The sequence below is a fragment of the Bacteroides intestinalis DSM 17393 genome, from assembly GCF_000172175.1.
GTDB lineage: Bacteria > Bacteroidota > Bacteroidia > Bacteroidales > Bacteroidaceae > Bacteroides > Bacteroides intestinalis.
The window spans coordinates 403,701-461,371 of sequence record NZ_ABJL02000006.1; the positions used below are offsets into that span (position 1 = coordinate 403,701).

The following is a 57,671-nucleotide window of genomic DNA, read 5'->3' on the forward strand; positions in this document are numbered from 1 at the left end:
ATACTCTTTATACTCATAACGCCCCTGCACACCTTCAATAGAATTATTAAAGCCTAAAGCCCGATCTTCGTAACTGCGAAACACAAGTCCACTACCATATTGATCGTAAATATCACCAGCACGAAAACCAAAATTCTCATCTTGCCAGCTCACATATTTAGCCCCTAAAAGCGTACGCTTGCCATTACCGTAAACAGCATAATCATATCCTTGCAAAGCAGGTAAGAATCCTTCCAACTGAATACCAGCAGAGAATTTACCATAGCTATAGTCCAGTTTCAAATAGTTATTTGAACCAAAATGATCATCAGGGTTTACAGAAGAACCGGCATCCAGACCTGTATCTTCCACATAATAGATACTGTTGCTCTCCAGGCTTCCGGTCAACTGGCCTTTATTAGATTCCTGGGCATTGAGCTGTGCCACAGAAAAACAGACCAACATCCACATTGCATATAATTTTCTCATTTCTTTTGTAGTTCTTTAAGCTTCTCCAATAATTCCAGTTCACTACCGGGAGTATAGCCTGAATGTGAATATACAATTTTGCCATTTCCATCCACAATATAAGTTTGTGGAGTAAGAGATACGTTCATAACCCGCTTCAGGTTCTGGTTCTTATCGAACAAACAGATAAAATCCCACCCAAACCCTTTGGCCATAGACCGGGCACGAGCCGTAAAACGGCTATCATCAATAGATACAGCAACAATATTAAAATCCACTTCTTCACGCCATTCTTCCAAGAGTTCATTCAGCGTGTTAAGTTCAGTGATACAAGGCTTGCAAGTCACTCCCCAAAAAGAAAGGATGAAAGGTTTTCCGTCAACCAATGTTTTAGTAGAAATTATTTCACCTCGAGTGTTTTCGACTTTTACATCAGGCAATACTTGAGCATAAGCCACAAGGGTAGAAAAAACGAAGAATACCCCCATTAAGAAACTGATTTTCTTCATCATATCGAGTATTTCTTAATTAATTACTGAAAAGGTACACCGGAATAATTCCGGTGTATCCTTTAAATAGTTTTTAATTGCCTACGATTATTTCTTAGGCATCTTAGTATGTAATTCAGCTGCTTTCTTCTGAATATTCTCTTTCAGAGAAATGGACTTTATAGTAGTCTCCGGCATCAGTGGCAATAATCCATCCTTTGTCCAAGGCAAACTAGTACGCATAAAGCGATTTCCTTTATGAGATGCAACCATTTCAGCTCTAACAGTTGTTTGCTCAAGTGCTTTCGCAATAGGAGCCATCTTCTTCTCCGGTTCTGTCCAACCTCTTGTCAGAGTGATTGGTGACGTAATCTTTGAAATGAAAACAGGTTGATTAACAAATGAATAGTAAGCCGGAGAAGGATAGCACATCACATCGTCAGCTTCAACACCTCCGATTGTAATCGTATTCTTATCAGAAGAAACCGTTACTGGGAAATGTCCCAAAGGAGCATTATCATAAACAGCAGAGTTATATCCCACGAACAATACTTCATAATTTTTCCATACAGAAACAGGAGCAACACAACTCTGGTCGGCTGTCAGCTCAAGTTTATCTTTACCGTTCTCACCCTTACTGATTTCCAGGAATAGCTTCGGACCATAATCGTAGAATAGCTCTTCAGTGTCATAAGCCGAATAATCGAGATCACAGAATAAATCCCAAGCACTCATATATTCATGTGCTGCATCAAATCTCAAACCAACCAAACGGTTCTGTCCTCTGTATTTTCCGGCATAGCGTGTAGCTTCCGATTTATACTCATCAAAGAGTTCTGCCACTTTGGTTTTCGCATAAGCTTCAGCAGTAGCTTCATCCTGGCCATTCTTCATGGCACTTTCCTTGAAATAACTGAAGAGTGCATCATAATCTTTCGAGTCCATTGCACTCACAGAAGAAGGTCCCTGTTCGGGTCCGCCAGCAAGAGTGACCTTAAATGAGACTTTTTGGTCATACGTTCCGGTATAATCTTGCCATTGGGCCTGACATGTCGCAGTCCAATCCCCTTTCAAATCATCGAAAAGTGGAGAATCCACACGTTCTTTATCCGGTTCAGGCAAAGAAGTAGACTTCCCTTCATACACCGCCATTTTTTCATCTTCATTAAAGGAAGCTACCATAAGCATTGACTCTGTATGCTCCCAAGAAGTGAAGCCGATGTCATAACCATCATTACTATTAATTGCATTCATGATTTCGACCTCTGTAACATAATTACCATATGATTGCATCAGTTGCTCTTTAGTGGTACCCGAGTTCAACATAGGAGTCCACTCTTTCATATAATTCATCAGATATCTGATATATGAACAATTCTTATCCGGAGCTTTGATGTTAAACCATACCATCCAGGGATTTTTATCCGGGTCTTCTTTAGCAGTAATCTCCAGTTTTGCTTCCGGCTTTGTAGATTCAAACGGGGTGAAATCTATAATCTGAATACTTTGTACACTATAATCTTCACTGTATGTGCCTACAACAATCAGTTTATATGTTTTCCCCTTTTCAAAAGGAAGATAAGCTGGATTGGTAGACATAACCTGAGAGCCTGTATACATTTCATTATTAGTGAGTTCAAAAGTAGGTATACCTCTTTCACCACATATCGTAACATAATAATCATAATCTTCCTTTGTCATTGCGTCTACAACATAGGTGACAACATTTTCATCCGGAGTAATCGTGAAAGTAGCCGAACGTTCCGTTATTTTTGTTTTTTCAACGGTAATCTTACTCTCAACCAATGTTGAACCACCGTAGACATATTGCTTTGCATACTTACCATTAAACGTAACTGCCGCGTCAGAGCACTCTTCCGTATAGCCATCTGTCATCGGAGCAGTAGCCGACCGGGTAGTTTTCATCGGTTCCCAATCATCTCCGCCATCACCATAATCATATTCACACAATACATTGCCATCTGCATCACATTCTGCAACCAATATCACATAAGGATAGCCAGGTAACACCTGAATAGGAAAATCTTCATCCGGTACCGGATTTTCCTCCAAATATTCACCATCAACCAAGTTTATAGTCTTAGCACCTTTATACAATTGTCCATATGACACATAGTCACCATCAGTCATTCCAAATTGATCTTTTTGTGCCTGATACATATCACGAGCTCCAAAAGATAACTTATAGTAAGTATTTTCCGGCATCTCAATATGTAATTTTATACTATAAGGTTTTGTGTCTATAACTGTTATAAGGCGTGTATAAGCAGGCGTAGTAATCGTCTGCGACTTTACAATATACTCCGCACCCTTTTTCAAGGCAAAAAATACAGTATAAGTTTTATTCCCCTCCAAGCCATATACCGTAACCTCATTATCACCATCTTCCGCAGAAATAACTATATTATTTTCCTGTGCTTCAGCATAAATCACTTCTCCTGCGGGAGCAGTAGCATCAGCACCTTCCACTACCTGATAGGCAAAAGACTCCACCCCTCGAGTAGCCAGTTTAAACGTAGCAGAAGTTGCATACACTTCGCTCGTTTCATCCGTACTTGTTTGTGTTATAACAACACTTTCAGTTTCGTCATCGTCGTCAGAACAACTCCACATTCCCCCAGCTAAGACAAGTGTACTTAGCAGGAATAGACATCGATACAATTTTCTCATAAATCAAACAAATTAAATTAATAAATACACGAATCAGCAATCCATCATATTTTCCAATTCGCCAAAACAAGACCTCTATACGTAATCAATTATTCTTTTCATAAATTGTCCCGGGAATCATAAATATACAGTCCATAGTTGAGACATAACAGATACCAGCAGCCTCATAATTTCTACATTTCAGAATTTACAACCAGCAATTGTATCTTTCAAATAGAAGAGTAAAAATGATATTCTCTCTCCTTTCGAACATTTTCAAAAGGGAGGAACAGGTGATAGCATGAAATTATCATTAAAAGTGGCATCATTATAGAGGATTGATACTCTGATAGTACCCTCCAACTTTGAACTATTGCAAAAGGAAGTTACGAAAAGAGTGTAATTTATTGGAAATGAGCGTAGGTTAATTGCTCTTGATAGTAATAGGTTACGATTTAGTTAGTTATCTACTGCATTATCCTTCTGCGCGTTGCGTAACCTTCAAAGAACTCTTCGTATGCAAAAGTAGCTATTTAATTCGAGATTTTGATATAAACTCCCGTTTTTTATCCCCTCATTCATAAGAATTTTCCGTAAAAGCGGTATTGTCCGTCGGCACACCATTGCCCAAAACGAGTTTGGAACAAACGTGTGCCGACTACCGCATAGCTGGAGAAAAGGGCATTGCCTCACGCCTAAACGATGTTTAGACAGATGAAGCAATGCCCCTTTCTTTTGCGCCTATGCCAAGAGGTGCTTTTACGGGTTTTCAAATGATTTTTCTTTTTTCGCTGTCTCTTTTGCCGGAAGCGGAAAGTGAATGCAGAGTGTGTCAGCCTGCCCCATGAATGAAACAGGCGCCCACACACAGCCGGACAAACCGGGAAGAATGATTGTTGCCACCCGGCTGAACAAGTTCCGTCGGATCGGAAACAATCATACTTCCTTTGTTGTGGTTTGCCCTTTTCACGCTTCCGGTGATGTCTTTTTCCTTTTGGTGATTCTTTTTTTTACGGATTTTCCCCTGAAGTTTTTTTCTACACAATCTGCCTCTGTTTTCGTTTACCTCCATTTTGCGCCTTTCAGTAAGCCGCATCAGTCAGTCATTTTCGTTCTGGGCGCAAAGGTAATTCCGGGATTGGACGGGAAAGCAAGGTCAAGCCTCCTGTTTTCGGTAAAAATCTCCAGCCCTGCGGGTAGTATTTTGACCGAAAAACCTTGCATTCCCTAATCCCTACCTTTTCAAGCACCCGAAACGAAAACGACCGATGCGACAGAAAGACGCATAAAAAAAATGTCGGATAAACGAGAGGCAGATAAGATAGTTTGAAACTCAACTCCCTCAGCTCTTGAATCCGCATTAAAAACAAAAAAATCAAAAACAGCGAAGATATGACGGCAACGGCAAATTTCAGACAAATGGCGCAACACATCGGGTTGGCGATATGCGGCTTGATGATGCGCACCGCCTTCGGGGTGTTCGGCATCCTTTGGGGCATCATCAGAGAGATTGTAAACGGAGTGTTCCGAGTGGCGATAGGTGTAATCGTGGCTATCCTTTCCACCATTGCCTTCTTTGGCTTCATCCTTTGGTTATTCACCCTTTAACCCTTACCGACATGGCAAAAAGAAACAGCAAGACGGCAGCGCAGCAGTGCAGATATTACGAGGTGGACAACATCTTCGTGTATATGGTGGAAACGTACATCAACGGCAATTTTGAAACTTTCCGAAGATTGTACCACGAACTGAACAAGGACGCACGGAGGGATTTCATGGACTTCCTTCTCAGCGAGGTAGAGCCGACCTATTGGAGAGAGATACTGAAACAGATAATCTAAAAATGACAGCGATATGAAAGGAACAGACCATTTCAAGAGAACGATATATATGTACTTGGAACAGCGTGCGGAGGAAGATGCGCTATTTGCAAAGAAGTACCGCAACCCTGCCAAGAACATGGACGAGTGCGTGACCCACATTCTGAACTATGTGCAGAAAAGCGGTTGCAACGGTTTCACGGACGGAGAGATATTCGGGCAAGCCATCCACTACTATGAGGAAAACGAGATAGAGGTGGGCAAACCGATGGACTGCCAAGTGGTTGTGAACCACGTTGTGAAACTCACGGCAGAGGAAAAGGCGGAGGCACGTCAGAACGCTGTCCGCAAATACCAAGAGGAGGAACTCCGCAAGTTGCAGAACCGCCACAGACCGTCAGCGAGAAAAGAAAACCAACCCCAACCCTCATTATTTGATTTAGGCTTATGAAACCGAAGACCAAGATACAGAAAGAGGTGGCAAGACTTTCCGCCAACCTTCGCCCCATATCAGCGACACAAATAGATTGGGCATACCGCCACTGCGTTGAGCATATCGGCTACCGCACCAAGAAAGGGAACATCACCTGTTCCGACTGCGGTCACGAGTGGCACAGCGACAGCGGACTATGCGACACCCTTGAAGGCTGCACCTGCCCCAAATGCCATGCCGAACTCAAAGTGCAGGACACACGCAGACGCATCTACAAGGAAACGCAGAATTTCAGCGTGATAACCACCTGCAAAGGGTATCAGGTAATCCGCGTGGCGCAGGTCAGATGCGAGAGCAGGAAAGGCGAACCGATGCGTTTCTACTGCCACGAGGTCGTGCAGCGTTGGATTTCACCCGACGGCAAGGTTACGGACATGGCGTTGCTCCGTGGCTTCCTTTTCTGCTATTGCGATGTGTGGGCATTAGGCAGCGATATGGAGGTAAGACCGCACAACAGCCTATACGATGATGTGGTGGCAAGAAGCTGTGCATATCCAAAGATGAGGATATTGCCCCAACTCAGACGTAACGGCTTCAAGGGCGATTTCCACGGCATCTCCCCCGTGCGTCTTTTCAAAGCCTTGCTTTCAGACCCAAGAATTGAAACCCTTATGAAAGGCGGTGAGATTGAGGTCATGAAACACTTTCTTTTCAATACCCGTACTGCCGATGAATGTTGGGCATCATATCTGATTGCCAAGCGTCACAAGTATCAGATAGACAACCTCTCAATGTGGTGCGACTATCTGCGTATGCTCAAAAAACTCGGTCAAGACCTCCGTAACCCGAAGAACATCTGTCCCGAAGATTTCATGGCGGCACACGACAACGCAACCCGAAAAATTGAAGCCATACACGAGAAGGAAAGAGCCGCAGAGCAACGCCGTTGGGAGATTGAAAGGCGTGAGCGTGAGCAACAGCGACAACTCCAACGAAAGAAAGATGCGGAGGATTTCATCGCCAACAAATCCAAATTCTTCGGCTTGGTAATCACGGACGAGGAAATAATCGTCAAGGTGCTTGAAAGCATAGACGAGTATTACAACGAGGGCAAGACGCAGGGCATCTGCGTGTTTGGCAGTGGATACTACAAGAAAGCCGACACCCTCATACTATCGGCAAGGATTGGCGATGAGATTATTGAAACCGTAGAGGTGGACTTGCGAACCCTCGAAGTGGTGCAGTGCCACGGCAAGCACAACCAGGACACCGAATATCACGAGCGCATCATAGACCTTGTGAACAAGAACGCCAACCTTATCCGTGAGCGGATGAAAGCGGCATAGCATAACCCCTAAAACAACATTGATATGGAAGTAAGAATTGAAAGTATGATTTGTGTGTGGGATGATGCAATCCCCACGATGTTCCTTGAATTTGTGAACCTCCTCACTCTCACAACGAGTGAGGGGGAATTGAGAAAGAGCGTAAAGGAGTTTGCCGAGAAGCACGAACTTGACAAGTTTTTCCTTTACGGCTTCGGCTCACACCATTTCTACCTGCACCAACGCTACACAAGCAACCCCGAAATGGTGATGAAGAACAGAGTTCTGTCAGTACATTTTTAACCATCTAAAAAGCAACATTATGACAACACGAATGACCATCAACGGAGTAAGCACCTGCGCGGAAGCAGGTACGGAGAAATACGAGCGTTTCCAATCGGGTATCGGAAGACGCAGGCGGACACTTGTGCAGTACGACTACCGCCACCCCATAGACAGAGAATTGTTCTCTTGTGTCAAACCCACGTTGGACGAGTGCCGAGCCGCACGGGACAAGTGGCTGAACGCAAAGAAGGGAAAGGAGGACAGACTATGAACACGACCTATCAAACGCTGATAGTCAAGTTCAGCGAACCTATCACGGCATTGGACGGTATCTTTGACGATACCGGAGCGTGGGGAACGGACACCCTCAAGGGGTGGATAGATGATTACGAAAGCACACGTTTCACCGCCACCGACAGCCATACGGCAGTCATCACGAGCGAGTACAATATGGAATGTGTGAAAGAGTGGCTACAACGGCAGACCCCCATTTCCGAAATGCGAGAATTTTGAACGGGATGGCGGTGTCCGCACCGCCAATACTTAAAACCCTAAAAACAAAAGATATGATAGCCAAGACGATATTACAGCAGATAGGCGGAAAACGCTTCACCGCCATGACAGGTAGCCGTGATTTCATAGATATGGGCAACGGCTTACGGATGAGCCTTGCAAGGAACAAAACAAGTGCCAACCGCCTTGACATCATCTATGACGAAGGGGCAGACCTCTACAATATGCGCTTCTACCGCAGGACGTTCAGCAAAAAGACCTTTGAGTGCAAGACAAAGGACATTGCCGTACACGAGGGTATCTATTTTGATATGCTGGAGGAAATGTTCACGATGGTGACGGGACTTTACACACGCTTTTGAGTGGCGGGGCGGCGAGAGCCGCCCTACTTTCTTTCAGTGAGCATGATGGCGGACAAAGAAAGTAGCAAAGAAACCTTTGTCCAATCTGCGATAACTAAAAAATCCGCAAGTAAAACTTGCGGAGGCTATATATTGGGTCGTTATTTTTTGGTGGAGGGGAATGATAATCTCGAACCGTTGAACTACACATTTCTGCTTCGTCTCCATTTCCCCCAACGATTTGATACGTTCAATCATTTTTGTTGTTCCTTTCTGAATTTTCCTAAATACTTTCTTCATAATTTCGCTATACTTTTTATGGTTAATAACTATGTTTTGTATTGCTCTCACAACACTTACAACTTGAAGTGTTATTTGGAAACCGATAGGCAAAAATGGCTCAACGATGTCAATTAACGAGAAAATCCTACGATAATCTATCAAGTGATAGAGCAAAAGACGTGCCAAGTTAAATATGGCACGTCTTTTGCCAGTTTTGTCAGTCCTTTTATGGGATATACAACAGCGCAAACTCCGCCTTTCTCCGTTTGAGCAGCATGGCGTGGCGTTTTCCTTTGTAGTTGCAGAAGGCTATATACTCACGGTAGATGTTCCTGTCACCAGCTTCCAGCTTCTTGATTAAGGTGCTTTTGGGGATTGTTTTGCTGCCTAACAGCTTCGCCGGTCCCACATTGTAAGCTAACGTGCCAAGCAAAATCGAATCAACCCCGAATTTACGGAACATGGCGACAAATTTGCGCAGGTCTTTCCGCAAAAGTTCATCCGCATCCCGTTTTGTCATGGTTCGTGCCGAATACTTCTCGTTTGGCAAAAGTTTGTGACCCCAACCGACGTATGGGTAGTGTTTTTCTGAGTGCCAGCCTTCAAAGTAGCGGCAGCATAAAAAAGCACGTTCCATAAGCGGCAGTCGGTAGATTGCCGCCTGCCCGTCCGTTCCCTCTTGGCGGCTGATCTGCGCGGACACAGAACAGACCGTCAGAAGTGAACAGAGCATTGTCATGAATACACGCATCATTTCAACAAGGGGCTGAAGTTGCCGATGGGAACGATGGTAAGATCGTCGTCCTTTACATTCCTGTTGTTGAAGTCAAATTCCAGTTCGTAGGAGTTGCTAAAGTTATCCTCCACCACCACGATGAAATTATGCGCCTCATCACCCGCCGCCGTGTAGTACAGGCGGAATTTTTCGTTCTCCAGCAGGTAGCGGTCGTTAGGCAGGAAGGTGATGCCGTTATCCATTTTGAGCGAGCCTTCCCCCTCGAACTGGAAATAGCGGATGGTATAGAGCGTACCCGAAAAGTCGCCCTCCTTTTTCAGTTCACAGCGGATTTCCACTGTCTGCCCCTTTACTACCTTGTTCGGCACGGGCATGACCTCCACCGTGAAGGGATAGGACTGCTGGATGTCCATGTCATCGTCACATGACACGAGGGTGAATGACATGGCGGCTATCAGGCATAACGCCACTGCCTTGAATATTGATGTTCTCTTGTTTCTGTTGTTCAGTATGTTCATTGTTCTTCGATTTTTAGATGGTTGTTTTTCTGTTTTTTCGTTGTCAGTTGCAGGTACTCGTTCAAGTCCTTGCAACCGTCATAGAGGGAGGAACGGTCGGTGACACGTTCCCCGTATCGCATGGTAAGTGCGGCAAGCGTCCGCCGTCCGGCTTCGTCACGGTCGAGGAAGCAGCCGATGCGCCCGTATCCGTCCAGCAATCCCGCCGCCTTCTCCACGTTGGCGACTGAGTTCAGCACAAGACAGTCAGCGTTACCGGTTACACCAAGCGTCACGGCAGAGAGAAAGTCCATGAAGCCCTCGAACACGAGGCACTCGTCAGCCGGGATGTCATTCGCCTTTACCAGTGATACAGACTTCGGAGGTATGCAACCCTTGAAATATCGGCTTCTGACTTCATAGCCACCTGCCATGTTCGGAAAGCCAACGGCAAAATACCGTTTCCCACGCACACCGTAGTTCAAGCGGCAGCAGTGACGGGATGCGATGGCGTAAGGGATGCCCCGTTCCTCTAAATACTCCGTCAGCAGTGAGCGGAGCAGCGGAGCGACCTCCACATCCTCAAAAACGGATTCGGTCGGCTTCGAGAGATAGACGGGCTTTTCCCATCCGGCAACCGTCATATTGGCGGCTTCCGCTATGAACTTCGCTTGCTTCATGAAGTCATCGCTTTGCAGAAACTCCCCGGCAAGCGTGAAGATGTCGCCGCCCTTGCCCAAACCGAAGTCGTACCAGAGCTGTTTCGCCACGTTCACACGGAAAGAGGATGTGCGCTCGCCCCTGTACGGGGCAAGATACCACAGCTCGTTACCGCTCCTTCTGACAGGCTCATGCCCCAGCCGTGCGAGAAAATCCGCAAGCGGCATCCTTCTGACAGCATCTATTTCCGTCCTTTCCATGCCCGTGTCAGTTGATGATGAACTTGATACCGACCCCGAACTGCGTGTGGAACTTCCGTGTGTCGCCACCCCAAAGGCAACGCTCCCGCAGGTTGGCAAGCAGGGCGATACGGTCTGCCACGTAACACTCCACATCGAGCGTCAGCGCACCGCCGTAGATGAAGGCGTCCCGGTCGTGCAGCGTGGAGCCGTCATGCAGCACCTTCTTCCCCCAATTTACCGCCTCATATCCGGCGAGAGCCGAAGCCCCGGCATAGACGAAAACAATCTTTCGGGCGTCCGACAGTATCTTGAAGTAATAGCCGCCCTCCGCCGTGAACTGCGCCACGGGTATCTTGGTGTCCTTGTAGGGATTGTTCTTCAACAGGTATTCGCCACCGAACACCCACTTGTTCCCCTTCTTCGTGTAGGTGGAGAGAGCCGCCCCGAAGCTGTACCCGCCGTCCTTGCCGCCGAGATTGAAGCCGTCCGCCATGTCCGCCCTCACCTCGATGCCCTGCATCTTCGGCAGACACCGCTGGGCGTGCGCCTGCCCTGTAAAAAGGGCAAGCGACGCGATGATTATTGCGATGTACTTTCTCATGGTCAGCGTACTTGAAGTTCGTTGATGGTACCCGCGCGTACCAAATCCTCGTTCTCAATCACGAAGGACTGGTGACGGCCGCCGTTCTTCTCGTTCAATTCCACCACGAGGCACTTGTCATCGGGGATGGTGAACTTCGCCATCGTGAAGACCGTGCGCTCGCTCTTTTTGCCCGGCACGAGGGTGGCGTAGTTCTGCGCGCGGAGCGGCAGAATAATCTGCTCCTGCACGGCAGTACGCTTCGCAACCTTCTTGTCCACGATTTTCCAAGTGATGTAGTCCACATCGAAAGGCACGTTGCTCTGGTTCTTTATCTCCGTGTGGAAATAAAGCAAGCCGTTGTGCGTGTAGATGCCTTTCAACAGGTATTGGATGCCGAAACGCTTGCAGCCGATATGCTTCACCTCGCGCTTGTTCTGTTTGTGGATGGACTTCATGATAAGGCGCACCAGCATCGGGCTTTCGCTGCCCAGCTCTTTCAGATAGATTTCCTGCGCGTTGTTCGGGCGGTTCACCGTGCTGCCGTCATGGATGAAGTCGCACATCTCCACGTTGAGCAACAGCGGTTCGGCGGCGTACTTCACGTTGAAGGTGTAGAAACTGCCGTCCTCCGTGATGACGGACATATTCGTTTCGTTGGGAAAATTCCTTACGGTAGCCTTCACACGGATGATGTTCTCCGCTCCGTCGGCTTTCCCGGCAATCAGGTCGGGCGAGCCTAAATCGACATAGCGCACCTCCGCCGGAAAAATGACGTGGACGGTCTTGTCGTAGGTCACTTCCAGACCGTGCGGCGGTATCATGCGGTCGAAGGTCAGCTTGCGTGACAGCCCGTGATATAGGTCGCCGTCCGCCTCCTTCTGCGGATAGACCTCCTTCGTCAAGGTCGGTTGTTCACTTCCGTTGGTCGTTTCAACGGTTACATTCTCCTGCGCGTTGGCAGTTATGATGCCCATAGCGAGGGCAAACATGATGATTACTTTTCTCATTACTTTTGGATTTTAGTGGTAATTTTTATTGTTTTCAATATTTTTCTTGGTAAAGCATGACCCTGTACCCGGCTTTCAGATGCACCTTGACGGTTCGCATCTTTTTGGCGATGTACTGGCTCGTGCCTTGTATCAGCCCCTTGCCCAAGTCGGAGGCGAGCTGCGCCCCGGCATTGGTGGAGATGTTGATGCTGCTTCCCAGCGAGCCGCCCATGTTGGCGGCGACCTCCCGGACGGCGTTCATCTCCATCGAGTTCGGGATGAAGATGCCGGGCTGTCCGTCCGTGTCATAGACCGCAAGCTCCACGGGGATAATCGTGCCGTCGTATTCCAGCGAGGTAATCTCGATGTCGAGCCGCTCACCCTGTATCTTGCCCGTGCCGACCACCACCGCACCCCGGGGTATTGTCCTGCCTGCCACCGCCATAGGCTCCAGCAGGCGCAGCCTTACCGTCTGCCCGTCCGTCACGCTCTGCGCCCCATGCACGCACGCCGGTATGGTGTTCCTGTCCAATACCTCCGCCGTGCCGACAGCCGTGTTGAAACCCCGGTTGCGTTCCTGCGATAAGGCGGCGACAAACTCCGCGTTACTCATAGGCTGTGAGAGTGAAGAAACTACTTGATGCTCCACCTGTCTGATAGGCATTGCCTTGTTCTTCTTCCCTTTCTGCACGGTAGTTGGCTCTGCCCTCTGTTCCGCCGATGGCTGTCCTCCGTTCTGACCGCCCATGTACTTTGCCGCCAGCTCGTAGGACTTCTCCATAAGAGCCACCTGCTCGTCCATAGAGGAAGCCTTGCCCCTCTCGCTTTCCAGTTCCGACTCCAGCGATGCGATGCGCTCCAACAATTCGTCCATCTCCGCATTGTCGTTTTTCGGCTGGTCGTAGAAGTTTCCGAGCGTGGCGTTCAGGTCACGGTAGGCGGCTGCGGAGGACTGGATGGTCTGCGGCGTGGCTGGCTTTGCCCTTTCTTCCTTGCCGCCCGGATTGGCGAGGTCGAAGTCCACTCCGTTCTCCGTTCCCGCTATCTCGCGGTCGAACATGTCGCCCAGCTGCCCGATGGCACGGTTGCGGCTCTCCTGACGCTCTTCCATCTCCCCATGCTCGTAGGCTTTCAGCTTGTCGCCGATAATCTGCCGGTTCGCCTTGTCAGCGTCGGGCATCTCGGTGTTGTATCCGTCCGTTCCCGGCGGTTGCTCCTTGCCGGAGGACGGGGCGAATATCAGCCACATCGCCCCGATGAACACCAACACCATAGCGGGCAGCACGATCATCTTCTGCCGTTTCAGCCGTTGCGCCTCTGTCAGCGGTTCGCGCTCCTTTTTCGGTTTCCCCGTTTCGGGAGCAGCTTTGTTCTCTTTCGTCGGTTCATTCTTTGTCTGTTCCATATAAATAAGGTGTTAAGTGATTGCCTGTTTCCGCCGGGGTCGGCAGTTCCACCCGTCCGGCGTGTCCCGTTTCCATATGTGAGCCGTCGTTCCTGCCGATGTCATAGACGGCTCTGCCGAAGGTGTAAAGGGCAAGCACCGCGAAGGCGGCGAACATCCCCAGCACGATGCGGCGGCGTGTTTCCGGCGGCAAGCCGTCCAGATACCCTTTGAGACTTGCCGCCAAGCGTTTCCGTTTGTCGTGGAGTTTCCAATACATGCCCCACATTGATTTTCTGATACTTTTCATGTCCTGTTACCGTTTGATAGTCTGTAAATCCTTGTTCTCAATGATGGTGAAACCCTCGATGGTAAAACCGTTCGGGTTGTCATCCGACCGCGATGCGTTCAGCAGGCGGCAGGTGGTCACGAGGCTGCGCTCGGTGACGTTGCTCTGCCGGATGATTTTCTGTGTGGCGTAGGTCACGGCACGGTAGGGATAGGCGTTGAAGTCGCACACCACGCTGTCCACCTTCAGCACTTGGTTGATGTTCCCGGCGATGATGCGGTTGTAGTACCCCTTCTCCGCGAAGTCCGAATAATAGTGGTACACGCTCTTGTCCGCCAGCAGCAAGGCACGTTTCACGTTGTGTTCAATCGCGCTTTTTTCAGGTGATAGCGTGAAGAACATCTCGTGGAAACGGCGCACATGTTCCCGTGCCTCCGCCGGGCGGTTCTGCGACAAATCCTGAGACAAGGCGAGCATCAGGCTCTTGCCGTTGTCCAGCACATAGATTTTCTCCCGTTGCTTCTCTGCGAAACGGTAGGAGTTCCACACGCTCCACACCGTCACCACGGCGCACAGCGAGAGGAAGACGATACCGAACAGGCGTATCTGCCTGAACGACGATTCGATGTTTCTAAGTGATTTGAATTCCATTTATATTTTCCAATTTATGATTGCACATTGATTATTTCAGCAATTTGCCGACACGTCCGACTGCGTTTCCTGCGGCTGCACCCGCCACGCTGCCCGCCATGCTTCCGGCTCGTCCCGCCATCTGGTTCACGTTGCGACCGTAACCGCCCATGCCTCCGGCTTGGATAATCCAGCCCGCAACGGTGGGAATGGTAAAGTAGCCGATGATGCCGATGCAGAGGAATACGATATACACCCCGTCGCTCGAATCCAGCGAGAAGTTCGGGTCTGCCTGCATCCGCTCGATGTCGTTTTGCAGCATCAGAACCTGTATCTTCGCCAGTATGGTGCTGAACATGTCCGATACCGGTAGCCACAGATAGACCTGTATATAGCGGCATATCCACTGCGTGAGCGTGTTTTGGAAACCGTCCCATACCGACAGGGCGAAGGCTATCGGACCGAGAATCGCCAGCACCACGAGAAAGAAGGTGCGGACGGTGTCTATCACGAGGGCGGCGGCTTGGAACAGCAGTTCGAGTATCTCGCGGAAGAAGTCGCGGATGCTCTTCTTCATGTTGTACATTCCCCGGTCGATATACATTCCCGCCATCGTCACCATGTCGGAGGGCGACCAGCCGAGTTCCTCCAGTTGCTTGTCAAATTCCTCGTTGGACACGAGGTAGGCGGTTTCGGGGTTGCGTACCATCGCCTCGTATTCCAGTTTGTCCTTCTGCTCCCGGTATCGGTTCATGTCCAGCGTTTCCGCCTCCAGCATCTTTGCCGTGCCCTGTACGACGGGTGAGAGGATGCTGTTTATCGTGCCCAGCACCACAGTCGGGAAGAACATGATGCACAGACCGATGGCAAAAGGACGGAGCATCGGGAATACGTCTATCGGTTCAGCTCTCGCCAGCGACTGCCATACCCGGTAGGCGACGTAGAACAGCGCACCCAGCCCGGCGATGCCTTTCGCCACACCAGCCATGTCCCCACACAGCGGCATCATCTGCTCATAAAGTGAACGTAAAATCTGATGAAGGTTGTCGAACTTCATAGGCTACCAGTATCTTTCGTTCATGTTCCCGTACAGCCCCATGATGCGGTCGAGGTCGTTCTTCTTTTTCGCACGCAGGTAACTCACGGAGATGTTCTTGTTCGTGTAGTAGCTCACGAGGTTGCGGTAACGCTTCATCTTCGAGTGGCAGCGTTCCACCACGTCCATGCGCTCCTTGTCGGTCATGGAGAGCGTGGTGATGTTCACCACGTTCCTGAGTTCCGTCAACACTTCGTTGCTTTCCTCCAGCAGTTTCGTGTAGCCGAAAGCGATTGCGGAAAGCTCTTCGGGTCTGAAATTCCCGTCACGGAGCATCCGTTGGAAACTGTTCACATAGATGTCTGTGATGTCGCCCACCATCAGGATGGTCTGCTGCACCTTGCGGGCGTCCTTGACCAGATTGTTCACCGATTTGAGGGCATCGTAATACTTCTTGCCCTGCTGATAGATTTTCACCGTCTCCTGAAAGTTGCTCACCATGTTCGTGGCGGTCTTGGAGGTATGGATGATGTTTTTGGAGGCATTGATGATGCCCTGCGCTAGATTGCCCGGATCGCTTACGACCCACTGTGCGCTTGCCCTGCCCGCGAAAAGCAGGCACAGGCAGATAATCATTGTTATTCTTGTTCTCATGTTACTTTGGATTTTAGTGGTTGTTATTCTTCGGTCGGATGTCCCGGCTGCGGCTTCACCCGCACATAGTCCCCGTTTGGCGAGAAAGTCAGCACATCCGTGGCCTCGTTGTAGGACACGTCGATGCGGAAGCCGGTGTTCATGAACAGGTTGCCGTTCTCCTCCTGCAAGAGATAGGTTTCCGGCTTGAGCTTGCGGCGCAGACCGCTACGACGGAACACCGTCACTTTGTAGGCTTCGCCCTCCTTGTAGATAAGCACGTCAGGTTTTCCCTCCACGCTCTCCCAGTTCCCGCACAGCATGTCGCGGCGGTTGTCGGCCACGTCGCAGGATTGCAGCATCATGACCGCCAATCCGATAAGGCACTTGCTGACTTGCAGCATTTTCACTTTTGGTAAATTCATACGCGTTTTTCTTTTTTGGTTGATACATTCTGTTTTTTAGTTATTCCTTGTTTCTCCGCCTTTCGGCAAGCTGCCGGATGGCGGCTTCGATGTCGTCGCCCAGCTTCTCCGCCAGACGGTAAACCTCCACTTTTTCCGTTTCCTCGGTGGTGTACGCCAGATACTCTTCCGCGCTGACCTCCGTGGCATAGACCGCCGACTGCGTGCCGCCCAAGCCTATCCACACCTCCTTGTAGAGCCGTGAAGGGTTGTTCGCCATGTTGATGGAGAGTATCTGCGACTTCTCCTTTTCCGTCAGTCCGAGCAACGCCTGTATCTGGTCGAACTTGTTCATATATTTCCTTTGGTCAAGCAGGATTTTACAATCCGAGTTGTTGATAATGCTCTCTTTGACCACCGGAGAACTGATAATGTCGTCCACCTCCTGCGTCACCACGATTGCCTCGCCGTAATATTTTCTGACCGTCTTATACATATAGCGCAGATATTCAGCCATGTTCGCCGATGAGAGGGCCTTCCAAGCCTCTTCCACGATAAGCTGTTTCCGCACGCCTTTCAGCCGCCGCATCTTGTTGATGAAGGCTTCCATGATGATGATGGTCACGACGGGGAACAGTTCGCGGTTTTCTTTAATCGAATCTATCTCGAAGACGATGAACCGCTTGCCGAGCAGGTCGATGTTCTCCGTGGAGTTGAGCAGGAAATCGTAACGCCCGCCCCGGTAATACTGCCGCATGGTGGTGAGCATGTTGTCGATGTTGAAGTCGGACTTCTCCACCTTGATGTCACGCTGTGCCAGTTCCTTGCGGTAGTCGTCACGCATATACTCGTAGAAGGTGTTGAACGACGGCACGATGCTACGGTCGGATTGGATGCGCTCAATATAGGCACTCACGGCACTGCCCAGCTCGCCGCTCTCCGTCTTTGTCACCTTGTCGTCCTCCGACTTCCAGAGCGTCAGCAACAGGGTCTTGATGCTGTCCTTCTTCTCCACGTCGAAGATGTAATCGTCGGTGTAGAACGGGTTGAAGCTGATGGGCTTATCTTCCGTGTAGGTGAAATACACACCGTCCGCTCCGCCTGTCTTGCGTCGGATCATGCCGCACAAGCCCTGATAGGAGTTTCCCGTGTCCACCAATACCACATGTGCGCCTTGCTCATAATATTGGCGCACGAGGTGGTTCATGAAGAAAGACTTGCCGCTGCCCGAAGGACCCAGCACGAACTTGTTGCGGTTGGTCGTGATACCTCGCTTCATGGGCAGGTCGGAGATGTCAAGGTGCAGCGGTTTTCCCGTGAGCCTGTCCACCATCTTGATGCCGAAGGGCGAGAGCGAGCTGCGGTAGTTGGTTTCCTCTGTGAACAGGCACACCGCCTGTTCGATGAAGGTGTGGAAACTCTCTTCCGCCGGGAAGTCCGCCGCATTGCCGGGTATCGCCGCCCAGTAGAGTGTCGGGCAGTCGATGGTGTTGTGGCGCGGCACGCATTCCATGCTTGCCAACTGGCTGCCCACGTCGTTCTTGATATGCTTCAGTTCCTCCGCATCGTCGCTCCACGCCATGACGTTGAAGTGTGCCCGTACCGAGGTCAGTCCGTAGGAATGGGCTTCGTTCAGGTATTGGTCTATCCACTCGCGGTTGATGCTGTTGCTCCTTGAATAGCGAGATAGCGACTGCATGTTACGGGCGGACTTCTCGAACTTCTGCAAGGTTTCCTCACTGTTGTCTATCAGCACATACTGGTTGTAGATATGGTTGCAGGAGAGCAGAAGCCCCACCGGGGAGGCGAATGACAGTCGGCAGTCACTCCGGTCGGTGGAGAGCTTCTCGTAACGGGTGTCGGTAGCCACCTTGCCCGGCAGGTCTTCCGCGTCGGAGAGGGTGTGCAGACACAGGCGGTTGTCGCCGATGCGCATCTCCCTTGCCGAAAGCTCGATGTCCTGCAAGGTGGTGTCACCTTCCGGCATGAGCGAGAAGTAGCGTTCAATAAGTCCCGTCTTTCCCTCAGTACCCACAATCTCATCGGTGGAGAGGCGGCGCAGCCTGACAAGCCCGCTGTCGTTCATGATGCGCTCGAACTGTTCGCAGGCTTCCAAGAACTTGGTCGTGGTTTCCCTGTCCAGCTCCTTCGGGATGATATGTCCCCGGCACAGCGTGCTGAAATTGCTCTGCATCCGGTTACGCTCCTTTGTTGTCTTGGTCAGGTAGAGGTAGCAGGTGTGTTTCAGGTACGGACGCTCGTTGAAGTGACGCTCGAAAGAGCGGCTTAAAAAGCTCATGTCGTCCTTCTGAAGCTCCGGTTTGTAGCGTTCCTTGATGAACCAGTCCTGTTTGTGGACGACGGAGTAGTCCGGCAGCACCTTGATAGCCTTGCACCAGCAACTGTGTATCGCCTCGTACTCCGCACCCGTCACGGTGTAAAGTTCCGGTAGTTCCACCTCGAAAGCCACCGTGATGTCGGCGTCCTTTGAGATGATGCAGCCATGCTCCACCGCTAAAAGTGGGAACCTGTTTTCCAGTGTTGTCATTTTCGATGTATTCCTCATTGTCTTTCTTCCTTTCGTTGTCGTTTGAACAGACGGGTTATCCGCCGCCGGTTGATAAGGTATCGGGGATGGCTCCGTGCCGCTCCTAATTTCATCAGCCCGTGTTCACCGTACCGGGCGTTCAGCGCGAAGGTCTGCCATACAAGGAGGGAGGACGATGCCGCGCCGAAGCCGATACATATCCACTGGTCGATACCGACCATGTAGAGGATGACGAACAGGACGAAGAGAGCCAGCAGACCTCCGCAGAAGATGAAGAGGTACTGTGCCTTCAAGCCCTTGAACTCTACCGGACGGCCGATACCCTTGTTGATTGGGTATTCAGCCATACATTATTTATTAAAGGAAGAATGAGCGCAGGATGGTGGCGGCAACAATCAGGAAGATGCACGCGCCGAACCACGAGGCGGCTGTCTTGCTGGTGTCGGGGTCGCCCGATGAAAACTTGCCGTACACTTTTACGCCCCCGATAAGCCCGACGACTGCACCGATGGCGTATATCAGTTTAGTTCCGGGGTCGAAATAAGAACTCACCATAGAGGTGGCTTCGTTGATGCCCGCGATGCCGTTTCCCTGCGCGAAAGCGGAGGCGGTTGCGGCGATGACAAGTGCCGCGGAGAGGATTGCTTTTCTGTTTTTCAAGATGTTCTTGTTCATAAACTGTTCTTGTTTTTTGCCGTCAAAAGGGTGGATGGTCCTTTGTCGGGCGGTTGATACTTTGTTTCTTTACTTTGGTTTTAGTGGATGCCCGTTTGTTTCCACGGACGTGGGCGTGTCCGTTGCGGATGGGGATGCGCCTTGCGTTTCCTCGCCGCGTGGGTTGATGTCATTCTTTCATGTTCATTTCTTTTATTGTTGTCATACATAGTTGCGAATGTCGAACTCCTCGATGTTGTCCGGCACGACGAACTCCTTTTCAGATTTCTTCAGCCGAATCTCGATAAGCCCCTTGATGCGGATGCCTATCTCCGAAGAGCCTTCCATCATTTTCTCGTACAACTCCGTGCCCTCCATGTCGGTGAACACCTTAGCCGCCTTTTCACGTTCCGCCTGTGTCGCGTCCGGGTTTTTGGCGGTCTTGCAGGCGTCGTCAATCTCGTCAAAGCTGCTGCCCGAAGCCCGTGGCGTGTCCGAGGCGTCCTCTTCCGGTTCGTCGTCCCCGTATCCCAGTTCCTCCGGCGGTATGCTCGTGAAGGTCTCATCGAGTTTTTCCTCCGGGACTTGTGCCGGGCGGGATGCGTTTCCCGTTTTTCCGTCGTCAAAAGTAGCCTCTTCCTCCGACAGCTCAATGCCTTTTTCAATAGTGGCGGCTTCTTGCGTCGGTATGGCAGCGGTTGTCCGGGTGGATGCCATCCTGAAACGGCTCTTGCCGATGATGTCCGCCTTTTCCGCAGGGACTTCCTCGTGTGCCGCTATGCGTTTAGCCTCATTCCCGTCCAGTGACCGCCATAATCCGACAATGCCCTTGAAGAAGCGGACAATCCGCGTGTCCATGATGCGCTCGTAAAGGAGCAGGAACAGGAACCAGAGGTTGCAGCCGACCGATACCGCCAGCAGAATGTCTGTCATGCTGATTGTGTAATTCATATCCTTCCGTTTTTGGTTAGAATACTGAATTGTAATTTCGGGCATAAAGGCTCTTTATCGCATCTTCGCACTGGTTGAAGTGGTGCGTCAGCACATGGTCGATGTAAGCGGACAGCGTAAGCCGGTCATGCCCGATTACACGGGTGATACGCATGATACGCTCGTGGTACTCCGGGCGCACATACGCCATCTTCCCCTCACGTGCCTTTACTTCCGGGTCGCGGATGAACAGGCGTTCATAGTCCTTCTCACTGCATTTGCCGCTTACCGGGACAGGCGACAGTATTTCCACACTCGCCTGCACTTGGGTAAACATACCTCCGCAGTCTTGCTGTGGTCTTTTTTCATTCGGTGTCATTTCTTTTTCCATTTTCAAATCAGATCTTCACGTTGTTTCTTGTACAGTTCGTTGATTCTCTCCTTGTGCTGTTCCAGATGCTGGCGCAGCACGGTATCCACATATCCGCCTACTGAGATTTCCCCTCCGGCGATGTCGTTCACGATTCTGAGGATCTTGCCGTGGACGTCACGGCTGATATAGACACATTGGCGGGTCTTTATCTCGTTGCGGCGCAGGAATAGCTCGTTGTAGTCCTCGTCCTGCCTTTTCCGGCGTCCACTTTCCCTCTGCGCTTTTTCCCGTGTTACGGGTTGCACAGGAGATGGTTCCGGTGCGGCGGTGTCCTCTTCGGTCGGTGCAGCTGCGGGTACTTCCTGTGCGGGGCGCAGTGTCCCGTCCTGTGTGCGCCGCCCGATGGAGGCTAACAGCAGTTCCTCGTCGATGCCTTCCGTGTTCACTTTCCTGCTGCCCATGCTCACTGCGGTCTGATGATGTCGCTTATCTCTTCGGAAAACTCCCGGATGCCACTCCCTTTCAGCAGTGCCGTGTCCATCGGGAAGATGGTGGAGCGGAAAACGCTCTTGCGCTCTTCCGAAAGGTCACGGCGGAACTTCTTGCTGTCGGGCAAGCGGGTGGAAAGTACCGGAAAGCCCATTTCGGCTATCACTTCCTCGTAGATGCCGTACAAGTCGTTCCTCTCCCTGCCGTCCACCATCGTCCAGAACAGATGCAGCCCCTTTGTTTTCGCCTGTCCGGTAGTCATCAGCCTGTCGCGGAACATCGTGACGAATTTCAGGGTACTCTCCACGACAAAGCGGTCGGCACTCAGCGGAGTGAAAATGTAGTCCATCTGCGAGAGCGTCTTTATCACGCCGTTGCTTCGGAGTGTGCCGGGCATGTCGAAGAACACCACGTCGGGTTTCACGTCCTCAGTGGCAATCATCCTCTCGGCATCGTCGAGGGCGTTCACCGCATTGCTTTTGACGATGGTGTAGGCGTTCTTTTTGATCCGGCGGAAATGGTCGCAAGCGAGAGCCTTGAAGTAGGTGCTGCTGTCGATAAGCCCCATTTCGTGTTCGCGCAGCCCGTGGATGCTGTGCTGCGGGTCGTCGCAGTCCACGACGGCGACATTGTAGCCTTTCACGTTGTGCAGGTAGCTGGCGGCAAGTGCCGTGACAGTGGATTTGCCGATGCCACCTTTCTGTGTTGCGAATGCAACGAAGATTTCCTTACTCATAGTTCCATTTATTTTAATTGTTGATGATTTGTTTTTCTGTTTCCATACGGATTTGGCTGTCGCACCATCCGCTTCCGTGACTACACACGCAGGCGGGTCGTCGCGTATCCGGTTCTGTGGTGAAGCGGTGCGTCGGACAAATGGTGATTGACGACATTGCGTCATGAAGTCATTGAATCCATACGTCACCGAATTGTCGGAGAACCGGGTTTCCGACGGTTCGGGTATCCGTTTCGGCAAGTATCCGAAGAAGCGGATTTCCGGGTATTTGAATGTTCCGTTTATCATATCTTCAAATCGTTCGTTTCTTGAATCATGCTGCAAATAAACAAGTATATTTTGGAACCTGTATCACTTCTCCGGCAAGTGGCGGCACGTTGCGCCGGTTGGCAGTCATTGACCGGGTCAAGCATCTGTCCGATACCGCTTTAAGGGCGTAACTTTGCACCCGGACAGCAGGGTTCGCCGATGACGCGCGGCCCGGAGTCCTGAAAGGTATTTTCCCAATCCGTCCCCTGACGGATTTTTATGTTCACCTGAACATAGCAAGATGTCTTTTCAGCCGCTCAAAATATTTTGAGCAGCCACGAAAAGCACTTGCCCTTGCAGGGGGCGGGCTTTCCCTCCGAAGTCGGGAAGCCTTTCAGAACTGCGGTGCTGTAATCCGAAGCGGCGGCTTATGCCGTCAATCCGCTAAATCCAAAGTAATATGAAAGAGAAAAGGAAAAGCAAATCAGGGAGAAATCCCAAACTTGATCCGGCGGTGTACCGGTACACCGTCCGTTTCAACGAGGAGGAACACAACCGTTTCCTCGCCATGTTCGGAAAATCGGGTGTCTATGCACGGTCTGTTTTCCTCAAAGCGCACTTCTTCGGGCAACCGTTCAAGGTGCTGAAGGTGGACAAGACGTTGGTGGACTATTACACCAAACTGTCGGATTTTCATGCACAATTCCGTGCCGTGGGTACGAATTACAACCAAGTCGTGAAGGAACTGAGGCTGCATTTTTCAGAGAAAAAGGCGATGGCGTTGCTCTACAAATTAGAGCAACACACCGTCGAACTCGTGAAACTGAGCCGCCGGATTGTGGAACTTTCAAGGGAAATGGAGGCAAAATGGTCGCAAAAATCAGTGTAGGAAGTTCGTTGTACGGCGCGATTGCCTACAACGGGGAGAAGATTAACGAGGCGCAGGGGCGGCTTCTCACCACCAACCGCATCTACAATGACGGTTCGGGAACGGTGGACATAGGCAAGGCGATGGAGGGTTTTCTCACCTTCCTGCCACCGCAGATGAAGATCGAGAAGCCGGTGGTGCATATCTCTCTCAACCCGCACCCGGAGGATGTGCTGACCGATATTGAGTTGCAGAATATCGCCCGCGAGTATCTGGAAAAACTCGGTTTCGGAAACCAGCCTTATCTTGTATTCAAGCACGAGGACATCGACCGCCACCACCTGCACATCGTGACGGTCAACGTGGACGAGAACGGGAAAAGGCTCAACCGGGATTTTCTCTACCGCCGCAGCGACCGTATCCGCAGGGAACTGGAACAGAAGTACGGATTGCATCCGGCAGAACGTAAAAATCAGAGATTGGATAATCCGTTGCGCAAGGTGGCCGCATCGGCAGGTGATGTGAAGAAGCAGGTAGGCAACACCGTGAAGGCTCTGAATGGGCAGTACCGTTTCCAGACGATGGGCGAATACCGTGCGCTCCTTTCCTTATATAATATGACGGTGGAGGAAGCGAGGGGCAACGTGCGCGGACGGGAGTATCACGGGCTGGTCTATTCCGTCACGGACGACAAGGGTAACAAGGTGGGCAACCCGTTCAAATCCTCGCTTTTCGGGAAGTCCGCAGGCTATGAAGCCGTACAGAAGAAGTTTGTCCGTTCCAAATCGGAAATCAAGGATAGGAAACTGGCAGACATGACGAAACGCACCGTCCTTTCCGTGCTGCAAGGCACTTATGACAAGGACAAATTTGTATCCCAACTCAAAGAGAAGGGCATCGACACCGTACTGCGCTACACAGAGGAAGGGCGCATCTATGGGGCTACCTTCATCGACCACCGCACGGGATGCGTGCTGAACGGTTCGCGCATGGGTAAGGAGCTTTCGGCGAATGCCTTGCAGGAACACTTCACCCTGCCATACGCCGGACAACCGCCGATACCGCTATCCATCCCTGTGGATGCTGCGGACAAGGCACACGGGCAGACCGCCTACGACAGTGAAGATATATCGGGCGGTATGGGCTTGCTCACTCCCGAAGGTCCGGCGGTAGATGCCGAGGAAGAGGCTTTCATCCGGGCGATGAAGCGCAAAAAGAAGAAAAAACGCAAGGGCTTGGGTATGTAATCAGAGTATCAACAATTAAAAAATCAATGTATGTCACAACAAGAAGACGATTTGAGGGCATTGGCGAAAATCATGGATTTTCTGCGTGCCGTGAGTATCATTTTAGTGGTCATGAACGTGTACTGGTTCTGCTACGAAGCCATCCGGCTGTGGGGCGTGAACATCGGCGTGGTGGACAAAATCCTTCTGAACTTCGACCGCACGGCGGGGCTGTTCCATTCCATTCTCTACACGAAGCTGTTTTCCGTCCTTTTGCTTGCCTTGTCCTGTCTGGGTACGAAGGGTGTCAAGGGTGAGAAAATCACTTGGGGGAGAATCTGGACAGCATTTGCCGTCGGGTTCGTGCTGTTTTTCCTGAACTGGTGGTTGCTGCCCCTGCCGCTGCCGCTTGAAGCGGTGACGGGACTGTATGTCCTTACCATTGGAACGGGCTATGTCTGCCTGTTGATGGGTGGTCTGTGGATGAGCCGCCTGTTGAAACACAATTTGATGGAGGATGTTTTCAACAACGAGAACGAGAGTTTCATGCAGGAAACGAGGCTTATCGAAAGCGAGTATTCGGTCAATCTGCCGACACGTTTCTATTACAGGAAACGCTGGAACAACGGTTGGATCAATGTAGTTAATCCCTTCCGTGCGTCCATCGTGTTGGGTACGCCGGGCAGCGGCAAGTCCTATGCCGTGGTAAACAATTTTATCAAGCAACAGATTGAAAAGGGCTTTAGTCAATACATCTACGATTTCAAGTATCCCGACCTATCTACTATTGCCTACAACCATTTGCTGAACCACCCGGACGGCTACAAGGTAAAGCCGAAGTTCTATGTGATCAACTTCGACGACCCGCGACGCTCTCATCGGTGCAATCCCATTCACCCGGATTTTATGGAAGATATTACGGATGCCTATGAGAGTGCCTACACAATAATGCTCAACCTCAATAAAACGTGGGTGCAAAAGCAGGGCGACTTCTTCGTGGAGTCACCTATCATTCTGTTTGCCAGTATTATCTGGTATCTCAAAATCTATCAGAACGGGAAGTTTTGCACGTTTCCCCATGCTATCGAGTTTCTGAACCGCCGTTACGAGGATATATTTCCGATACTGACCTCTTATCCGGAGCTGGAGAACTACCTTTCGCCGTTCATGGATGCGTGGCTTGGAGGGGCTGCGGAGCAGCTCATGGGTCAGATAGCGTCGGCAAAAATCCCGCTTTCGAGGATGATTTCACCGCAGCTCTACTGGGTGATGTCAGACAGCGAGTTTACGCTGGACATCAACAATCCCGAAGAGCCGAAAATCCTCTGCGTGGGTAACAATCCCGACCGTCAGAATATCTACGGTGCGGCACTCGGTCTGTATAATTCCCGTATCGTGAAGCTCATCAACAAGAAGGGGATGCTGAAGTCATCGGTCATCATCGACGAGTTGCCCACAATATACTTCAAAGGGTTGGACAATCTTATAGCTACCGCCCGAAGCAACAAGGTTGCCGTGTGTCTGGGCTTTCAGGATTTCAGCCAGTTAGTGCGTGACTACGGGGACAAAGAGGCGAAAGTGGTGATGAACACTGTCGGCAATATTTTCTCCGGTCAGGTGGTGGGGGAAACAGCCAAGACGCTCTCCGAGCGGTTCGGTAAGGTGTTGCAGAAACGGCAGTCCATCTCCATCAACCGGCAGGATGTTTCCACCTCCATCAACACGCAGATGGACGCGCTCATTCCACCGAGTAAGATTTCCGGGCTTACGCAGGGAATGTTTGTCGGTTCTGTATCCGACAACTTCAACGAGCGTATCGAGCAGAAGATTTTTCATTGCGAGATTGTGGTGGATGCCGAAAAGGTGAAACGGGAAGAAAGTGCCTACAAGAAAATTCCCGTCATTACAAACTTCACGGACGAGGACGGCAACGACCGCATGAAGGAAACGGTGCAGGCGAACTACCGGCGCATCAAGGAAGAGGTGAAGCAGATTGTGCAGGAGGAACTGGAGCGTATCAAAAACGATCCGGTGCTGTGTAAACTGCTACCAGATAATGAGACTGTCTAACAAGTCCCCAAAATTGAAAATTATCCCTATCGAAGTTTGAAGTGACCCCCAAAAGTTGGATACAATTTTTTTGGGGGGCACTTCAGTTCTGACGGGTAAAATCGTAAAATTCGGACTTGTTAGACAAATACTTACGCGGTTTCAACCTCAGGTACTGAATCTATCGAATTGACAAATTTAACCAATTGCGGATCTGAATCTTTTTGTATGAGGTTTCGGAGACTCTTTTTCAATTCATAAGCATCATCCCCTGCTGTATTTATTAAATCCATATAAAAATCTTTGTTTTGCAGAATCAATGAACGGCATGCCCCATCGGAAATTACAGGTTTCACTATTTTATCAATAACGTCTCCAGCTTGACTTTTCAAATTACCATGCGATCTAAGCCATGTTTCGAAAAATTGAAACTTTATTGCATTGATAGTCTTTTTACCGATGCAGAAATCATTTCTTATATCGGTAACTGTCGATTTAATTTTTCGTTTATCCAATCTTTCAACTATATTCTTGAAACAATTAGGGAAAGGATTCAAACTTTGAGTTCCAGAAGCAATATCCATCAGAATCTTTTTGCCAAATTCAGTCAAGTTATCTGGCAAGGATTTGATTTTAGCCAGTAAATGTTTTATTGCGACAAACCAATAATATGATGTATGTGCTGTTCTTTGGGCGTATAATGTATCAACACTTATTTCAGACAACGCTTCGAACGCTATTTTATTGATATGATCGGTCAGGACATTGCTTATTTTAGTGGTCAAATCGTAAAAAGATGCGTCAGGAATTACATCTTTAATATTGTTCTTAGTGATATACTTATCCAAATCGGTATTCCACTCTGCTAAATGCTCGATAAATACCTCATCCGTTACACCTATTCTGTTCTTAATATCTTCAAATTGGGGCAATATGTCTGAGAGCAATAATTTATAGCCAAGTTTATGATTTACCATGTATTGTAGTGTTTCATTTAATAGCGGTATATTCCATCCCACACTATTTACTAATAAGTCTCCATGATCCACATAATAGTCCATGAGTTCTGCAACATATTTTATATCTCCACCCTCTATTAAGGAAACGGAATGACCATGTGCCAATTGCATGGCGACTAAATCGTAATATCCAGACTCTTTAATGTTTCGGCCATCAGTTTCTAATTCAGAATGCAACTGATTTATGTAGGTTGAATCTAACGTTACAGGTAAAGGTCTTTCTTCGTCAGATGCCAATAAACGATAGGTTGTAAATATAGCCCCTATATTATCTTTATTTACATTCTGTTCATCAATGCAATTCGTGATCGCTTGCAAAAGCGTTGGAAACGTATAGGTAGAATTATCTTTTAACGTTTTTACAATATCTGCATGGTCGAAATTATCGGGTAGTAAGTTTGCCAAATAATTATCGAGCGCCTCCGAATTTGTTGCTACTTGATAATATTTATATGCTTTAGTTGTCGCGTTATCCCGATAGGCAGCATCTGTTGCATTTGCAGCTTGAATATAATCGATAAATGTATTTGGCTTGACTGTTTTTGCTTCAATCAATGACGTAAAATCGCACGCCAACTTATTTTGCGCAATAAACCTGTCTATTGCATCTAACGTTTTGAAATAGTCGCCGCCATTGAAGTCATTGAACCGAACTATCTTCTTATATAATTGAGCAATCACATGGTTTTGGCTTTCCGTGTCTAAATGCAACAGCAGTTCTTGGTATTCGACAGGGAACACCTGCTTCTCTATGGATTCTTTTAATTTCAATTGTGCTATTCTTTGCCATACACGCAGAATAACATCGCTCTTTCGAGTTAATTTATGCAAACAATGTATAATCTTATCGATAAGCGCATTGTCCATACATTGTATAACTTCTTCTAATACAGTGTCAAATTGTTTATTAGTCTCTGCATATTGATTTATGTCGTGGTCTTCTTCTCCGTTGATGCAGCCTTCAATATATTTTTTCAATGGAATTTGTCGAGCATCTTCAACATCGACACCATATACCAAAGCTGCAATTTCGCGTTGTGTTTGCAGATCATTGTTAATTATTGTTTGAATGCCATTCAGATAGTCGCCGGACAATATTTGTTCTACTGGATTTGCCAGAATATCCGTCTTCTTCAAACAGAACAATGCTATGTTTATCATCAAAATTTCGTTACACCACTCTTGTTTAAGAGCGACCATCTCATTGATATATGATATAATTTCCCTAACATTGGCATTAGGATTTACCAATCTGAATATCCGATTTATAGTTTCTTTCGCTTCATTTTCTGTTTCTCCAAATGCTTCAACAAACAGTTTGTTGAATATACTTCGATAGTCGGTAATAACAGGAGGAGCAACACGATAAACAATAGGGAAAGTTTTATTGATAAAATACTTGGTCAGTTGTTTCGTTTGTTCGTCGGTCTCATCTCCGAATGCACAAGCTAAATGTGTTTCATCGAAAGGAATAACAGCCCAAACATTTTCAAAACCGCTATCGGCGAAGAACGTATGGATAGAAGACCATAATTCTTTTACTTTTTCAGCGGGGAGACGATCCATGTTGTCAAAAACAAGGACTAATTTACGTTGTCCTTTTTCCTTGATAAAATCAGAAATGTCTTGCATCCATGTTTTGAACTCGTAAACCGTTGGTTCGTCTTCGCTCAAAGTCTCATAGCAAACGTCCTTTTCGACTTTATCTTGATAAATAGCTAACATATAACTCCATCCATATTTATGATCTTTGCTATATGCCCATTTCCAAACGCACAATGCAATAAGAACTGGCAGTGCAGCTATGATAATAGACAATAAAGAAAACCACCATGTTGTGGGTGTAGGTTTTACTGCATACGCAATAAATGTAAATATCGGAGTTAAAACTGCAACCAAAAATGCCGCAACCATACCATTACTGATAAGGGGATATTTTTCGGTTACGGTCTCCGTTTTACGGGCTAATAAATATTTCAGCTTTTCAGACCATGATACGGTTTTCGTACCTCCACCTTTGACTTTTATTGTTGCATTTCCAGATAGGATACCATCATCAATAAGTTTGCTTGTAAGCAATTCCAATATAGAGCGGCGTTGCAAGTCCTCTTGATGTCCCCATGCGTCATACTCAAAAAAGTAATAGTCGTCTGATAATTCACGTTCCAACATTTTAACCACGTTGGATTTTCCAGATCCCCAAATACCTTCGATGCCGATAATTCGAGGTAAAGTACATTCCTCATCCAATGAATCATTCTGACAAAAATGGCGAGCAATAGTTTTTGCCAACCTTTCTTGCGAACCTCCATCGAATTTGTCAATACCACACGGTTTATTTTGGATAAACCGCGGATATTGCTGTTTGGATTGTAGTTTTGTTTCCATATACGTAATTTATTGATTATACGAACTCCAAATAATTCTCCCGATTTACCACATGAAACTCGGCATAGGGATAGGCTTCTTGGAAGGCTTTCGGTGCGGCCGGCATTTTATTTCCCCACTTGAACTCCAAGGCGGTAAGACTGTCGGCACTCTCCTCAATCAGGTCGATTTCCTGTTTGTCGTAGGTGCGCCAGAAATAGAACTCCCTGTGCAGTCCCTCATTGAAGTTCGCTTTGCGCCGCTCTCCGATGATGTAGTTCTCCCACAGCGCACCGACATCCTGCCGAATGGCCAGCGGTGAGAAAGCCCCGATAATGGCATTGCGAATGCCGTTGTCGTAGAAGTACCACTTGCCAGCTTTTGTAACCTCCTTGCGTAGGTTACGCGAATAAGCCCCCAGACGATAGATAACGAAGACCTTTTCCAATAGGTCGAGGTATTTTTCAACGGTCGTCTTGCTCATGCCGAGTTGTTTACCTAACTCTTCGTAAGAAACTTCGCTGCCCAACTGAAAAGCTATCAATCGCAGTAGATCGCGCATCTTGCTCGAATTTTTTAAGCCGTCAATTGCTAAGATATCTTTAAGCAGGTATGCACCGACAATATCACGTAGGTAGTCTGTTTTACGTTCATAGTTCTCCATCATTACTACTTCGGGATAGGAACCGTAAATCAAGCGCGCTTCGAGGTTCTGGCGGGTTTCAAGTGCCGTTTCCGTCTGTGCGATTTCCCGTTGCGAGAATGGTGTAAGGAGAAATTGCGTACTGCGGCCGACCAACGGTTCACCAGTCTTATTCAGCAAATCGAATGACGAAGAACCACTTGCCAAGACACTTATTCCCGGTATTTCATCAACTATCAACTTCAGAATACTACCGATTTGTGGTATGTTCTGTGCCTCATCAATAGCCAGCAAATCAATACCATCCAATAAATGCCGATAATTGGCTATTGAGCGATTCTCCAATAGTGCTAATGTGTCGTAGTCTTCGCCGTTGAGCATCATCGTCCTACCTGAATAGTTGTCCACAATTTTACGCATCATTACCGTTTTACCAACACGGCGAGCACCAAAAATCAGTACTGCTTTATTGGGCGCGATTCGTGCTGTAATCTTCTCTTGAAGTATTCTATTTACTGTTTCCATACCTTATAAAATATAATGCAAAGATAATCATATTTTTTTAATTGGCGAATTTTACAAAAAAAACGGGCTATTAAATGGCGATTTTTACAACCACAATCTTATGGAAGTTGTTTCATTGTTTTTAGTAATGATATATGTTCATACTATGATGACTCAATAATTTACCAGACATACGTTTCTGAAATTTGTCCTTATAGGAATGAAAAACTCACATATATTGTGCTAATTAATATATAATTAAATGAAAATAAAAAGACAGGATACGAGTATTCCTGTCTTCTCATATGTAATGGATATTTTTTTATTTTCTCATCCGCTCCAACTCCTCATCACGCAACATTCTCTCGTTCAGTTTTTCCTGCATCCTGTCAATGAAATAGGTGCGGCTTTCGTTCTTCCGGCGTTTGATATCAGTGTAGAAGCGGTAGCAGTCTTTAGAATCAACCCCGAATATCTTATAGAGAAGTGGGGCGAGCTGTTTGAGCGGCATATTGCCGTTGTTGATGCAGCCCATCACGTCTATGCCGTAGATAAGTTCCACGAGGTCGATGGCATTGCCCGTCCATTGAAGAAGGCTGGCGGTGGTTTCTGTTGCGTTGTTGGCGGATATTAGTGGTGGCACTTGGGGCGTGGCAAGGAATTTCTGCATCTTTCTTACGAAAGACAGAGCCTTGCTGACGTAGGCGGCAATCTCTCTTTTTTCTTCTGACAGATTACGTACGGGATGGTGCTGCAACTCGATTTCGATGTAGGCAAGCGCGATGACGGTAAGGTTCATGTCCATGCCGCCGTTGCACAGTTCGATCACTTGGGTGGCGAAAGCCGTGTATGCCGTTTCCATATTGCAGTCGCCGGCTTCGTTTATCAGGCGGAAAAAGTCGGTTTCCGCCAGCAAGAAATAATTCATGGTTCTGTCAATTTTGAAAATTACACTTTGTTTTCTGCGTGCGCACATGAATATAATTGGCAAAAAACGCGGCAGAAAATAAAAAATCCAACACTCAATTTTACAAAGTGCTGGATTTCAGAGGTATAAAATTCAGTATTTTTTCACAAGGACAAATTATCTCCGACTTAAATTGTTTGTAATCGGAACATTTATTCTATTCCTGAAAATAGAAATGTATGCTTGCCGCACATTTTGGCTATCTTGCTTTTTTATCAAGGATATAGATAATGCGACATACACCGTTGGGATAGCTTTTCAAAGAGGAAAGCGTCCAGTGTTGCTCTGGCAGAGCCGACTTAAAAAAATGTCGTCCGCTTCCGGATATGAAAGGAACGGTGTATAGTATGATTTCATCCACAGCGTGCATCCGCAGCAGTCCGTTTATATAGTCTGCCGTGTCCGGTGTGGCTTCCGCGAGGTAACGGATGTTTGTGCAGTCTTTTCTCCATTCGTGCAGCATTGAAATGGAATAGTCCGGTGTCACACGGTAAAAGGCTTTCTTCCTGATTTCATCAAGACCGCAACGGTCAAGGCACAAATCCTGATGTGCTTTATCATATAACTCTGAAGAAAGACATCCGTCCATCGTCAGTACGGCGAGAATCTGAACTTTACCCATAATCGTTTCCTTTCGTTAGGCAAGGGTAAAAAAGTAGCGTGCAATTCACACTACCTTCAAGCGATGGCTCTGGTAAAGCCTTTACGGAGAGTACGTGAATGCACGCTATGCGTAAGCATAGCATAAGCATCACGCAATCGTCTCCGTAGTTCCAATTTACCAGATTTTCGCTTGAAACGCCTTGCGGTCTTATCCTATATGTTGGCGGCGAAAAGCTCCTGCCAATCGCCGTTTTTCTCAAATGTTATGCAAAGATAGCCAAATTCAGTGAATTACGGGCTATGATTGCTTGAATTTATATTTAAGTCCATACTCTTCAAGTTTGCTGTATAGTGTTGTCCTGCCTATGCCGAGCAGTTCTGCGGCGACACTCCGGTTGCCGTTTGCCTGTTTCAACGCACGCAATATCCGCTCCTTATCCTCCGCGTCATTGCGCAAGGCGAAGCTGACAGTAGAGGTCGGTTTCGTCACGGCAAGTTCCAGATGCTCTTTCATGACAACACCTTCCTGCGCCTGCAATACAGCACCCATAACTTTCTGCCGAAGTTCCCGCACGTTGCCCGGCCATGCGTGTGTCAGCAACGCTTTACGTGCTTCGGAACTGAACCCGCTCACGCTACACTCCAGCTCTCTGTTTGCCATATCACGGAAGAACTCTGCCAGCGGCATAATGTCTTCTTGACAGTCACGCAACGGAGGAACGGTTATCCCGAAGTCGTGCAGGCGGTACAGAAGATCCTGCCGAAAACGCTTTTCATTCACCGATACCTCCAAATCTTCATTGGTAGCAGCGATGATGCGGACATTGAAATTCCGGTCTGCCTTGTCTCCGACCGGGCGATACCGCCTCTCCTGTATGGCACGGAGCAACATCTGTTGGGTTTCCAACGCGAGGTTTCCTACCTCGTCCAGAAACAACGTGCCGCCTTCCGCCTCATGGAAATATCCTTTCTTGGCATTGTCCGCACCTGTAAATGCACCTTTGACGTGTCCGAAGAAAGCCGACGGTGCAAGCTCTTTGGAGAGTGAACCGCAGTCCACCGCCACAAATGGCTTGCCTGCACGTTTGCTCTTGTCATGCAACAGGTGGGCAATATGCTCCTTGCCCGTGCCGTTCTCACCAAATATCATCACGCTCATATCGGTGGCGGCTACCAGCCTTATGCGGTGCATGATTTTCTGAAAGGCGGAACCTTCACGGGCGAATATAGGCATACGGCGTTGTCCTGCCTGACGTTCTTTCAGTATGGAACGGATCAGGGGGACAAGTTTATCCTCCACAAGCTGTTTGGGAATATAGTCTATCGAGCCGAGTTTCATGCTTTCCACGGCGGTATTAACTTCGGCGTAGTCGGTCATAATGATGAAGGGCTGCATCTTTCCCTCCTTTCGCATCCAGCACAAAAGGTCTATGCCACTGCCGTCAGGCAGACGCAGGTCGGCAACCACGATATCATTATCTGTTGCCTGTTGCAGATGTTTCTTCGCGGTTGAGAGGTGGTAAGCCTTCATATTGCGGTAGCCCTCCCGTGACAGCATATTGCAGACATATTCGCAATACACGATGTTGTCTTCCACCACAATTATTTTTGTCTTATTCATCTTCGTATTTTCTCCTTTCCTCTTCTGCCAACCGTATTATTTCCACTCCCTTATCCAGCACGGCAGTCACGGCATGGCTTAACGCTTCACCATCCGGGAGAGCATCGCCACGAAGCAATCCGTAAAGTACATTCAGCGGTTGGTCGGCACGGAGCACCTCCCACGAACTGCGCAGGTGGTGGATCAGGGAATCCAGCTTTTGCAGGTCTTTTTCTTTTGCTGCATCCCGTACCGCCTGCATTTCCTTTTCTGTTTCAGTTATCAACTTTTCCAGCATGACGGCTTCATTGCCATAGGACAATAAGGCGGAAAAGTCCGGTTTCCCGTCCGGTGTCGCTTTTATGGCACACCTGTCGGAAACCTCCATCAGTTCCGATATGGAGAACGGTTTGAACAGGCATCCGGCAAAGCCTTTTGCCAATAGTTCCCCTTTGTTACAACTGCCCGAAGCGGTTGCCACAACCACCGGGATTGTTGGTGAATTGCCCACGTTGGACGAACGCAACAGTTCCAGCAATTCGAAACCGTTTATATCGGGCATATTCAAGTCTGTCAGCAACAGGCTGTATTCTTTCTGGCGTATCATTTCCATCAGTGCCGCAGCATCGGTGCAAGTGTCGCAGTGTATTCCTTCTTGGGAATACATCTCTTTCAGCATCAGAAGTAATACCTCATCATTGTCAATGGCGACAACATCATGGAATTTATTGTTATGATAAACAGGTGTATTGCTTGTATATCCAAGCTGTTCTTCAGCTTCCTGCATAGAAATTTCAACTGTGAAACGACTGCCTTTCCCTTTCTTGCTGTCTAAACGGATTGTTCCGCCAAGCATCGACACAATATTACGCATTATGGCAAGCCCAAGCCCGAAACCCTCCTTTGCGGCGGCATTTGATAGACGTTCAAACGCACCGAACGCTTGTTTCTGTTCCTCTTCTGTCATGCCTGTACCTGTATCTTCAACGACCAGTGTCAGAACTCCATTATCATATTCAGTAATCAAAGAAACACCGCCTTCTTCTGTGAACTTGACAGCGTTTGACAGCAGGTTATTCCCGATTTGTATTATTCGCTCTTTGTCGGTCAATACAATGGCATCGTGTCCAGTCTTCACGGACAAGGACAGCCCTTTGTTCACGGCAACAGGCATGAACTCCGTTTCAAGTGTGTGCGTGATTGCTGAAATCCGGCAGGGTGACAGACGGGGCTGTTCCTTGCCGTTGTCCAGGCGGAAGAAGTCAAGCAAAGTGTTAAGCATATCCCGCATACGGTCGGAGGATTGCAGTATGTTTTGGATATACTGCCCGGACTTATCCTCACACTGTTCTTTCCGTATCAGTCCGGCATAGCCTGTTATTGCTGTCAGCGGTGTGCGCAGTTCATGGGTGATAGTATGTACCGCCTTCTTCCTTGACGTTATCAGTGCCTCGTTCCGTTGTACGGATTGTTCCAGTTGCCTTATCAAATCAGTTGTCTTGTGCTTGTATTGTTTAATGCTTTTTGCATCACGATGTATGATGATGTAGGAAATTAACAACAATAGAAGAACGAATCCCATTAAACCGCCTACTTGCATAAATGACTTTTCACGCATGGCAACTATTTCGTTTTCCCGGCTTTGCAGTTCGGTTTGTACCTTTTCTTCTATTTGGCAAATCAATTCTTGCAGTTGTCTGTTAAGTTCTGCATTACGAGCTGCAAGGCTGTCGGCTTGTTCCGACAATTGGCGATCCTGCACTTTCTGTTCGCTGATTACGTTTCTATTGACCGAATGAAGGATAGTGGTTGATACTGCTGGAGTTACTTCCTTTTTTTTGCCGAATATGCCTAAGAAACCTTTTCGTTTTGGCTTTTTGGACTGTTCCTGCACACTTTTCTGTACAATAACCGGAATTTGATTGGCTATCTTCTTGTTAATAGATTGTTGTTCATCCATTAACCGGACTATCTGGAACATCTGTCGTTCCTTATCCTCTAAAAGACTGCGCACACTATCGATGCGCTCTGCTGGATAGGTGGCCTTGAAACGGCAGAGCATACTGTCCATTGCCATACGCCGTGCATGGTAATGCTCGATATCTTTATCGTTCCATTCCAGTATTGTTTCACCCAATAGAGAAAATTTTATCATTTGAATATTGATATTGTTTATTTCTTTTCGGAGCTCGTCTATTTTTTTATTGCCAAGTTCTAATGCTTCTATCTCCTGCCATTCATAGAGGCTATTATATGCCATACATCCGATAAGAATGGAGATAAGTATATATCCCAACCGTATTGCCTTATAGAAATTTCCTGACCGCTCCATTATTTTAATGACATTGATTTTTGGAACATGAATAAAAGTTTATCTTTTTCGTTCATGCGGATATTATCAGAATAACCGTCTTTTGTTATTTGATACCCACATGGCTTAACCATAAAAATGCCTAAGCCCTTAGTGTACGAACTTACTTCTGAGGCATAGTCTTTACTTGTATTTAATGGAACTTTCCCTTTAATATGACACCACTCATTATTACAACTGATGTCTTCAATCTCAGACATCAGTTTTTGCAAATCTGTAATAGCTTTGGAACTCGCTACTTGGGGTATCTGCAACTCAAAACAGAGCATCGGTTCGAGAATGTCCACACCTGACTGTTGCAAAGCCAGCCTGAAGACATAAGGGGTCAGCTGTCTGAAATCAGCAGGTGTACTTACCGGGCTATAATACTCGGCTTGAGTAAAAGTTACTTTCAGATCTGTCACTTCCCATCCATGTAAACCAGATTGGCAAGACATACGAATCCCTTCAAAAACGGCATTTTGAAAAGAATGGTTCAGATAACCATAGGAGATGTCACTTTCGATTTGCAACCCTGCCCCTAACGGTAAGGGTTCAAGAGTCAGCCCTATTGTGGCCCAGTAAGGGTTGGGTGGTACTTCGATCTGAATAATCTTATTGACCTTTTTTATAGGTCGTTCTTTGTAGATAGTCTTGATCTCATCAAAATGGACCTTTACGGAAAATCGTTCTTCCAGCAATGTCTGTATGATTTCCTTTTGGGTCAAACCATATAACGAGATTTCCAATTCATCACTATATGAGTTTATGGAAAAGGACAAAGACGGGTCTTCAATCCACAATGTATTCAGAGCGGATATCACCTTGCTTCTCTCTTCGGGCTTATTTGGCCGGACGGAGGATTTGAGAGCGGGATGCTGATGAGATAATCCTTGAATCAAACAAGGTTTAGCACCTAAATAATCTCCGATTCGAAAATCTTCTATATCTTCTACAATCGCGATATCATTGGCACCCACTTCATCAACATTTATCTCTCTGCCCTGATAAATAGTCTTTAGATTTTTAATCTTGATGAATTTTTCCGAATCGTTGATTCTTACAACGTCTCGAAGTCTCAGACTTCCGTCAATTATTTTAAGAAAACTTCTTTTATGCCCTTTGGGGTCATGCTCTATCTTATAGAGATAAGCTGAAAGTCTGTTTGAGACTGATGCCGGAGGAAGTATAAAAGAAGAAATGGCGTCCAACAACTCATTGATACCGATATTGAACATTGCTGATCCATGTAGCACCGGATAGACTTTGGCTTTTGCCACAAGAGCGATTATCGTATTCCAATAATCAGCCGGTGAAATTTCGCTATCCGCCAAATATCGTTCTAATATATCGTCGTCATGGTTGCATACAAATTCTTTGTATTCTTCCTTTATATATGTTTGGGAGCAAACCGGATAAACCGATCCATCGACAACAGTTTGCATAAACAGGACATCTTGCGACAGATTTGTTTTTATATCCATATACAAACGCTCCAAATTCACACCGGCACGGTCAATCTTATTGATAAATATAATTGTCGGGATTTGCAGCTTTTGTAAAGTACTGAACAGCAACTTTGTCTGCGCTTGTATGCCTTCCTTTGCGGATAAGATGAGGACTGCTCCATCAAGCATTTTGAATGTCCGCTCCACTTCCGCAATAAAATCCATGTGTCCCGGAGTGTCAATGATATTGCATTTCACTCCATTCCAGATAATAGATGTCGTAGAAGCCCGGACAGTAATTCCTCTACGTTTCTCTATATCCATAGAGTCCGTTATGGTGTCACCATTATCCACACGGCCGCACTTTTCCGTTGCTCCACTGGCAAACAGCAGATTCTCGGTTACGGAAGTTTTTCCTGCATCAATGTGAGCAAGAATTCCTAAATTTATAATATTCATTTGGATTAAGCAATAATATACTACAGTAGATGCATTGTCGAAACGCACCTTTTAATACCTCCTCGTAGCATATGAGAACTACAGGATTACTAACTCGTATTAATATGTATATTATTACTGCCGCATAACGATTACAAAATTACACAAAAAAATATATCTAACAAAAGTGGGAGGATTTTTTAACTTTTTACCATAGACATTTTATTAGGGAAGCGTAGGTTCAACTGGCAAGTACAAATAAGTAGAAATGTTTGAACAACACCGTTTTAGGAAGTTGAAAAATCAAGTTTCTCTCTCGGTATAGCGTTTATTTTGGCCAATATCTTCTTTAGTTTAGCATTTGTGTATTTCCCATTCGTGTTCTATTTAGCTCCTTATTATGAGTATGTAGCAAGTTACTTATCAAATTCAGCCTCTTTGAGGGTCAAATATGGTTTTGCAAATGGTGACTGACAAGACATAAACAAGGTCAGCAGGAATTTTTTACATAAATGGACATGAATGTATATAACCTAAAATAAGAATAAATTTTAATAAGGGCTGCCCAAAAAGAAAAAAATGCAGTTGCCATCCTATAGATACTTGCAGAAAGGATAAAATTTACTTTTAGACCTTTTGGGATAGCCCTTATTAATACTTCAGATAAAATTCCTTAGGTTATATTTTCAATCCTTTGGACCGGGTTTCCTCCTTGGCATACAGTCCCGGACGCCCGATTATGACATGGTTGGCAACGATACTATCCGCCGGACTGCGTATCTGCGGCGGTGCATTTTCGGGATATTGCGCCTGCCTGTTCCTCACATCTTCCGCTTCCGGCTTGAGCTGTTGCCCTTCATTCTCCTTTTCTGCGACTTCGGGCGTGGGTGGCGCAAGCTCCAGCTGAATTTTTCGGTCAAGGGCGGCAAGTTCGGACTTCAACTGCTTCAGCTCGTCCTCCTTCTTCCACACCTTACCCGCTATCTCCTGTAACTGCGGTATCTCCATCTCCAGCACCTCGTTCTTCGCCTTGTACTGGTCGATGATGGAGGGTATCCTCTCCATCGCGTTGAGGAAGTTGCGGGCGGCGGCCAACGGGTCAGCCATCGCCAGATGCCCGTTGTTGTAGGTGTACTTGTAGTTCCCCTCGACCACGAAGCGGTTGTCGGTGAACTCCAATCCCTCTTTGAGTATCCTTTCGCTCACCACCTTTATCGGAAAACCGTAAAGTTCACCGACCTGCGTGTACAACCCTCCGGTCGTGGCATTCTTGGCTATCTCCTGCAAACGCTTTCCGATGACCTTCTCATCGGCGGAATCCACTCCGTCCACCTTTATTATATTAAGGCGGTTGCCCTCCTTGTCGGTCTGCACCACCGACAGGAAGCGGTTCCAGTCCTCCGTCATGGCATCTATGAAAGCCGTGTTGTTGCGCAACTCGCCGGTCTTTGACTCCAGCTTGAACTCCGAATCACGCTTGCCCTTGTTGAACGACTTGCGTTCCCCTTCGAGCGATGCGATCCGCTTTTCCAGTTTCGCCTTGTCCAACAGGTCGGTATTGCCGGAGAGCAACGCCATGTATTCCGAGAAATTCATGCCCGATTTTTCGTCCATTGCCCCCTCGTCGATGGTACGCGCACCCATCGCACCGCTTTTGAGCTGGCTTATGAAAGTCTGCTTGCAGTGCAGGAGGTTGAACTTGTAGCTGTCCAGTGACTTCTCCACCGCGTAGATGATTACATCCACGTTGTTCCCGGCGAAATGTTTGGCAATCTCATTACCTGCCCTAACTCCGCGTCCGTCACGCTGTTGCAAGTCGGACGGTCGCCACGGCGTATCGAGATGATGGATAGCCACACACCGTTTCTGGGCGTTCACACCCGTTCCGAGCATAGAGGTAGAGCCGAACAGCACACGCACCGTCCCGGCGTTCATGGCGTCTATCACCGCCTTCCGCGCCTTGTCGGTCTTGCACTCCTGAATGAAGCGCACCTCGCTTGGCGGTATACCGTAGTCCTCCGTCAGTTTGCGCTTGATTTCCGAATAGACGTTCCACCCGTCGCCCGGCTGGTATGTCCCCAAATCAGAGAAAACGAACTGCGTGCCTTTCTGGGCGTCGTATTTTTGATAATACTCCGCGATCATCTTGGCACAGTGACTCGCTTTGTTGTCGGGATGATCTTCGTAATTCGGGTCTATCATGCGCATGTCGAGTGCCATTTTCCGGGCATAGTCCGTGGCGATGAGCATCTTCGCCTTTTCTTCCGTTTCCGAAAGCGGCAGCCTGCCCAACAAGGTGGCATCGCCCGTCTTGGCGAACTGCATCAGTTTCTGTATGAAGTCCTCCTGTTCCGGCGTGGGCGGTATATGGTGCAGTATCTCGTTCTTGGCAGGACGGTCAACGCCCACATCCTCCGCCGTGCGGTAGTCCGTGATTTCATTATAGAAGGCGGCAAGCTCCGGCACTTTGATGAAGTAGCGGAAACGCTCCTTCTGGACCACATTGTTCGTCACGTTAAATTCAAAATCCGTCGTCTTCTTGGCAAATATCGCCGCCCAAGCGTCGAAACACCTTATGTCCTGCCGTTCCAGCTCCTTCGGGCGCAGGTACTTGAACAGCAGGTACAATTCAGTCAGTGAGTTGCTGATAGTCGTGCCGGAGAGGAAGGTCGCACCCAAGTCTTTTCCTGTGCGCTCCTGTATGGTGCGTATGGCAAAGAGCATGTTAAGTGCCTTCTGGCTTCCCTCGCTGTTTCCCAATCCCGCCACACGGTCGTGGCGCGTGTTGAAAGTCAGATTCTTGAACTGGTGGCTCTCATCTATGAAGATGTGGTCGATGCCCATCTGCTTGAAATCCACCACGTCGTCCGTGCGTGACTTTATGGCGTGTTCCACCTTCTCCAGCTTCGCTTCAAGGTTGTGCTTGCGCTTCTCCAATCCTTTCAGCATCGCCCGCGACACGTTCTTTCCCTGCTGCCGTAGCACTTCGAGGTTTTCCTCCACCGTGTCAAGCTCTGCTTGCAGGATGCGCTGCTGCAATTCCGGCGACTGCGGTATCTTGCCGAACTGGTCGTGCGACATGATGACGCAATCGTAGTCGTTGTTCTTTATATTATTGAAGAAGCGCACACGGTTGGCGGTCGAAAAGTCCTTCTCCGAAGCGTACAGAATACGTGCGTTGGGATATGCCGCCTGATAGGTGGCTGCAATCTCCGCAACGTTGGCTTTCAGCCCGATAATCATCGGCTTGTGTGCCAAATTCAGACGCTTCATCTCATGCGCGGCGATGCACATTATCAGCGTCTTACCGGTTCCCACCTCGTGGTCGCAAATTCCGCCGCCGTTCTGTTTCAACATCCAGACGCAATCCATCTGTGAGGGATAGACGCTCTTGATACCCCGGCTTGCCAGCCCTTTCAGGTTGAGGTCGGGAAAGGTCTGATGGGAGCCGTCGTAGCGCGGGCGCACGAAACAGTTGAACTTGCGGTTATACATCGTCACAAGCCGCTCCTTGAACTGCGGCGACTGCTCTTCGAGCCATTCGGAGAAGCCGTTTCGTATCTCGTCAATCTTGGCGTTGGCGAGTTGTATTCCCTCGCTGTCGCGCATCTTGATGTCGTTGCCATGCTCGTCCTTGCCGATGGACTTCATCATGTCAGGGCAGGTGTTGTGCAGGGCGTGTTTTAGGAGGTGCATACCGTCATAGTTCCGGTAATACCCCTTCACCAGAAACTCGTCCGTGATTTTCATGGTGCGGTAGCCGCACACCACCGAAAACTCGTCCATGCTTGCGGAATAGGCGATTTTCACCTCCGTGTCGAACAGCCGGCTCATGTAGGCGGCATAGACACCCGTCGGAATCCAGCGTTCCCCGAAATTGAAGTCCAGATCCTCGAAGGCGATGCGCTGCGGCTCGGCATCTTTCAGAGCCTCCAACGCCTGCTTCACCTCCGGCATACGCTCATTTTCGGGATTGTCACCCATCCATGCCTCTATGCGTTCCGCTTTCTCTATGACATTTCCGGCGATGAAACGGTCTTTGATTTCGTAACCGGTCACGAGCGGATTGTAGTAGATGCGCCCTTGCAGGGCAGTGAGCAAATCCTCCGCCGTGCTGTCGGTTATCTCCCGCATATAGTCGAGATTGACCGTACCATATTTGTTGAGCGACGCAGACAGGGCTTCTTCGGGAGAGCCTACGTTGGCATGGCTCTCCACCGCGAAGGAAACAGGATGCTCGAAGATGTCCGCCTTGACGAACTTTCCGTTTTCCATCCGTTCCAGCGAAAGGATGTCGCGCCCGCCCGCATCCATCATCACTAACTTCACGTTCTGCTTGGCGTTGAGGTTGCCGTAGCGCATGACAAACTCATCGTAACAGGTATTCAGATGCTCTCGCCACGGAACATTTGCCTCGCGCCGGAGCGATTCATAACGGTACAGACGCTCGTAGGCGTCACGCAGCGACACATACAACAACGCCTTTTCCTTCTGGTATCCTTTCAGGTCGAGCGGCTGGAATGTCGCCCCGTATGGCGTGATGTCTTTCAGGTAGCCGATGTTATGACGCCCCCGGTCAGCCACCAGCGACCCTTCGCGCAGGTGCATCTCCGGCGTGCGGTGGTAGGCACGCGGAGAAAGGTCCACGACTTCCTCCTTCGGCTTTTCCGCTTCGATGTCGGGGAAAAGGAAAGTCCCCACCGCTTCCGATGGGGTATCTGTAACGGCAGGTGCGGCGACTGCCTCCGGCTGTGTTTCCTCCTGTCGTGGCTGCTCACGGGAAGTTTCCGGCACGGCTTTCACTTCCGTCTTTTCCGCCACTTGTTTCTCGTTATGCTGCCTTGCCAGTTCCCGAAGTTCTTTCCTACGCTCCGGCGTCAAACCCATCATCATTTCATAGAAACCGTTGATGGGAGGATTGGTATCCCAGTCCAGTGTGGCATAGATGTCGTCCGGGTCGGCAGGCTTGGCGGTGTTCTCCGCTTTCACCTCCTTATTCTCCATTGCGGGTTTTGCAGTTGGAGCTGTCGGTGTAACCGTGACTTTCGGTTTGGGCGGAGTGGACTTTGCCGTAACTGCCTTTTTCACCGTCTTTTTCTTTTTGGAGGTTTTCGGTTGGCTGACCTCTTCCGTCATCCCCCAGAGGTCAAGCAGGGTGAGCTGCACGCCTGCGGAATATTGCGGGCGCGGTTCTATCTCCGGCTTTTCATCTGCGGGTTGCGGCTTTTCTGTCGGAGTTTCCACCGTCTGCGCCGAGGATACTGTTTCCAATTTTATGGCAGGACGCTCTACTTTATTTTGAACGGCAACTTTTTCTTCCGTTCCTGCCTGCCGGATTGAACCCGAATACAAGCGCATGGCAAGCCTGTAATGGAAATCCTCGTCGAGCATACGGCGCAAATCCCCGGCGATGCCTGCTGCCTTGCCCTCGTGCAGATAAACCATAGCGGGCTTCCCGTAGGGGTCTGTGTCAAGTTTCGCCATCGTATGCACGATGCGTTCCGGGTGGTGGATGAAATAGGCGTTGTCGGTCAGGGCGGTTTTCGTGTCCGTCTGTATCACGGTCATCAGCCGCTCGTCCTGCGACATTTCCTTCTTGCTGAGGTTCTTTTGCAGGACAATCAGGTCACTGCCCACCTCCGTGCCCGCGTTGTCCGTGAACAGGTTGTTGGGCAGGCGTATCGCGGATACCAGATTGGCCTGACTGAACAGCTCGTTACGCACGGAGGTCTTGGTGCTATTCAATACCCCTTGCGAGGTGATGAACGCCACGATACCGCCGTCACGCACGGCATCCAGTCCTTTGAGAAAGAAATAGTTGTGGATGGTTTTCTGGGCGGAGCGTCTGCCGAAAGAGTCGCTCCGCTGAAACTCCGCGTCGAACACGGCAATGTCACCGAACGGAATGTTGGACACCGCCAAGTCGAAATAATTGTTGAACGGTCTTTCGATTTTCTCAAAACCGCAGGTGCGCATTTTCTGGTCGGGATAGAGATGCCTCAAGATTGTACCCGTGAGCAGATCCTTCTCGAAAGCCATCACATCCGCATTGGGGCTGTGCCGCAGCATGGAATCCACGAACACGCCGACACCTGCCGACGGTTCGAGCATACGGGCGGGGCGGACGCTGTAATCTGCCAGCACGTCCGCGATGGTGTCGGTTATCTCTTTGGGGGTGTAGAAAGCGGTCAGCACGGACGCTTTCAGCGAATCCACAAACCGCTTGTACTCTGTTTCGTCCTTGCTGTTCTCACGGATAAGCCTGTGCAGCTCCACCGTCGGGGCGAACAGTTCGAGGTCGGATTTCGCCCACCGGACGGCATCCGTCAGTTCCTTTGCAGGGTTGAGGATACATTTCAGACCGCCGAAACCGCAGTACCTTTGAAGTATGGCACGCTCTTCGGTTGTCGCTGTCCTATTTTCCCTGTCAAGGATGAATGCCGTCCGTATCGCCTCGATGTTGTCCCGCAGTTTCTGTTTGCGGTTAAACGCCATATTCGTCTAAGTAAAGGACGGTTGCTCCCGTCAGCTCCGTGTAGAGCAGGTCGTAATCGGAAGACAGGGCGAAATTGTCATCCGAGAGGTCATAGACGGAGAACACGTTGCCGACAAGCGGCAGCAGTTTCAGGACAAAGGCTTCACGCTTCTCTTCCGGCACTTCATCGGCAAACTCGTTTTCCACGACTTCGCGGAGGATGGCGTAACGGGAATAATGCAGCCCGCGCAGCAGCGTGTCCATCGCCAGTTCCTGCGCACCATCGGCGGGATAGCCTTCAAGCCGTGCCCTCTCATACGTTTCGGCGGCACGGTCGGCCCGTTCCCGTATGAAAGCGGTGTCGTCAGCCTGTTCAAACTTGTTCGTGCGGAGATAGTCCAGCAGGTACAGACCGTAATAGGAAAAGTCGGTCTGACCCTCGTTTTTCTTCTTGTTGTTCATTACTTTGGATTTAGCGGATTGATAATTAACGGGATAATCGGTTGGAAAAAGGAAGAAAAAGGCACTCGGTATCCCTCCGAGTGCCACCACTAAATCCAAAGTATGAGTGTAATCCGGTATCGAAGAACAATTCATTACTCTGAACAAGTGGCAAAGTTAATACTATTTCTTCCGTCCTGAAAATTTCTTGTCCTTTTAGCCTCCGGGAACACAAAAGTCGTGTTATATTCCCCGTCAAAGGCGACAACAGCATCGAAACTCTTGCCCTGTTTGCTCTTGAACCCTTTGAGCAGCTTGGTATGCCCTTCGGTGAGCAGGTCTTTGATTTCATCGTCGGACAGGGTGCGTCCCGCTTTCAGCCGGAACACGGGCAGTCCGCACTCCGTGTTGTCGCAGCGTACCACCTTGCCGTAGAACCGCATCCTGCCCGTGCCACACTTGGGACACGCGCAGCCGGAGTCACGGCTGCCGAAGAGCTTGTCGCACGAGATCAGTTCGGAGGTTATCTCACGTGTGTACGCCTCTATCTCCTTGCGGAAGGTGTCGTCGGACAGTTCCCCGCGCTCGATACGCGCCAGCTCCTTTTCCCATTCGCCCGTCATGGCAACATCGGCGATGCGCATCGTCTTGACGACGGAATTGAGGGCAAGTCCTTTTTCGGTGGGAACAAGCGACTTCTTGCAGCGTTCCATGTAACCGCGCTTGAAAAGCGTTTCGATGATGGAGGCGCGTGTGGCGGGAGTACCGATGCCACAGTCCTTCATCGCCTGCCGCAGTGCGTCGTCCTCAATTTCCTTGCCCGCCGTTTCCATTGCCGAGAGCAGGGTGGCTTCGGTATGCAGCGGCTTGGGTTTGGTCTTTCCTTCGGTAATGGACGAGCCTTTCGGTGTCAGCGTGTCGCCTTCCTGCCAGCCGGGGATGGTAATTTCCTCTTTTTCCTCGCCATAGACGGCACGCCATCCGGTTTGCTTCACGACGCTGCCTTTTACGGTAAACTCCACTCCGGCACATTCCGCCGTGACAGTGGTCACATCCTTGACGCATTTCTCAGAGAATGCCTCGACCATGCGCCCGGCAATCATCTGATAGATGGTATTGTCCTCTTTGGAGAGGAAGAGCGGTTTCTCACCCGTGACGAGCAGGGCATGGTGGTCTGTCACCTTGCCGTCGTCCACGCTGCGGCGTGTCGGGGCGGCTTTTGCCCGCACCTTGTCTTTCCATTCGGGCTGTGTGCCGATGAAAGCGAGCAGTTTGGGAATTTCGGCAAACACGTCTTCGGGGATGTAGCGGCTTCCCGTTCTCGGATAGGTTATCAACTTCTTTTCGTAGAGTTTCTGCGCGATTTCAAGCGTCTGTTCCGCCGTGAAGCCGTGCTTGGCGTTGGCTTCTTTCTGGAGCGTGGTCAGGTCGTAGAGCAAGGGAGTTTCCTCCGTCTTCTCCTTGCGCTCGGCTTTCGTGACAGTGGCGCAACCTGCCGCCTTTACCTTATTATATAGTTCCATCGCCGGTTCTTTCTCTTTCCATTTCTCGGAGGATGAGAATTTCACGACTTCGCCGTCGCAACCGTCCGTTGCGATATGGAGCTGCCAGAATGCTTCGGACGTAAAGCGGCGGTTCTCCCAGTAGCGTTCACATACCATAGCCAACGTTGGTGTCTGCACCCGCCCCACGGAATACGTGCCGTGTCCGGCGGCGATGGATAACGCCTGTGTGCCGTTGATGCCCACGAGCCAGTCGGATTCGCTCCGCGCTTTGGCGGCGAGGTAGAGGTTGTCGTATTTGCTGCCGTCTTCGAGTTTCCGCAGTCCCTCGCGGATAGCTTTGTCGGTGAGAGAGCTGATCCACAGGCGCACGAAAGGAGTGGTGCAACCCGTATAGTGGTAGAGGTAGCGGAAGATAAGCTCTCCCTCGCGTCCGGCATCGGTCGCCACGATGATATGTTCGCTTGTGTCGAACAGTCTTTTGATGACTTTTATCTGCGACACCACGCCGCTGTCGGGCTTGTAACCTTTCTCCGTCCTGACCTGACGGGGGACGAGCGTGAATGTGTCGGGAATAATCGGGAGGTTGTCACGGACAAATCCGCGCACGCCGTAGCCGTCGGGCATGGCAAGCTGAACGAGGTGTCCGAATGCCCATGTCACGGCATAACCGCCTCCCTCGAAATATCCTTCCTCTCTCTTTGTCGCGCCCACGATGCGGGCGATTTCACGTGCCACGGAGGGCTTTTCTGCAATGATTGTCTTCATGTCTTCTTCTTTTTTGTTGATACTTTGGATTTTATTTTGGATTCAGTGGCGGACACGGGATTACATTTTCATGCCCTTGCCCGTTTTCTTCTGCGGCTTCTCCTGCTGCTGTTGCTGGCGGGCGTCCTTCGGGTTGGTCTGACCTTTCTGCAACGGCTCTCTCAGATTCTTTGTAGCCTCGTTGGTCTTGCCATCGTTGTTCACCGCCACCTGCGTGCGGCTCTCGTTGGACGGAGCAACCTGCTGTGCATTGTCAGGGTTCGTGTCGTAGCGGTACGGGCGTCCCTTCTCCGGGTTGAACTTGATATACATCGTGGCATGGAAGCCCTGCTTGTCGGTCACGTTCTCCAGCTTCACGGCTTTACCCGCCACATAGTCGGCTTTCTGCTGGTCGGTGAAGCTCACGCCGCTCCATTTGCTGATGGGGCGGATGCTGCCGTCCTCGTTCGTCCACGTGTTGCGGCGTTGCTCCTTCTTGGTCTGTGCGGCATTTTCCCCGCCCTGCGCCTGACTTTTCGATGTGTCGCCTTTGGTTTCCTGTGTCTGTGCGGTACGGGGCGACTTGCCGGTTCCCGGCACGAACTCCACGCCGCGCTGCTCCACGTTCACTTGCAGGGTGGTGACGAACTTTCTGCCGTCGTTGCGCTCGATGAGCTTGTCGCGTACGGGCAGTCCGGCGCGGAGCATGTCCCGCTCCTGCGTGGTGATTTCCGTCTTGCCGATGCGCTCCGGGATGCGCACCCTGCTTGCCGGAATGTCCGTGATTTCATTCGTCTTGCGGTCGATGCTGATGTAGGAGGGGATGATCTCGCCCGTTTCCCTGTCCACAATGTCCACGACCCTACCGAGATTGCCCGTTTCGCGGAGGTTCTTCCGGTCATTGTCGGAGAATTTGTGTTCCTTGTACTCATCCAGCTTCTGCTCCTTGCGGATGAAGTGCGGCACGAGGCTGATGTTTCCCTCACCGTCCTTCTTGAAGGAGAGGCGGGCGTCCAGCTCGAATGATTCGCCGCCGAAGGTCGGTTTGACCTTTACCAAGTCGGACTTGCCATAGTTGAGCATCTTCGTAAGGTCGCCGGACTTTTCAAGGTTGTCCCGCTTTACGCCCCATCTGTCCTCCAGCTCCTGCCAGTTGATTTTACTCTCGTCGATGGGCTGGTAGCCACGTTTGCCCTGCATCTGTTCGGATTTGTCCTGTTGCTGTTCTTTCCGTTGTTCCATGTTCTCCTGTTTTTGAGGTTCTTGTTTCTCTGTCTGTTGTGCTGCCATCTCTTCCTGCACCTTCTTCTCATAGTCGGAGGTGTCCACCTTGTGAGGGGCGAGCAGCTCCTTGTTCGCTTCGGGGTCTTTCAGCAGTTGCTTCATCACCTCTAAGAGATTTTCAGCTTGGTCTGCCGCAATGCGGTAGAAACCGAAGCGGCTGGGTTCCTTGCACTGCCGGAAGAAGTTCTTGAAGAAGTTGTCCAGCACGTCGCCATGTCGGTCGAATTGCAGGAAACTCTGCGCGTTCTCCGCTTTTGCGGGGGTGCGCTTGGGTGTGCCGTCCGCGTTCAGCCCGGCTACCACGCTGATCTCGCCTGTCTTCTCGTCACGGACTACCAGCACGTCCTTTTCGTCTTTTTTCTTTGCCATCTGAAAAATGTTTTAATGGGTTATTTATGAAAGAAATTATGGATACGAGCCTTGTAGAAGGCTATATCTTCCTTTTTGAAGTCCTTGATATGGTTGGAAAGGAATGTCAGCACGTCCTCCTCGCTGTAATAGGTCTTCTTGCCCAGCGTCTTGTAGGGCAATGCGCCTACGCTGCGGTAGCGTTGGAGGGTGCGTTTGCTTATCTGGAGCAACATGCACAAATCCTGATTGTCGAAAAGGCGGATGCTTTCCGTGATAGTGGGCTGTTTCCCCTCAGCCTTCATCGCCAGCAGCAGTTCGTCCTGACGGTCGAGCCGTTCCATCAGCTTCTGCATCCAGCCCTCGAAGTTGTTTCGTGTGAGCAGTTCCATGACCTATGTCCTCCTTCCTTTTGGTTTGCCGCCCGTGCGCAGCGTGTGGTTGTGGAACAGGGTGTCTATTGTCCCTTCCTCGTTCCTTACTGTGTTGTCCTCCAATAGCCGCAGTATCTCGGAAAGGCGGTAGCGGCAGCTTCCGCGTACCACCACATACTCGATACGGTGGTCGGTGCGCATACGCTGCATGGTGCGCTTGCTCACGTTGAGCATCTTCGCCGCCTGTGCCGTGTCAAGCAGCTTGTCTTCGGTTTCCCGCTTCCGTTTCTTCTCGTCCCTTGCCTCGCGGATGTACCCTGCGATGTTCGCAATCTGCGCCATCATCTCCTTGTAGGCGGAACTTTCCATTGTTATCACTTTCATGTTCAGTCCTTTCTTTTTGTTTCTGCGACAAAATTCGGCAATAAACAAAAGGGGCTTTAACAACTCACTACGTGACTCACGTAAGATTTTTGCGGAAGATGGCTCCGTAACCCGGTCAAACGGCGCAACAGGCAGCCTTTCAGCGGAAAACGATACGTCTTGTATGCCGTTTCGTTACCTTTGCGGCAAACTCTAAATGACATGAATATGGAAATAGTATCTATCGAGAAAAAGACTTTCGAGATGATGGTGGCGGCATTCGGCGCACTCTCGGAGAAGGTCGCCGCCCTGAGGCGCAAAAGCGACACGGGGCGCATGGAAAGATGGCTCACGGGCGAGGAGGTCTGCGGGCAGTTGAGAATAAGCCCGCGCACGTTGCAGACGCTGCGTGACAGGCGGCTTATCGGCTACTCGCAGATAAACCGCAGGTTCTATTACAAGCCAGAGGAGGTGAAGCGGCTGATACCGCTTGTCGGCACGCTCTATCCGCACGGCAGATGATTTGATTTATTCACCCACTGAATCCGAAGTTATGATGAACGAGAACAACGATGTTTTTACGATGGAAGACGAGCCGATAGCCTCTGTGGTGCAGGATATGCGCAAAGGCTCGAAATGGCTGTCCGCATTTCTGGAAAGCTACCGTCCTCCGCTGGACGGGGAACGTTACCTGACGGACGGCGAGGTGTCGGAACTGCTCCGTGTGAGCCGGCGCACCTTGCAGGAATACCGCAACAACCGCGTGTTGCCCTTCATACTTTTGGGAGGGAAGGTGCTTTACCCGGAAACGGGGCTGCGCGGGGTACTGGAAGCGAACTACCGCAAGCCGCTGGAGTGAGGCGGTTTCATGAAAAAGTAAACGGGTGACACCTTTTGTGGTGCTACCCGTTTACTTGTCTTATGGGGTATGTGCAATCAGCAATACCCGGCTTTTCCGTTCTGTATGAACATCACGTATGTCTGCCGTTTCTCTTGTGAGAGTGCCTTTCCCACCAGCCATGTGCGGAACAGGTGGGTGTTGTAGGTATTCACCCTGAAAGCGACCGGGATGATGATTTCAAGGGCGTACACGTCCGCGTGCAGCCCGTTTTCAAGCTGCATGTAGCGGCACACCTCGTAGTCGTTCAGCACGTCCGACTTGCGGACGGCTCTGATGGCGGCGTTCACTGCCGGGACGGTCGTATGGAACAATCCGGCTATTTCGGTGGCGGTCATCCACACGTCGTTACCGGTTACGCTGACTGCCTTGTCCTCGATGATGATTGTGTCACGTTTCATGGCTTTTCTTTTTAGATGGTGCAACCTGCAAATTCCTCGACGCCGTTCAATCTTGCGGCAAGGTTCTCCATGTCCTGATTGAGCTTCTCTTTGGTTATCTTTGCGTAAATCTGCGTCGTCTTTATGCTCTTGTGTCCGAGCATGGAGCTGACCGTTTCGATGGGAACACCGTTGGAGAGGAATATCGTCGTGGCTGCCGTGTGGCGGCTCTGATGCCACGTGATATGCTTGGTGATGCCGCAACGCTTGGCGACGGCACGGATACCGGCAAGGCACGTGTTATAATGCGGAACGGGAAATATCCTGCCGTCCCCGCACAGTCCCCGGTATTTGCCGATTATGCGGTTGGCGATGTCGAGCAGGCGGATGTTGGACACCACGCCCGTTTTCTGGCGGTTGATGTTTATCCACTCGTGTTCGTCGAAGTAGGTGCGGATATTCTCTTCCGTAAGGTTGCGCATATCCGCGAACGACAGCCCCGTGAAGGCGCAGAACAGGTAGAGGTCGCGGTACAATTCCTGTTTGGCGTTTTTCAGTTTCCCCTCCATCAGCAGGCGGATCTCATCTTTGGTCAGGAAACTGCGTGTTGTTTCCTCCTTCTTGATTTCATACTCGCGGAACGGGTCGCGCGTCAGCCACTCGTTGTTGATGGCGATGAATACCATCGTCCGTAACGGGCAGACGTACAGCCACACGGTATTGGTGCAGCAGTGCTTGTCCGTGCGCAGGAACATCTCGAAGTCGGAGATGAAAGCCGGGGTAAGCTCTTTTAGGGCGATGTCCTTCACATGGTAGCGGATGTCGAGGAACTCTTGCATGTGCTTGTAAACGGTGCGGTACTTCAGCAGCGTGCCTTTGGCTTTCATGCCTGCCTCCACCTGCTTCTCGTAGTCCTCGTTGTGCTGGCGGAACACCTGCATCAGCGTGTGGTAGCGGTGTTCCAGTCCGAGAAAGGCGTTCTTCACCTTCTCCGCCGTGACGAAGTTGTCACGCTCCATGATTTCCTGATAATGCCTGTTGATGCGTACCCGCATCTTGTCAAGCATACGGTTCGTTTCGAGTGCCGCCGTGCTTCTGCCCGTGACACGTCCACCTTTGGTGTCCCACAGTTTCGGATCGACAGTCAGTTTGCAGCTGAACTGTGTCTGGCTGCCGTCCACCGTGATGCGTCCCATGACGGGAACTGTCCCGTCCTTTTTCACTACCTGACGCTTGAGGTAGTAGATTACTGAAAATGTACTCTTCATTGTCCTTAATTTTTGGGTTTCAAAATTAGTTGGTGAAGAGTCCGGTGTTGGTACGCAAAACGGGGAGGAACGGCGCAATCTTTTTCCGTAACCTGATTTTTCGCATGAGTTATGGATAACTCACTATTCCTTAGAGCCTTGTTTCGCTATTCGTACCCGTTTGTCGCATTTTCGGGCATGGTTACGAACAAGTAACGTAGCGGCGTCAGGATTTGGCTTCGGCAGGGATTGTAATGGCTTCACGGATTATCGCCACTTCAACCAAAACCCTTGTAACTCAATTCTATCACTATATCTTTCCGCATTTCACTTTTTTGTAGTAACTTTGCAGCGTCAACATACAAGAAATACAATGCAATAATTCACCAATGAAAGCGTTTTTTTTGCATTTGGCATATTCGTTATTTTATAATGTGAATAAGCTATTAAATATATCCTTCCAATTAGTCACATCAAAACATTTTATACAACTTCTCACTTACATTTATTTTGTAAATAAAAACAGTATCTCAGTCTTAGAAATAGCTAGTTCAAGAAGAACGTTTTTAAAACGCTTTTTATCTTGCCGATATACTCTACAGAGGCAATATTTTGATAAGTAATAAAAGGGGTAGAAAGAAAGTGTGCCAATATAACATATAAAAGATAATTTCATTCAATAATAGCGATTTGTATGCTCTTGAATAAGATTAGACTCAAACCTAAGAATAAATAGGTAGAAAACCAGATATGGAAATAAATGAATTATATAATAAAGTCACTTTATTATAAGTATTGTCTACATCGCAAGTAATACTCTCTATTTGATAGCATTAATAGTACTAAACTCACTTGTTTGATTACATTCTTCCAAAGTTCATTTTTATCACGTTAAAAAGATCATAAATGTATTGTTTTTACAAAAAAACGCATATCTTTGTAACCGTAAGCTAAATGAAACTTAAAAAGTTCATTTAGCAGTTACAAGCGATGAGGCAGCTTACTTTCTTTGTATATATGCACATATATATACATTTAATATAAAAAAGAAAGTAAAAAGCGCCAAGTTCTTCTTGAACTTGGTAAGTTTATTTCTCTTTCAAAAACCATATAGTATCTCTACAAAAGTACCAATATTCTATAGAAATTATTTTTAGATATTTCTTCTATCTGTATAGAATACAAAAAACTTTATAAGAAGACAACTAACCACTACATAGCCAGTTGCCTTCAATAAATAATACATCAATATTTTCATCAGAGAGCAATGAGAGTGTATTGGCTCAGTTCATCTTAAGAAATATTGATAGATGGAAGAGTGTAAACTGCATTCCTGATAGCATAAGTATCCAAAAGGTAATCGCTATGCACAGAATAACCAACTTTCTTTTCTCGATCTAAGATGTAGAGTATCCCATTTGTATCCCTATAGCAAACACTACTTTCCATGAGCGGGGCATCATAATCAAACACCTTCATATATCGCTCAACCATGTCTGAAGAATTTTTATTAGATACTATTTTCAAACGATAAAACCGACTAAGCTGTTGCGATTTAGTATTAATCCATACATCCACATCAGGAACAACCTCATGGGATAACGTAATAAACTCATGATTTCTAGTATACAAATATGCATAGCATCTTACCGTCGGTTCCCAGAAACTACCCTTACCACATTGAAGTATGATTTGTGGCTCTTCATAATAAGGCTTCAGTCCATTGCCTCCCTTCATATACAGTCCTATTCTATCCTTCATATTCTTCTCCAAAATAAATTCAGAAATAGGTACTAGCCCTTCATCAGCTATATCTACAATACTATGAGTCGTTTTATCCGTCAGAGAAGCCATCCATTGAGATAAGTCAATATTCACATCTTCCAACTTCTGCGGAATAGTAAATATGGGATATGCTGGTGAACCTCCAACAGTTTCTATAGCCATAGACAACTCTGTCACTCCATTTTCTGTACTTGATCCTGAACCCGAAGAATTCTTACCAAAACTTAAGTCTGCTGAAGCCCCCACGTTTTTAAAGCTGAAACTCCCACTAATTTCATTATCCAATGCTTTTTCCTTTACAGCAGTAGTCGCCTCCTGTTTATAAAGACCTACATAAAAAGCGGTAGCCCGCCCACCGGTTATGAACTTTTTTAGAACAAAAGCACCATAATTATTATAGAACTCACTCATCGGTGTATTATACAATTCATCCTTAAAAGTCGTAGTCAGATAATTCTCCATTATTTTTGCTCTGATATTAGTGCTGTACTGCATTTCATAGACGTTTTGATCTATCGCAACATTTAGTTCTCCAAATACACCTTGCATATTATTGGTTACTGTTGAACTAAAAATCTCAGTCATCTTTTTTTATGTCCAATACTAAATAAACCAAGATTTATAGAAAATCCACTATTCACTTTCTTGGAAACTTGTGACTTTTCCAGATATCTGTCAAAGGAAGCGAAGGAGAATGAATTCATGACGCTATGCCCTGAATGAACGCCCCAAATAATCGCTAAAAGTCAACTTTGTGGCTCTTGTTGTTGGATCTAAAGGAGTGTATTGTCTCTGAAACAGAATGAGAGGAGAATTTGGAACACGCTCTTTTAACACTACAACATCTTCGTTAGAATCAGAAGGAAAGTTCTCATTTTCATTAGTACATGCACCCAATGCTATCGCAACAAGTGCCCAAAATAGCAGTTTTGTTTTCATAATATCTGAATTTAAGTTTAACAATATATGGACTTTAAAAGAATGATTTCTTCCAGCTTACTTCAGCATACTAAGATATGTACAGAAACTGCATGTTAGTATAGACAATAGCAGCTTGTGAGTTTTATTTGTGACTACAATTGCAAATATATACATTTTTTTTGCAAAAAAAGAAAGACTATTAAAAAAAAGGAGCTATTAAGCTCCCTTTTTTAATCTGTTTAATATGTCAGTAATGGATTATTCTCCACCGCCACCGCCTTCGCCGCCGCCACCTTTCACATCATCATTACTGATGGTACGTGCAGCTTTCTTCACGCTGGCTTTCAATTCACCGATACGATAGCTAACGCTTACACCAAAGCGCTGACGAGTATACCGATTCCAGCTGTCCTGGGTAAATCCTACACCTTCTATACTTGAAGTAGGACTTGTGTACTTCTTAAAGAAGTTGCTGGCAAATGCTGACAATGTCAAACGCTTATTCAGGAATGACTTGTTCACACTCAATCCATAGTCAAAGAAGCTGCTACCCTTTCCTTGCAGCATGATCCAAGGTGTCTGACCATAAATATTCAAACTGATACGCCAGTCATGGGGCAAAGATTGCTGAGCACCACCATAGGCAAACAGATTCCAACCGTCATTCTTCAGTCCATTGGCACCTTCCATATAAGTATAGTTTCCGTAAAGGTTAGCATAAATACGAGTATTGGAAGTAGCATTCCAGTTTACATAACCACTCAGACTGGCATTTCTACTCTTACCAATATTCTGGTAAGTAGAATAAAGTACCTCTTTACCAGTAGGATTCTGCAAACCTTCGATTTCCGTATCCTTCACCTGCTCGGTTACTTGTTCAATACTATTGTTAGTAAAGCTGTAACGTGCTGAAAGATTGATGTTGAACTTCTGAGTAAAGTTACTGTAACTCAGATTGAATGAATGACTCTTTTCACTGTCGAGGTGAGAGTTACCCTGACTGATATTAGTAGGATTGCTATCATTCAGATAAGGATTCAGATACCAGATACCCGGACGGTAAATACGCATATTATAGCCGAAACGCAGGTTAGACATATCCGTCAACTTATAGCCGATACTTGCAGAAGGTACCACATCGTCAAAGTTCTTATTGAAGTCATCACCTCTGCCCAACAAGTATTTCACTTCCTGCTTGGTATGTTCATAGCGCACACCCAGTCTTCCGGAGATCTTCTTCACCCTCAGCCCATAACCCATATATGCAGCCAGAATGTCGTTCTGATGTTTATAATGCGAGCTATGCTCTTCATCCAGTACATAGTCTCCCGTAGTCCCTATTTGACGTTCATAACGGTCGTCTTCCGAAGAATTGTCACGGAGAATATATTTAGCTCCGGCTTCCAGTGTATGTATCTTGCCGATAGGCGTTGTATAGTCAGCCTGAAAAGTATGCTCCGTAGTATTCTGAGAACCATCGTTATTCAGGTCATACAAACGCTTCAGGAAGTCTTCCCAATCAGTAGCGGCATGCATGTCATTATAAGTGGAGTATGAATCCGAGGTCTGCGGGCTGGTATTAATCTTATAAGATAAGGTAAACATACGGTCTTTCACATGGAACATACGTTGATAGTCAACGCCACCGTCGATAGAATACCATGAGCTCTTGCTCCTGCCGTCTGAGACATAGCGATATAGCTCATTACTTGTACCGGGTGCAGTAGCCAGAGTATTGTTGATACTGGTACTATTGTTTCCACCGCCCCAGAGTCCGAATGACATAGAAACCAGACGCAAGGTATCAATTTCATAACTGGCTTCCATGCTACCTGACTGGAAATTACCATGTCCCTTGCTGCTACCGTCGTAGTCCAGGTCTGAAGAGCCTTCAGTAACATCACCTACCGTACGGCGATTTCCACCGGAATAACTACGTGGACGGTCATTATAATTATAATTGTAGCGTGCACTCACCGTCAGTTTACCACTCTTCACAGTACCGAACAAACCGCCTCCGGCTCCCATGTTACTAACATTTCCACTGAATGTAGCTGTATAACCTTCCAATCCGCTACCTACAGTAACGATATTCAGGATACCACCCACACCTTCGGCATCATACTTAGGACCAGGGTTCGTAATTACCTCAATATGC

The 57,671-nt window shown here is 48.5% G+C and carries 55 protein-coding genes (2 of these 55 cut by a window edge); 14 read left to right on the top strand and 41 right to left on the bottom strand.

What is annotated here, in order from left to right; genetic code table 11:
* The 4 genes from BACINT_RS03550 to BACINT_RS24880 all read right to left on the bottom strand — a co-directional run.
* On the bottom strand, positions 1-468 hold the 5' end (the start) of the coding sequence (locus BACINT_RS03550; protein ID WP_007660658.1) for a DUF6029 family protein. 1,113 nt of this gene lie to the left of the window's left edge; 468 of the gene's 1,581 nt are visible here — the first part of the coding sequence; the start codon lies at positions 466-468; the stop codon falls past the left edge of the window.
* Positions 465-959 (bottom strand): TlpA family protein disulfide reductase, encoded by a 495-nt coding sequence (locus BACINT_RS03555; RefSeq protein WP_007660659.1) that lies wholly within the window; start codon positions 957-959, stop codon positions 465-467. Before BACINT_RS03555 ends, BACINT_RS03550 begins: the two co-directional genes overlap by 4 nt.
* Before the next feature lie 84 nt (positions 960-1,043).
* Positions 1,044-3,626, bottom strand: a complete 2,583-nt coding sequence (locus BACINT_RS03560; protein ID WP_007660660.1) for a hypothetical protein — start codon at positions 3,624-3,626, stop codon at positions 1,044-1,046.
* 811 nt (positions 3,627-4,437) lie between these two features.
* Positions 4,438-4,650 (bottom strand): hypothetical protein, encoded by a 213-nt coding sequence (locus BACINT_RS24880; protein ID WP_171031146.1) that lies wholly within the window; start codon positions 4,648-4,650, stop codon positions 4,438-4,440.
* Between the two features lie 347 nt (positions 4,651-4,997).
* On the opposite strand from BACINT_RS24880, the gene BACINT_RS03570 reads away from it, so the two are divergent.
* From BACINT_RS03570 to BACINT_RS03600, 8 genes are read left to right on the top strand one after another with little or no spacing between them, the layout of a single operon-like run.
* Positions 4,998-5,213 carry a hypothetical protein gene (locus BACINT_RS03570; protein ID WP_004291535.1) on the top strand — a complete coding sequence of 72 codons (216 nt, stop codon included), beginning with the start codon at positions 4,998-5,000 and terminating at the stop codon, positions 5,211-5,213.
* An 11-nt stretch (positions 5,214-5,224) separates the two neighbouring features.
* Positions 5,225-5,446, top strand: a complete 222-nt coding sequence (locus BACINT_RS03575) for a hypothetical protein (protein ID WP_004291534.1) — start codon at positions 5,225-5,227, stop codon at positions 5,444-5,446.
* Positions 5,447-5,459: 13 nt separating this feature from the next.
* A complete protein-coding gene (locus tag BACINT_RS03580) occupies positions 5,460-5,876 on the top strand; it encodes a PcfK-like family protein (RefSeq protein ID WP_004291533.1) in 417 nt (138 codons plus the stop codon).
* Complete coding sequence (locus tag BACINT_RS03585; RefSeq protein ID WP_004291532.1) at positions 5,873-7,204, top strand: PcfJ domain-containing protein; 1,332 nt, start codon at positions 5,873-5,875, stop codon at positions 7,202-7,204. The genes BACINT_RS03580 and BACINT_RS03585 overlap by 4 nt, the downstream gene beginning before the upstream one ends.
* 24 nt (positions 7,205-7,228) lie before the next feature.
* Positions 7,229-7,486 carry a hypothetical protein gene (locus BACINT_RS03590; protein WP_004291531.1) on the top strand — a complete coding sequence of 86 codons (258 nt, stop codon included), beginning with the start codon at positions 7,229-7,231 and terminating at the stop codon, positions 7,484-7,486.
* 19 nt (positions 7,487-7,505) lie between these two features.
* Positions 7,506-7,739 carry a DUF3873 domain-containing protein gene (locus tag BACINT_RS23545; protein ID WP_004304291.1) on the top strand — a complete coding sequence of 78 codons (234 nt, stop codon included), beginning with the start codon at positions 7,506-7,508 and terminating at the stop codon, positions 7,737-7,739.
* Positions 7,736-7,981: a DUF6956 domain-containing protein gene (locus BACINT_RS03595; protein ID WP_004291529.1), complete on the top strand. Its 246-nt coding sequence runs from the start codon at positions 7,736-7,738 to the stop codon at positions 7,979-7,981. The genes BACINT_RS23545 and BACINT_RS03595 overlap by 4 nt, the downstream gene beginning before the upstream one ends.
* A 53-nt stretch (positions 7,982-8,034) precedes the next feature.
* Positions 8,035-8,343 (top strand): hypothetical protein, encoded by a 309-nt coding sequence (locus BACINT_RS03600; RefSeq protein WP_004304290.1) that lies wholly within the window; start codon positions 8,035-8,037, stop codon positions 8,341-8,343.
* 33 nt (positions 8,344-8,376) lie between these two features.
* On the opposite strand, the gene BACINT_RS24770 is transcribed toward BACINT_RS03600, so the two are convergent.
* The 19 genes from BACINT_RS24770 to BACINT_RS03695 form a co-directional block, all read right to left on the bottom strand.
* Positions 8,377-8,766: a hypothetical protein gene (locus BACINT_RS24770; RefSeq protein ID WP_004291527.1), complete on the bottom strand. Its 390-nt coding sequence runs from the start codon at positions 8,764-8,766 to the stop codon at positions 8,377-8,379.
* A gap of 64 nt (positions 8,767-8,830) precedes the next feature.
* Complete coding sequence (locus tag BACINT_RS03610; RefSeq protein WP_004291526.1) at positions 8,831-9,358, bottom strand: glycoside hydrolase family protein; 528 nt, start codon at positions 9,356-9,358, stop codon at positions 8,831-8,833.
* Positions 9,355-9,858: a DUF3872 domain-containing protein gene (locus BACINT_RS03615; protein ID WP_004291525.1), complete on the bottom strand. Its 504-nt coding sequence runs from the start codon at positions 9,856-9,858 to the stop codon at positions 9,355-9,357. The genes BACINT_RS03610 and BACINT_RS03615 overlap by 4 nt, the downstream gene beginning before the upstream one ends.
* On the bottom strand, positions 9,855-10,757 hold the full coding sequence (locus tag BACINT_RS03620) for a toprim domain-containing protein (RefSeq protein WP_004291524.1): 903 nt from the start codon (positions 10,755-10,757) through the stop codon (positions 9,855-9,857). The genes BACINT_RS03615 and BACINT_RS03620 overlap by 4 nt, the downstream gene beginning before the upstream one ends.
* Positions 10,758-10,764: 7 nt before the next feature.
* The gene (locus BACINT_RS03625) at positions 10,765-11,340 is read right to left on the bottom strand and encodes a conjugal transfer protein TraO (protein ID WP_004291523.1); all 576 of its coding nucleotides are present in this window, start codon (positions 11,338-11,340) and stop codon (positions 10,765-10,767) included.
* Between the two features lie 2 nt (positions 11,341-11,342).
* Positions 11,343-12,329, bottom strand: coding sequence for a conjugative transposon protein TraN (traN, locus tag BACINT_RS03630; RefSeq protein WP_004291522.1), 987 nt, complete (start codon positions 12,327-12,329; stop codon positions 11,343-11,345).
* Between the two features lie 34 nt (positions 12,330-12,363).
* A complete protein-coding gene (gene traM / locus BACINT_RS03635) occupies positions 12,364-13,716 on the bottom strand; it encodes a conjugative transposon protein TraM (RefSeq protein WP_004291521.1) in 1,353 nt (450 codons plus the stop codon).
* A complete protein-coding gene (locus BACINT_RS24330) occupies positions 13,697-13,984 on the bottom strand; it encodes a TraL conjugative transposon family protein (protein WP_018697145.1) in 288 nt (95 codons plus the stop codon). The genes traM and BACINT_RS24330 overlap by 20 nt, the downstream gene beginning before the upstream one ends.
* A 27-nt stretch (positions 13,985-14,011) precedes the next feature.
* Positions 14,012-14,635, bottom strand: a complete 624-nt coding sequence (gene traK / locus BACINT_RS03645) for a conjugative transposon protein TraK (protein WP_004291519.1) — start codon at positions 14,633-14,635, stop codon at positions 14,012-14,014.
* A 31-nt stretch (positions 14,636-14,666) separates the two neighbouring features.
* Positions 14,667-15,671, bottom strand: coding sequence for a conjugative transposon protein TraJ (traJ, locus tag BACINT_RS03650; RefSeq protein ID WP_004291518.1), 1,005 nt, complete (start codon positions 15,669-15,671; stop codon positions 14,667-14,669).
* Positions 15,672-15,674: 3 nt separating this feature from the next.
* Positions 15,675-16,304 carry a DUF4141 domain-containing protein gene (locus tag BACINT_RS03655; RefSeq protein WP_004304283.1) on the bottom strand — a complete coding sequence of 210 codons (630 nt, stop codon included), beginning with the start codon at positions 16,302-16,304 and terminating at the stop codon, positions 15,675-15,677.
* Between the two features lie 23 nt (positions 16,305-16,327).
* Complete coding sequence (locus BACINT_RS03660) at positions 16,328-16,708, bottom strand: DUF3876 domain-containing protein (RefSeq protein WP_004291516.1); 381 nt, start codon at positions 16,706-16,708, stop codon at positions 16,328-16,330.
* 40 nt (positions 16,709-16,748) lie between these two features.
* On the bottom strand, positions 16,749-19,253 hold the full coding sequence (locus BACINT_RS03665; RefSeq protein ID WP_004291515.1) for a TraG family conjugative transposon ATPase: 2,505 nt from the start codon (positions 19,251-19,253) through the stop codon (positions 16,749-16,751).
* Complete coding sequence (locus BACINT_RS03670; RefSeq protein ID WP_004291514.1) at positions 19,250-19,582, bottom strand: DUF4133 domain-containing protein; 333 nt, start codon at positions 19,580-19,582, stop codon at positions 19,250-19,252. Before BACINT_RS03670 ends, BACINT_RS03665 begins: the two co-directional genes overlap by 4 nt.
* Positions 19,583-19,592: 10 nt before the next feature.
* Entirely contained in the window at positions 19,593-19,910 is a 318-nt protein-coding gene (locus BACINT_RS03675; protein ID WP_002560983.1) for a DUF4134 domain-containing protein, read from the bottom strand.
* A gap of 201 nt (positions 19,911-20,111) precedes the next feature.
* Complete coding sequence (locus BACINT_RS03680) at positions 20,112-20,840, bottom strand: hypothetical protein (protein ID WP_004304280.1); 729 nt, start codon at positions 20,838-20,840, stop codon at positions 20,112-20,114.
* Between the two features lie 16 nt (positions 20,841-20,856).
* A complete protein-coding gene (locus BACINT_RS03685; protein WP_004291505.1) occupies positions 20,857-21,210 on the bottom strand; it encodes a DUF3408 domain-containing protein in 354 nt (117 codons plus the stop codon).
* A gap of 2 nt (positions 21,211-21,212) precedes the next feature.
* The gene (locus tag BACINT_RS03690; protein WP_004291503.1) at positions 21,213-21,653 is read right to left on the bottom strand and encodes a DUF3408 domain-containing protein; all 441 of its coding nucleotides are present in this window, start codon (positions 21,651-21,653) and stop codon (positions 21,213-21,215) included.
* 2 nt (positions 21,654-21,655) lie between these two features.
* Positions 21,656-22,582: a ParA family protein gene (locus BACINT_RS03695; RefSeq protein WP_005783105.1), complete on the bottom strand. Its 927-nt coding sequence runs from the start codon at positions 22,580-22,582 to the stop codon at positions 21,656-21,658.
* Here BACINT_RS03695 and BACINT_RS24480 point away from each other — a divergent pair.
* From BACINT_RS24480 to mobC, 4 genes are all read left to right on the top strand, one after another.
* Complete coding sequence (locus BACINT_RS24480; RefSeq protein ID WP_196029218.1) at positions 22,581-22,745, top strand: hypothetical protein; 165 nt, start codon at positions 22,581-22,583, stop codon at positions 22,743-22,745. The two genes, BACINT_RS03695 and BACINT_RS24480, sit on opposite strands and share 2 nt — an antisense overlap.
* A gap of 381 nt (positions 22,746-23,126) precedes the next feature.
* Positions 23,127-23,555, top strand: a complete 429-nt coding sequence (gene mobA, locus BACINT_RS03700; RefSeq protein WP_004291488.1) for a conjugal transfer protein MobA — start codon at positions 23,127-23,129, stop codon at positions 23,553-23,555.
* Positions 23,534-24,781 (top strand): conjugal transfer protein MobB, encoded by a 1,248-nt coding sequence (gene mobB / locus BACINT_RS03705; protein ID WP_004291483.1) that lies wholly within the window; start codon positions 23,534-23,536, stop codon positions 24,779-24,781. Before mobA ends, mobB begins: the two co-directional genes overlap by 22 nt.
* Positions 24,782-24,811: 30 nt before the next feature.
* Complete coding sequence (mobC, locus tag BACINT_RS03710; protein WP_004291482.1) at positions 24,812-26,830, top strand: conjugal transfer protein MobC; 2,019 nt, start codon at positions 24,812-24,814, stop codon at positions 26,828-26,830.
* 131 nt (positions 26,831-26,961) lie between these two features.
* Here the strand turns inward: mobC and BACINT_RS03715 are convergent, their stop codons facing one another.
* From BACINT_RS03715 to BACINT_RS03775, 13 genes are all read right to left on the bottom strand, one after another.
* Positions 26,962-30,216, bottom strand: coding sequence for a P-loop NTPase fold protein (locus tag BACINT_RS03715; RefSeq protein ID WP_004291481.1), 3,255 nt, complete (start codon positions 30,214-30,216; stop codon positions 26,962-26,964).
* 16 nt (positions 30,217-30,232) lie between these two features.
* Positions 30,233-31,363: an ATP-binding protein gene (locus BACINT_RS03720; protein WP_004291480.1), complete on the bottom strand. Its 1,131-nt coding sequence runs from the start codon at positions 31,361-31,363 to the stop codon at positions 30,233-30,235.
* 301 nt (positions 31,364-31,664) lie between these two features.
* Positions 31,665-32,270 carry an RteC domain-containing protein gene (locus BACINT_RS03725; protein WP_004304269.1) on the bottom strand — a complete coding sequence of 202 codons (606 nt, stop codon included), beginning with the start codon at positions 32,268-32,270 and terminating at the stop codon, positions 31,665-31,667.
* 238 nt (positions 32,271-32,508) lie between these two features.
* The gene (locus tag BACINT_RS03730) at positions 32,509-32,931 is read right to left on the bottom strand and encodes a dihydrofolate reductase family protein (protein WP_004291474.1); all 423 of its coding nucleotides are present in this window, start codon (positions 32,929-32,931) and stop codon (positions 32,509-32,511) included.
* A gap of 279 nt (positions 32,932-33,210) precedes the next feature.
* Positions 33,211-34,533: a sigma-54-dependent transcriptional regulator gene (locus BACINT_RS03735; RefSeq protein ID WP_004291471.1), complete on the bottom strand. Its 1,323-nt coding sequence runs from the start codon at positions 34,531-34,533 to the stop codon at positions 33,211-33,213.
* Positions 34,526-36,844 carry a hybrid sensor histidine kinase/response regulator gene (locus BACINT_RS03740; RefSeq protein WP_004291467.1) on the bottom strand — a complete coding sequence of 773 codons (2,319 nt, stop codon included), beginning with the start codon at positions 36,842-36,844 and terminating at the stop codon, positions 34,526-34,528. The genes BACINT_RS03735 and BACINT_RS03740 overlap by 8 nt, the downstream gene beginning before the upstream one ends.
* Positions 36,844-38,769, bottom strand: a complete 1,926-nt coding sequence (gene tet(Q), locus BACINT_RS03745; RefSeq protein ID WP_004291466.1) for a tetracycline resistance ribosomal protection protein Tet(Q) — start codon at positions 38,767-38,769, stop codon at positions 36,844-36,846. The genes BACINT_RS03740 and tet(Q) overlap by 1 nt, the downstream gene beginning before the upstream one ends.
* Before the next feature lie 657 nt (positions 38,770-39,426).
* The gene (locus tag BACINT_RS03750) at positions 39,427-45,243 is read right to left on the bottom strand and encodes an N-6 DNA methylase (RefSeq protein WP_004291462.1); all 5,817 of its coding nucleotides are present in this window, start codon (positions 45,241-45,243) and stop codon (positions 39,427-39,429) included.
* Complete coding sequence (locus BACINT_RS03755; protein ID WP_004304266.1) at positions 45,233-45,685, bottom strand: DUF1896 domain-containing protein; 453 nt, start codon at positions 45,683-45,685, stop codon at positions 45,233-45,235. Before BACINT_RS03755 ends, BACINT_RS03750 begins: the two co-directional genes overlap by 11 nt.
* Before the next feature lie 134 nt (positions 45,686-45,819).
* Positions 45,820-47,934, bottom strand: a complete 2,115-nt coding sequence (topB, locus tag BACINT_RS03760; RefSeq protein WP_007660662.1) for a type IA DNA topoisomerase — start codon at positions 47,932-47,934, stop codon at positions 45,820-45,822.
* A 60-nt stretch (positions 47,935-47,994) separates the two neighbouring features.
* Entirely contained in the window at positions 47,995-49,566 is a 1,572-nt protein-coding gene (locus tag BACINT_RS03765; protein WP_004291455.1) for a DUF3945 domain-containing protein, read from the bottom strand.
* A gap of 20 nt (positions 49,567-49,586) precedes the next feature.
* On the bottom strand, positions 49,587-49,937 hold the full coding sequence (locus BACINT_RS03770; RefSeq protein WP_004291454.1) for a helix-turn-helix domain-containing protein: 351 nt from the start codon (positions 49,935-49,937) through the stop codon (positions 49,587-49,589).
* A gap of 3 nt (positions 49,938-49,940) precedes the next feature.
* Complete coding sequence (locus tag BACINT_RS03775; protein ID WP_004291432.1) at positions 49,941-50,366, bottom strand: helix-turn-helix domain-containing protein; 426 nt, start codon at positions 50,364-50,366, stop codon at positions 49,941-49,943.
* A gap of 138 nt (positions 50,367-50,504) precedes the next feature.
* Here BACINT_RS03775 and BACINT_RS03780 point away from each other — a divergent pair, with 138 nt between their 5' ends.
* Together BACINT_RS03780 and BACINT_RS03785 are read left to right on the top strand one after the other, a co-directional pair.
* The gene (locus BACINT_RS03780; protein ID WP_004291426.1) at positions 50,505-50,804 is read left to right on the top strand and encodes a helix-turn-helix domain-containing protein; all 300 of its coding nucleotides are present in this window, start codon (positions 50,505-50,507) and stop codon (positions 50,802-50,804) included.
* 31 nt (positions 50,805-50,835) lie between these two features.
* Positions 50,836-51,141, top strand: a complete 306-nt coding sequence (locus BACINT_RS03785; RefSeq protein WP_004291424.1) for a helix-turn-helix domain-containing protein — start codon at positions 50,836-50,838, stop codon at positions 51,139-51,141.
* Between the two features lie 77 nt (positions 51,142-51,218).
* Here BACINT_RS03785 and BACINT_RS03790 read toward each other — a convergent pair whose 3' ends face one another.
* The 5 genes from BACINT_RS03790 to BACINT_RS03805 form a co-directional block, all read right to left on the bottom strand.
* On the bottom strand, positions 51,219-51,581 hold the full coding sequence (locus tag BACINT_RS03790; RefSeq protein WP_004291423.1) for a hypothetical protein: 363 nt from the start codon (positions 51,579-51,581) through the stop codon (positions 51,219-51,221).
* Positions 51,582-51,592: 11 nt separating this feature from the next.
* Positions 51,593-52,828, bottom strand: coding sequence for a site-specific integrase (locus BACINT_RS03795; protein ID WP_004291422.1), 1,236 nt, complete (start codon positions 52,826-52,828; stop codon positions 51,593-51,595).
* A gap of 1,272 nt (positions 52,829-54,100) precedes the next feature.
* Positions 54,101-55,177, bottom strand: coding sequence for an MACPF domain-containing protein (locus BACINT_RS03800; protein WP_007660665.1), 1,077 nt, complete (start codon positions 55,175-55,177; stop codon positions 54,101-54,103).
* Positions 55,178-55,300: 123 nt separating this feature from the next.
* Positions 55,301-55,531, bottom strand: a complete 231-nt coding sequence (locus tag BACINT_RS24120; RefSeq protein ID WP_007660670.1) for a hypothetical protein — start codon at positions 55,529-55,531, stop codon at positions 55,301-55,303.
* 240 nt (positions 55,532-55,771) lie between these two features.
* Positions 55,772-57,671, bottom strand: the 3' portion of a protein-coding gene (locus tag BACINT_RS03805) for a TonB-dependent receptor domain-containing protein (protein ID WP_007660672.1). The gene runs 623 nt beyond the window's last position; the window shows 1,900 of its 2,523 coding nt (coding positions 624-2,523); the start codon falls outside the window, past its right edge; it ends in the stop codon at positions 55,772-55,774.

Bases quoted from the DNA above. Each gene is read 5' to 3' on its own strand.
- BACINT_RS03555 (WP_007660659.1), bottom strand. From the start codon at position 959: ATGATGAAGAAAATCAGTTTCTTAATGGGGGTATTCTTCGTTTTTTCT.
- BACINT_RS03560 (WP_007660660.1), bottom strand. From the start codon at position 3,626: ATGAGAAAATTGTATCGATGTCTATTCCTGCTAAGTACACTTGTCTTA.
- BACINT_RS03570 (WP_004291535.1), top strand. From the start codon at position 4,998: ATGACGGCAACGGCAAATTTCAGACAAATGGCGCAACACATCGGGTTG.
- BACINT_RS03575 (WP_004291534.1), top strand. From the start codon at position 5,225: ATGGCAAAAAGAAACAGCAAGACGGCAGCGCAGCAGTGCAGATATTAC.
- BACINT_RS03580 (WP_004291533.1), top strand. From the start codon at position 5,460: ATGAAAGGAACAGACCATTTCAAGAGAACGATATATATGTACTTGGAA.
- BACINT_RS03585 (WP_004291532.1), top strand. From the start codon at position 5,873: ATGAAACCGAAGACCAAGATACAGAAAGAGGTGGCAAGACTTTCCGCC.
- BACINT_RS03590 (WP_004291531.1), top strand. From the start codon at position 7,229: ATGGAAGTAAGAATTGAAAGTATGATTTGTGTGTGGGATGATGCAATC.
- BACINT_RS23545 (WP_004304291.1), top strand. From the start codon at position 7,506: ATGACAACACGAATGACCATCAACGGAGTAAGCACCTGCGCGGAAGCA.
- BACINT_RS03595 (WP_004291529.1), top strand. From the start codon at position 7,736: ATGAACACGACCTATCAAACGCTGATAGTCAAGTTCAGCGAACCTATC.
- BACINT_RS03600 (WP_004304290.1), top strand. From the start codon at position 8,035: ATGATAGCCAAGACGATATTACAGCAGATAGGCGGAAAACGCTTCACC.
- BACINT_RS03610 (WP_004291526.1), bottom strand. From the start codon at position 9,358: ATGATGCGTGTATTCATGACAATGCTCTGTTCACTTCTGACGGTCTGT.
- BACINT_RS03615 (WP_004291525.1), bottom strand. From the start codon at position 9,858: ATGAACATACTGAACAACAGAAACAAGAGAACATCAATATTCAAGGCA.
- BACINT_RS03620 (WP_004291524.1), bottom strand. From the start codon at position 10,757: ATGGAAAGGACGGAAATAGATGCTGTCAGAAGGATGCCGCTTGCGGAT.
- BACINT_RS03625 (WP_004291523.1), bottom strand. From the start codon at position 11,340: ATGAGAAAGTACATCGCAATAATCATCGCGTCGCTTGCCCTTTTTACA.
- traN (WP_004291522.1), bottom strand. From the start codon at position 12,329: ATGAGAAAAGTAATCATCATGTTTGCCCTCGCTATGGGCATCATAACT.
- traM (WP_004291521.1), bottom strand. From the start codon at position 13,716: ATGGAACAGACAAAGAATGAACCGACGAAAGAGAACAAAGCTGCTCCC.
- BACINT_RS24330 (WP_018697145.1), bottom strand. From the start codon at position 13,984: ATGTGGGGCATGTATTGGAAACTCCACGACAAACGGAAACGCTTGGCG.
- traK (WP_004291519.1), bottom strand. From the start codon at position 14,635: ATGGAATTCAAATCACTTAGAAACATCGAATCGTCGTTCAGGCAGATA.
- traJ (WP_004291518.1), bottom strand. From the start codon at position 15,671: ATGAAGTTCGACAACCTTCATCAGATTTTACGTTCACTTTATGAGCAG.
- BACINT_RS03655 (WP_004304283.1), bottom strand. From the start codon at position 16,304: ATGAGAACAAGAATAACAATGATTATCTGCCTGTGCCTGCTTTTCGCG.
- BACINT_RS03660 (WP_004291516.1), bottom strand. From the start codon at position 16,708: ATGAATTTACCAAAAGTGAAAATGCTGCAAGTCAGCAAGTGCCTTATC.
- BACINT_RS03665 (WP_004291515.1), bottom strand. From the start codon at position 19,253: ATGAGGAATACATCGAAAATGACAACACTGGAAAACAGGTTCCCACTT.
- BACINT_RS03670 (WP_004291514.1), bottom strand. From the start codon at position 19,582: ATGGCTGAATACCCAATCAACAAGGGTATCGGCCGTCCGGTAGAGTTC.
- BACINT_RS03675 (WP_002560983.1), bottom strand. From the start codon at position 19,910: ATGAACAAGAACATCTTGAAAAACAGAAAAGCAATCCTCTCCGCGGCA.
- BACINT_RS03680 (WP_004304280.1), bottom strand. From the start codon at position 20,840: ATGAATTACACAATCAGCATGACAGACATTCTGCTGGCGGTATCGGTC.
- BACINT_RS03685 (WP_004291505.1), bottom strand. From the start codon at position 21,210: ATGGAAAAAGAAATGACACCGAATGAAAAAAGACCACAGCAAGACTGC.
- BACINT_RS03690 (WP_004291503.1), bottom strand. From the start codon at position 21,653: ATGGGCAGCAGGAAAGTGAACACGGAAGGCATCGACGAGGAACTGCTG.
- BACINT_RS24480 (WP_196029218.1), top strand. From the start codon at position 22,581: ATGAAGTCATTGAATCCATACGTCACCGAATTGTCGGAGAACCGGGTT.
- BACINT_RS03695 (WP_005783105.1), bottom strand. From the start codon at position 22,582: ATGACGCAATGTCGTCAATCACCATTTGTCCGACGCACCGCTTCACCA.
- mobA (WP_004291488.1), top strand. From the start codon at position 23,127: ATGAAAGAGAAAAGGAAAAGCAAATCAGGGAGAAATCCCAAACTTGAT.
- mobB (WP_004291483.1), top strand. From the start codon at position 23,534: ATGGTCGCAAAAATCAGTGTAGGAAGTTCGTTGTACGGCGCGATTGCC.
- mobC (WP_004291482.1), top strand. From the start codon at position 24,812: ATGTCACAACAAGAAGACGATTTGAGGGCATTGGCGAAAATCATGGAT.
- BACINT_RS03715 (WP_004291481.1), bottom strand. From the start codon at position 30,216: ATGGAAACAAAACTACAATCCAAACAGCAATATCCGCGGTTTATCCAA.
- BACINT_RS03720 (WP_004291480.1), bottom strand. From the start codon at position 31,363: ATGGAAACAGTAAATAGAATACTTCAAGAGAAGATTACAGCACGAATC.
- BACINT_RS03725 (WP_004304269.1), bottom strand. From the start codon at position 32,270: ATGAATTATTTCTTGCTGGCGGAAACCGACTTTTTCCGCCTGATAAAC.
- BACINT_RS03730 (WP_004291474.1), bottom strand. From the start codon at position 32,931: ATGGGTAAAGTTCAGATTCTCGCCGTACTGACGATGGACGGATGTCTT.
- BACINT_RS03735 (WP_004291471.1), bottom strand. From the start codon at position 34,533: ATGAATAAGACAAAAATAATTGTGGTGGAAGACAACATCGTGTATTGC.
- BACINT_RS03740 (WP_004291467.1), bottom strand. From the start codon at position 36,844: ATGGAGCGGTCAGGAAATTTCTATAAGGCAATACGGTTGGGATATATA.
- BACINT_RS03750 (WP_004291462.1), bottom strand. From the start codon at position 45,243: ATGGCGTTTAACCGCAAACAGAAACTGCGGGACAACATCGAGGCGATA.
- BACINT_RS03755 (WP_004304266.1), bottom strand. From the start codon at position 45,685: ATGAACAACAAGAAGAAAAACGAGGGTCAGACCGACTTTTCCTATTAC.
- topB (WP_007660662.1), bottom strand. From the start codon at position 47,934: ATGAAGACAATCATTGCAGAAAAGCCCTCCGTGGCACGTGAAATCGCC.
- BACINT_RS03765 (WP_004291455.1), bottom strand. From the start codon at position 49,566: ATGGCAAAGAAAAAAGACGAAAAGGACGTGCTGGTAGTCCGTGACGAG.
- BACINT_RS03770 (WP_004291454.1), bottom strand. From the start codon at position 49,937: ATGGAACTGCTCACACGAAACAACTTCGAGGGCTGGATGCAGAAGCTG.
- BACINT_RS03780 (WP_004291426.1), top strand. From the start codon at position 50,505: ATGAATATGGAAATAGTATCTATCGAGAAAAAGACTTTCGAGATGATG.
- BACINT_RS03785 (WP_004291424.1), top strand. From the start codon at position 50,836: ATGATGAACGAGAACAACGATGTTTTTACGATGGAAGACGAGCCGATA.
- BACINT_RS03790 (WP_004291423.1), bottom strand. From the start codon at position 51,581: ATGAAACGTGACACAATCATCATCGAGGACAAGGCAGTCAGCGTAACC.
- BACINT_RS03795 (WP_004291422.1), bottom strand. From the start codon at position 52,828: ATGAAGAGTACATTTTCAGTAATCTACTACCTCAAGCGTCAGGTAGTG.
- BACINT_RS03800 (WP_007660665.1), bottom strand. From the start codon at position 55,177: ATGACTGAGATTTTTAGTTCAACAGTAACCAATAATATGCAAGGTGTA.
- BACINT_RS24120 (WP_007660670.1), bottom strand. From the start codon at position 55,531: ATGAAAACAAAACTGCTATTTTGGGCACTTGTTGCGATAGCATTGGGT.